The sequence below is a fragment of the Shewanella alkalitolerans genome (assembly GCF_019457575.1).
GTDB lineage: Bacteria > Pseudomonadota > Gammaproteobacteria > Enterobacterales > Shewanellaceae > Shewanella > Shewanella loihica.
On sequence record NZ_CP080422.1, the window covers coordinates 2,241,955 to 2,299,625 of the forward strand.

The following is a 57,671-nucleotide window of genomic DNA, read 5'->3' on the forward strand; positions in this document are numbered from 1 at the left end:
TGTTGGAGCGCGTGTTCGATGCTCCACAAACTTGGGGTGAACTAGCGGCATTGGCCGAGACCGTCGATATGGATACGGCAACGGCGATCCTCGATGAGGCGGAGAAGATCTCACGTGATCTTATCCATCCTATTAACCGTCCCGGTGACGAGCAAGGCGTAAGCTTTGAAGATGCTAAGGTGATCACACCCGATGGCTATCGTGAGGTTTATGACCAATATGCCGAAGGCGGTTGGGTAGGGCTATGCGGCGATCCTGAGTTTGGCGGCATGGGCATGCCTAAGATGCTTGGCGTGCTGGTCGATGAGATGGCCTATAGCGCCTGTAACGCCTTTACCTTATATGGTTCACTCACCGCGGGTGCAGCCCTCTGTATCAATGCCCATTGCAGTGACGAGCTAAAAGAGAAGTACCTGCCTAACCTCTATTCGGGTCAATGGGCCGGCGCCATGGACATGACAGAGCCACAGGCAGGTTCAGATCTGCGTAACATCCGCACCAAGGCGATACCACAGGATGATGGCAGCTATCTTATCTCTGGCAGTAAGATTTTCATCACTGGCGGCGACCATGACCTCACCGAAAACGTTATTCACTTGGTACTGGCAAAACTGCCGGACTCAAACGGTATCTCACTCTTCTTAGTGCCTAAGATCAAGGTGGATGATAACGGCGAGCTGGGCGAAACCAACGGTGTGACCGTTGGCTCAATTGAGCACAAGATGGGGCTTAAGGGCTCGGCGACCTGTGTGATGAACTTTGACGATGCCCAGGGTTATCTGATCGGTAAGGCAAACCGCGGCTTAGTGTGCATGTTCACCATGATGAACTATGAGCGTCTGGCGATTGGTATTCAGGGCCTAGGCACTTCTCAGGCTGCCTACCAGATGGCCAGCGATTATGCCAAGGAGCGTCTACAGGGCCAGGCCGCAGGTGGCAGCGACAATGCCAGTGATCCTATCCTGGTACACGGTGACGTGCGCCGCATGCTAATGACCATACGCTGTTATACAGAAGCCGGGCGCGCACTGTCGGTGTTTACCGGTCAGCAACTGGATCTCGCTAAACATGCCGAGGGAGAGTTGCAGGAGAAGGCGGCGCGCTATGTCGGCCTGCTTACACCCGTTGCCAAGGCGTTCTTGAGTGACAGAGGCCTGGATGCCGCCGTGATGGCACAGCAGGTGTTTGGTGGTCACGGTTATATTCGCGAGACGGGTATCGAGCAGCTGGTTCGTGACACCCGCATCGCGCAGATCTACGAGGGTACTAATGGTATTCAAGCCATCGATTTTCTGGGTAGAAAGACCACAGGAGACGATCTGCGTACATTGACTGAGTTTGTTGGCGAGTGCCAGAGTCAGCTGGCAGCCATGACCCATGTTACGGATGCGCAAAAGGCGCTTATCACATCACGTTTCGATGCCTTGCTGGCGAGCGGCGAATATATCAACGCCAACAAGTTAAGCAATCCGGCTTTGATCAATGCCTGCGCCGTCGATTTCCTCGATGCCTTTGGTCATCTGGTCTATGGCTATTTCTGGTTATTGATGGCCGATAGGGCTGCCGATCACCAAGATGCAAGCTTCAGCACGGCGAAACAACAGCTGGCCGATTTCTATCTGGCCAAACTGCTGCCTAAGGTCGACTACCATCTGGCGCAGGTCAACGCCGGCGATGCCAGCGTGATGGCTATGGCAGAAGAGTTGTTCTAGTCGTTAACTTAAAGCAGAGGAAAAACGCCCGGTTCATTAGGTCCGGGCGTTTTTTTATTTCTCACATTTAACTAAGCACGCGTTATAGGGCGCATGTTATTGCGCACTGAGCGTCTTTGAATTGTTTTTTTCATCTCCATTCTCATCGCCTTGGCTTTTGACTGTTTGCTGTGGGTTATCCAGCAGGCTTTGCAGAAAGAGGGCGCTAAAGGGGGCAGGGCTTTGTTTCTTGCTCTTCTGGCTCTGGCCATTTTCCATGACCACGAAGAGCAATTGGTGACCTGTATCGAGTGAAAGGTAGCCCGCTAAATTATCGACACCCTGCATCGAACCTGTCTTGGCAGAAACCTTATTCATCAAGGGAACTTGATGAAAGCCGGGCTTATAGTTGAGGGTACCGCTAACCCCGGCGACCGGCAGCAGCTCAATGAGGGGGCGTAATTTTTCATCCTTCGCCATCAGGCCCAGAACCTCGGCCAGTTGCCGGGCCGAGATAAGGTTATAGCGAGAAAGGCCCGAGCCATCGATGATCTGCGAGTGGCTGAGATCTATCCCGTCCGCCTCGAGTATCGCCTTAACGGCCCTGGCACCTGCATGAAAGCTTTCTGGCACCTTGTAATAGTGTGCGCCTACGGCTTTAAACAGGCTGTCGGCAATCAAGTTATCTGAATCGAGCAGCATGGTACGAAGGAGCGCCTCAAGTCCTTCCGATTTGTGGGTCACTAAGGGCTTAAGGCCTATCGGCGTTCTGTGGGCGATAGCTACTTGTCCGCTCATTTTAATGTGGGCACTCTTTAACATGCGCGTTAGCATCTCTTTAGCGTAGAGCGCTGGATCATCCACGGCGATAGCCAGATTAAGCGGCTTATCACCCGGATAACAGCCACTGATGTGGTAATGGTTATCGGGCAACCTAGCTAAGTTGAGTTCACAGAAGGGCTCTTGTTGCGTCTTATCAAACACCGCCGTTGTCGACACCTTGATGGGCAGATATCGCGGAAAGTTGAGTTGGCTGGCGCTGCTTGCCAGCTTTGGCTTTAACTGGCCCTTGACGCAATTTTGATTGACGATAAAGCTGGAAACTGGCGCAGCGTAGCAGATCCCTAGATCGTCCCACACCCAGCCGGGGGCTCGCGTCTGCTCCTTGGCTTGCCCCACAAGCAAGAGGTTCCCTTTAACGGTATGAATGCCTGCATCTTTCAAGCTCTTTAACATAGCTCGTAGATCGTCTGTGGTTAAGGTGGGGTCGCCACTAAAGGAGAGATAGAGATCGCCCGTTAACACACCGTGAGACAAGCGCCCCTTGGTTGAAAATTGGGTCGCAAAGCTGAACTCTTCACCCAATACCCGCATCGCGGCGACGGCCGTGAGTAATTTTTGCGTACTGGCAGGCAGCAACAGGGTATCGGCGTTGTGCTGATACAGTATCGCGTCGGTGCTGAGATCTTGAGCCCAAATAGACAGTTGCGAGTGAGGCGGCGCGATCACCGACAAGAGGTTGTCATAATAGCTTTGATTATCATAACCCTTGCTATCAAGCTGCTTAGTATTGGTATTAGCGTCGGTCCCGGCATTGCTGGCTGCGGGTATTAAGGCAGCCGCGACAGCTAAAGACAAGGCGAAAGGTTTTGCAGCCGGAATCGCCTTAGTCAGCAAGCTTGGGAAATTAAGGGGAAGGGCGGTAAGCCCGCTAGTCAATCTTGTAAACATAAGCGTCGAAACAGTTCCTTGTTTTCGGTTTTGGCTAATCGTCCATTGAAGGCTCATCTTTTTCCATCAAACGGTATAAACGAAGGGTGACAAATAGCACTAATACAATAAAGAGCGGCAGCACCATAAAACCGAGCTGCGCCTTAAAATGAAAGATGCCCCATGCGGCTAACAGGGTTATTGCCAAGGTAAGAAGAATGGTTTTATTCATGCTGGAACCTAAACGAAGACAGATAAGCCTATTGTAAGGTGTTTTACGCCCAATGTCGGAGCGTTAAACGAGAATTAAGACTAAGGATGCAAAACTTAGCACTTTAGCCGCTGATTCTGCTTAATTTTAACCCGGTTTGTCTCAAGTGCGACTGACAACAACAGAAAACCCTTGCCCCAAACCCGGTAAATGGGTAATTTCTACCCCTTAAGATTTGGGATGGAACCAGTATGCCACACATTCGTATGCGCGGTTTACCGCAAGAGGCGGTATGTCGAATCAGTGAGACCTTACTCGATGAGCTTGCAAACCTTTGTCAAATCAAGGCTGAGAGCTTCACCTTAGACTGGGAGCCAAGCGTCAGCTATCGCGCCGGCAAGGTCGATACGACATTCGTGCAAGTCGAGGTGCTCTGGTTTCCTAAAGATCCCGAAATTCGTCACGCAGTAGAGCAGATCATTCGTCAGGCCGTATTAGCGCACTATTCGCCTGCAAAACATATCTCAATCATGTTTATGGCGCTCACGCCACAATGCTACTACCGTGATGGGCAGCATTTTTAAAGGAGGATACCTTGCTGGATAAGCTAGGTGGAATTGCGTTACCCGCCGACGCCATACGTTGGTTGCTAACGCCTGCGGCGCTTAAAGCCGAACTACTCAAACAGATCGCGAACGCTAAACGAGCGATCACCCTTGCCGCACTCTATCTTGAAGATGATGAGGCGGGCAGGGAAGTGTTGGCTGCCCTGATGGCGGCCAAGGCCGCCAGACCCGAATTGGATATTACCGTTTTGGTTGATTTTCATCGTGCCAGACGTGGGCTTATCGGCCATAAGGGTGACAGCGGCAACTACCTCATGTATCAAGAGGTGGTTAACGCCGCAGAGCATCCGATCAATATTCTTGGCGTACCGGTAAAGTCCCGCGAATTTATGGGCGTACTCCACCTTAAAGGCTTCATCATAGATGACACCGTCATCTACAGCGGTGCCAGCCTGAATAACATCTATCTGCACCAGGGCGAGAAATACCGTTTCGACCGTTACCATGTAATCGAATCTAAGCCATTGGCAGAATCCATGCGTAACATGGTGATGGAGTACATCGCCAGTGACAGAGCCGTGACCTCGCTCACCCAAGATAGGGCGACCGAAAAGCTGCCGGAAAAAAATGATGTTCGCAGCCTGAAACAGCGTCTGGCTAAGGCCAACTATCGTTTTGCGAGTACCAAGTCGGGCAATCGCATCACACCTGTGGTTGGTTTAGGGCGCAAGAAGAATAAGTTAAACAAGCTAGTGATCGATCTGGTATCCCAGTCTCAGCGCTCGCTGTTTATCTGCACCCCCTATTTTAATCCGCCTTATATTCTCTCCAGAGCGCTTGCTAAGCACCTGCGAAAAGGCAAACGAATCGACATCGTAGTGGGCGACAAGACGGCTAATGACTTTTACATTCCGCCGGAGGAGAAGTTTTCGACTATCGGCGCCTTGCCCTACATGTACGAGCAGTCGCTGCGTAAATTTGCCAAGCGTCAGCAATGGGCCATCGATGCCGGGCTACTCAACATTCATCTGTGGAAGCATGATCGCAACAGCTATCACCTTAAAGGGATTAGCGCCGATGATCGCCTGCATCTGATCACTGGCTCTAATCTCAATCCAAGGGCTTGGGCGCTGGATTTAGAGAACGGCTTATTGCTGCAAGATGAAACCCAAGCCTGGACCGAAGAGTTCAAACAGGAGCAGGCGCACATCCTCGAGCATACAGAGCGTCTCTATCATTACAGCCAGATAGATACCCTGAATAACTATCCTAAGCCGGTACGCAAGATCATGAATCGTATCAGACGTCTGCGCGCCGATTTCCTGCTACGCCGTATCTTGTAAAACAAGAAGGCGAATCGTTGTCGCCGCGCATAGATAATGAGTTAGCATAGAAACAGGCGAACATCATGGTTCGCCTTTTTTATGAATGAGATTTGAATGGTTCTGCCCGGGTTATACTTAACCAGGCAAGCCATGACGAGTAAGCCCCAAGTTTTTAATAGGTTATCCAATGACACTTCCTCCCCACGCGGTACATCAGCGCTACCAATATCGAAAGGCGATCTCTACCCGGCCCTATAATGCCCGGGGGAAAAACCTTGAGCGCTGTGAGGCCTGCCTGCTGGCTCAGCGCTACTGCACCTGTGATACCCGCGCGCTGTTGCAATCCGAGGTTAGTTTTTTGCTGGTGATGTATGACGATGAGGTGTTAAAACCCAGTAATTCCGGGCGCCTAATTGCGGATCTGATCCCCGATACCCATGCCTATATCTGGGATCGCACCCGAACTAATCGCAAGCTCATGGCACTACTCGAATCTTCCGAATATCAACCTTATCTGGTTTTCCCCAGCGAATATGCCATGCCATCTCAAGCAGTGGTGCCCGATGTAGCGCTGAAAACGCGCTTAGCCTCGGAAATCAAACGCCCGCTGTTTGTGCTGCTCGATGGCAGCTGGCGTGAGGCGATCAAGATGTTTAACAAGAGTGAATATCTGCACCATCTGCCCATGCTGTCGTTTGCACCGGACGCCGCGGCGCGATATGGCCTACGTAAGGGAAGTCGTGATTTTCAGCTCGGTACCGCCGAGGTGGCGAGTCTTGTACTTAGCGCTGCCGCAGAGCCCGAGAATGCAGCCAGTCTGTCAGCCTGGTTCTCGCTGTTTATCGAATCATCCCTCTATAGCCGCAGCCGCAAGAGCCCTAAAGATCTGGCGCCACTCGACAGTTTGAAAGCCGCTTTCCTAAAGACTTTAAAGTAAACGTTAAAGTAGAGCCTTAAAGTCACAAGCTTGTCTGATTTTTGCGCCGAGGGGAATATTCTCATATAGTGAAATAAGGGGCTATGCCAGAGGTTGGCGTGTTTGAGTCGAGGTTCTTCGATATTGGCTTTTGCGCAACGGGGTGTAGCATCAAACAAAATAAGGAGTAGCTATGTTAAATATACCTCTACATAGAAACTTGCGCATAAGTGGGCATAGTTTCTCTTCGGGCGGCTACTCACTCGTGCTATTTCTCTTTCTCTTAATGGGCTGTGGTACGCCAAGCCAAATTGATAACAGTTCAAATCAGTCTATTGCTCTGGATACCGTGAGCTACAACAGGTATCAGGCCATCTATTTTTGTAAACAAAATCGTTGGGCGTTTTGCCAGAGTTGGGGCGAGCTGAGTGTTACACGGCTCGCCTGAGGTTTGGGACCTGAATGTTAGTTAGTGTAGCTCAACGGGTCGAGATAGGTGTTTTGCATCTCACAATTACTATCTCGTTTGTTCTTACTGACACGCTTATTGTATCTACTGGCCGAGCCTGAGAAGCAAGGATACGCATAGGGACATTTACCTATTAACTTGCCGACTTATTCGCTATTGAGACAACTAGCCAACAGACAAATGCCCCTACGGACTAATCTTTGTAGGTCACACCATCCTTCATAACGAAGCTCACCCGTTCCATCAGTGATATATCTACTAAAGGATCGCCATCCACGGCGATGATGTCGGCATAGAAGCCAGGCTTGAGCTGGCCGAGATGGTCTTCTTGCTGGATCAACGCCGCACTGTTAACGGTCGCGGCCTGCAGCGCCTGGGCTGGCGTCATCCCAAAGGTAACCATACGTGAGAACTGTTTACCATTGTCGCCATGGGGATAGATGGCCGCATCCGAGCCAAACACCATCTTAGCCCCGGCTAGGGTGGCGCGCCTGAAACTATCACGCTGGGCCTTAGAGACTTGTTTCTCTTTCTCTATGTTGGCCTGAGGGACACCATTGGCTTCGCCAAAGGCCAGGGTATATTCGGTATTGTAGATGTCGCAGGACAGGTAGGTTCCGGCTTTAACCGCCATCTTAATCGCCTGCTCATCCATAAAGCTGCAGTGTTCAATGCTATCTATGCCAGCGCGAATAGCGGCCTTGATGCCGCTGGTGCCGTGGGCATGAGCGGCAATGACTAAACCGCGACGATGGGCCTCGTCGGCTGCCGCGGCCAGTTCTTGCTCGCTATATTGCTGCACGCCGACCTTGGTTCCCTTTGAAAAAACGCCGCCGGTGGCGCAGATCTTTATAGCATTGGCGCCATATTTGATATTTTCGCGCACCTTCTGCCTGACAGCCCAGGGGCCATCGGCGACACCACCTGCGACACTATGCGCCTCTGGCGCGGCAAAGTTATCGTCACAATGGCCGCCAGTGATACTCAGCGCATGGCCAACGGCCCAGATGCGGGGCCCGGGGATCTCACCAGCGTCGATGGCATCGCGCGTTGCGATAACCGAGTAACCAGAGGCACCTAGGTCCCGCACCGTGGTAAAACCTGCCATCAGGGTATTACGGGCATTCTTGACCGCCTTCACCGTCTGTCTCGGAATGGAGTAATTCATCGATTCGAGAAAGTTATCTTCGGCGTCGCTGGAGAGATGCACATGCATATCCATGACCCCAGGTAACAGATACTTATCCTTAAGGTCGACCACTCGATAATCGCCTTGCATAGCCACACTACCTAGCTTAGCCACACTGCCTTGATGGCCGACCGAGACAATCTGATTGCCGCGCACCACTATGGCTACATCTTCGATAGTCTTTCCCTCAGCGACGTCCACATAGCCTTTAGCAAGTAGCAAGGTGTCTTGCTCTTGTTGATGAGTTTGGGCCTGAACTTGGGCCTCTGCTTGATTTTCGACTTGAGCTTGAGCTTGAGCAAAGCTAGGCAGTACAACCGCCAAGGCCAGTGCAAGTGTGCTCAATGGTTTGGTTAGGACTAGCAGGGACAAAGATGCTCTTTGCTGAGAAACATCATAGGGGCGCTGCGACATCATAGGTTTTCCTTATTGTTATTAATGGGTAACGCAAGAGTCATCTTAAGTCATATTGGGTCGAATAGACGAGTAAGTTTTAACGTCAGTCCTTAGCCATTAACTTTGCTTAGTGGCGAACACCTGTTGCCAAAACTCTGCGCCGAGAGCGCTGATTACTCGTGACTCACCGTTGAGCAAGATAGCAATCCCAATATCCAGCTCTGGCGAGTAGGCCACTTCGGTCACATAACCTGCGACCCAACCGGCGTGGTAGATCAGCCGATGGCCGTTAAACTGGTAGATGCGCCAGCCCTTGCCGTAGTGAGCATCATCAAGATAGGGTTTCCAATCGCGGCGGCGCAGCTCCTTAGTGGTGCGAACCCCTGGAGTAGTGATATCTTCAAGGACCTGAGGCGACAGCACCTTAGGTTCATGCCCCATGTTAGCCATGAGCCACTTAGCCATATCCTTGATACTGGCATTGACTCCAGCCGCTGGCGCCAGCTGATAGTAGTTAGGTTTTACCTTTACCTGCTTAAATCCATGTTTCGTCTTGATATGAGGCTCGGCGCGATTGCTGGTATGAGTAAAGGCCTCATAGCCAATAGAGGCCGTCTTCATGGCAAGCGGGGCGAAGATACGTTTGTCGATCAACTCTTCATAAGGCTGGCCGCTTTCCTGTTCGATTGCCTGCTCGATAAATGAGAAGGCGACGTTTTGATAGCTGTAACAGACACCCGGTGGGCATATTGGGGTCAGCTCGGCAAATTTGGGAATGATTTTGTTTAACTTAACATTGGCATTAACCAGGTTATCGTAGCTGTTTGGCATCAGGCCCGTGCTTTGGCCTATCACATGGCCCAAGGTGATCGCCTGACTATCGGCAGGCTTAGCCAGGGAAAAGTCAGGAAGGTATTGATTGATAGGTTGTTGCCAGCTGAGTTTATGTTCGTGCACCAGTTGACTCGCCAGTGCCCCGGCAAAGGTTTTTGAGACGGATGCCAGGCGAAACACAGTATCGGCATTGATCTTCTTGCTACCGCCTTGATGGCGTTTACCATAGGTATCCAGAGTAACTATGTTGTCGCCCTGGACGATCACAAAGGCGCCGCCGGGTACTTTGTTCGCCTTTAGCTGCTTCTTAAAATTTTGCTGAAAACTTTTGCCTAGGTGTTGATAAGACTGGGCCATTGTCGAGGCATTGAAAAGGAGTGCGCAGCAGCACACGGCGAATGATGACAGGGCCGTATTGAAAGACATGAATAAGCTACCCGAATAAACAAAGTGAAACGATCAACGTCTGTAAATTATGTACGTTTGTATTAGTTATTATCTTAAAAATCATGCCCTTTAGAAAAAGGGCGCGTCAAAATCACAATCTCTGTCATGACTTTGACGCTCACTCCATACTAACTAAAGGTGGTTGAAGATGTAAGTCGTGGCAGTGTAACAATCTGGTAACTGCGCAATTGTTCGGCAAACCCAGCAAGGAAATTCAGCTAGCAAGCTAAGTTTAAGTGACACGGGTTTGAAATCTAACGCTACTAGACACTAAGTAAGGTTTCTATTTACCTGCTTGTTATCCCAAGGTTATGATGCTCGGTTCGTTATCTGTTGGAAATAAGGGAGTAAAAGATGAAGATAGCCGATAGCCAGAGATTAAGGTTTGAGATGATCACCGAGCAAGACGCCCAGCTGCTCTATGATTTAAATCTAGATCCCGAGGTAATGCGTTATATCAATGGCGGCAAGCCTTCGACCATGGCAGAAATTGAAGACTACTTTATCCCGCGTATCCAAGGCTTTTCCAATAGCGACACGGGATGGGGTCTCTGGAAAGTTACTACGTTAGCCAGCGAATCGGACCTTGGCGATACCTTTATCGGCTGGATCCTGGTGCGGCCGATGGATTTCTATACCGAGGAACCAAAGCATTCGGATCTCGAGGTGGGTTGGCGTTTTGCGCAAGTGAGTTGGGGAAAGGGCTACGCCACAGAGGCTGCCAAGGCGGTTTGCAACGCGCTAGTTAAGCAGTCTAGTGGTAATGGCAAGGCAATCACCCATTTCAGCGCCATCGCAGACCCGGATAATAAGGGGTCAATCAATATCATGACCAAGCTTGGCATGGAGTATATTAAAAATACTAGCGTCGACACCCCGGAGGGCGAGGTTGAGGTGGTGTTATACAGCATGGCGGTTTAACGCAAGCTAGCTTATGGGCAGCAAGGTTTAGCACCTTATCTATCCGATAGACCTAAGATAAAGGGCATTTTCCGTTAGGCTATCCATATTAGCGTTTATTTAGCCCCTATTGGGGCGTTACATTTATCTTGAACCCCTGCATTAGACTAGCGTCTAACCAATTAAAGGCAGGGGAGTAATGTAAATTGATTTTCCTTTTGGTAAAATGCCGCAAAATTTACTGTGAGAGTTAATTATGCCAATGTACGTTGTGGGTCATAAGATCCCAGATTCAGATTCAATTTGTGGTGCGATTGCACTGGCTTACCTTAAAAACCAGATCGGTGAAGAAGCCATTGCCGCAAGACTGGGTGAGCCATCGCCAGAGACCGCCTTTATCCTGGAACGCTTTGGTTTTGAAGCCCCGCTGTATAAAGAGCACTACGCCGGTGAGCAGGTATACATCGTTGACCACTCTGAGCTTACCCAAGCACCGGACGATATTGCCGAGGCCACTATTGTCGGTATCGTCGATCACCACAAACTGGGCGACCTGACGACCTCTACACCGCTTGAGTGTTGGATCCGTCCTGTGGGCTGCAGTAACACAGTGATCAAGATGATGTACGACTTCTACAATGTCGAGATCCCTAAAGATATCGCCGGCATCATGATGTGCGCCATCCTGAGCGATACAGTGATCTTTAAGTCGCCAACTTGCACCACGGCCGATATCAAGTGTGTCGAAGCCCTGGCAGAGATTGCCGGTATCGAAGACTACAAGGCGCTTGGCATGGAGATGTTCAAGGTTAAGTCGGCTGTCGAAGGCACGCCGGTTCGCGATCTTGTGATGCGTGACTTTAAAGACTTCAACATGAACGGTAACCTGGTCGGTATTGGTCAGCTTGAAGTTATCGATCTATCAGTATTCGATAAGGTTAAGACTGAACTCGAAGCCGATATCGCGGCGCTTAAGGCTGAAGGCAATCGCCACAGCGTGCTTTTGCTGCTGACCGATATCATGAAAGAAGGCTCTGAGATGCTGGTCGTGTCTGATGATGCCGACCTCACCGAGCGCGCCTATGGCAAAGCAACTGAAAACGGCCGCGTATGGTTAGATGGCGTACTCAGCCGCAAGAAGCAGGTGGTTCCGCCGCTGCAAGAAGCCTTCGCTTAATAGCTAAAGCTTAATAACTTAACCTTAATGGCAATGTTCTTAGCATTTGCTAAGTGACTAATGTGACTAAGTGACTAAGTGATTGAGAAGATAAAAAAGCCGGTAAAATACCGGCTTTTTTATTGGCTAATGATTGGGGTTCTAGTCTCAAATCGGCGCTTATTCCGAAAGCCAAAACCCCTAACCCTTAACATTTTTTCCTTAAATCTTCGCTCCTAGACCTTAGCCTTTTGGGTACGCTTTACATGGTCCCTTAGTTTCTGCAGTCTGGCATCGGCCATGGCGTAGAGGCTGTCCTTCGGATAGTCTTCGAACTCAAAATCACGTTCACCAGCCGGAATACCCGTTAAGATCTCGACCGCTTCATTGACATGATCGATCGCCCAGATGGAGAACTCTCCCTCGCTAACGGCATCGACGATATCGGCTCTAAGCATCAGGTTTTGCACATTGGTGCGCGGAATGATCACCCCTTGGCCTTTATGACGTCCCTTGATCTTACAGACATCAAAGAAGCCCTCGATCTTCTCATTCACGCCGCCAATGGGCTGTGCCTGACCAAACTGGTTCATCGAACCTGTGATGGCAACATCCTGGCGCAGTGGCACCTTGGCAAAGGCGGAAACGATGGCGCACAGTTCCGCCATTGAGGCGCTATCACCGTCGACACCCGAATAGTTTTGTTCGAAGGTGAGGTGAGTGGTTAGCGGTATCTTATCCGTCTGACCGAAAATCGTCGCGAGATACGCCGTTAGAATCATCACCCCCTTGGAGTGGATCTGACCGCCGAGTTCAACCTTGCGCTCGATATCGAACACGGCGCCTTCACCGAGTGAGACACTGGCGGTGATACGGCTGGGAGCACCGAACTGATGATCTGAGGTTGCTACCACAGACAACGCGTTGATCTGACCTACCACACTATCTTGGGTATCGATGAGCGTGGTGCCATTGATAAAGCTCTGCATCACATGATCACGTAGGCGACAGACCCTGAGCTCATGATTATGCAGTGCCTGCTCAACATGGCCTGCGCGGATCATATTGGACTTACTCGTCCTGGCCACATAATTAGATTCCCGCAGCAGGTTGGCAATGTCCGCCGAGTGCAGGGATAGCTTATTTTGCGCATCGGCCTGACGGGCGCTGAACTCTATGACACGTTTTATGGCGCCGCGGTCACAGTGCAGCATCTTGTTGCCCACCACTATGCTGGAGATAAATTTCGCGTACTGCACCTCGGAGGCGTCGGTACGTGGCATCTCATCTTCAAAGTCGGCGGTGACTCGAAATAGCTCTTTAAATTCAGGATCATAATGTTGCAGCAGCTGATAGGTCTGATAATCGCCAAACAAAATGATCTTCACATCTAATGGTATGGCCTCTGGGTCCAGCGAGATGGTACCCGATAGCGTCACCTCACGCTCCAATGAGCTGAGACTCAACTTACGAGAGCGCAGGGCGCGCTTCAAGCCGTCCCATACGTAGGGTTGTTCCAGTACCTTGATGGCGTCAATCATCAGCACGCCGCCGTTGGCCTTATGCAGGCTGCCTGGGCGAATCAAGGAAAAATCGGAAAAGATAGTGCCCTTATAAGTGGCGTTTTCTATATAGCCGAAGATGTTGTGATAGTTAGGGCTCTCCTCAATCACTATGGGCATGGGGATATCGGCATGATTAACTAACACATTGACCTGATAGCGCCTCGGCATCTTCTTAGCTAGGGAGGCGTAGGAGAGGGCGATCTGCTCCTCATTTTGCTCGAGGAAGATGTCCAGATTATCTAAGATATCTTTGTGCATCTCATTTAGGTGCGCCTTAACCTCGGGATATTGCGCGTAACGCTCCTTAAGGGAGTCAAGCAGATGCACCAAGACTTCCTGAGCCACCTGCTCGTCATGCTTCTGCTGTTTGTCCGAATAACTCTCTTCCCAGGCGGTAAACTTGCGTACCACTTCCCTAAGCTTAGATTCGAGGGACCCGATATTTTTCTCAAGCTTCGCCTGTTCCTTACTGCTTAGCTCGGCAAAACTGGATTCGGTGTGCGGCTCCTCACCATTCATGGCGACCAGCTCGTAGCTGCCTTGGGGATTGATAGACAGGCTGATCTGCTTCGCGGCCGCCTCTTTGGTTATCTGCCCCAGCGCCGATTCTTGCTTCTCGGCCAGCTGTGTCTTTAGTTTCTCGGCCCGCGAATAGTAAAGCTCATTGTCAAAGGCCAAGGGCAGGGCCTTAACCAGGCGCTTCATTAAGTTTTCGATATCAGCCTTGAAGGCCTGGGCCTGACCACGAGGTAGTTTAAGCACCTTAGGCGTGCGGGCATCGTCGAAATTGACCACATAGCACCAATCGAAGAGTTGGTGATGCCCGTTGGGGTCATATCTGTCCAGGTAACGCATTACCATAGTACGTTTACCCAGACCATTTCGGCCGATGGCGTAGATGTTATAGCCCTTATCTTTCATCGACATGGCAAATTCTACCGCCTGTTGGGCGCGTTCCTGGCCGACAATTTCGTTGAGCGGCGTCAGCTGTTTAGTCGATTTAATGCTGGGATCGAGTAGGGCAAGTGTAGAAGAACGATAAAGCTTGTCACTGGCAAGAGGAGAAATGGACATAGGCGAGTGCCCTCATATGACAAATGTTAACCCCAGTGTAGGCAGCTCATTTTTCAATTTACAATCATTTTTTATGTTGAAAGAGGTATTTAGGCGCGCCAATTGATTTGTTCGCTCAATATATGTACAAATCGTTAACGCTTTCGAAGTAAAGCGGCTCAAGATGATTATTTTGACGATTCAGGACCACAAAAACGGTCCGATAAACCCCGCAGCGCCGAGATAACTTGTTAATATAGCACTCGTAGTTAACACAACTATACTCTTGTTAGGTACAGGGAACGTCAATTTAAACAAGAAGAGACCCTAAATATGCCGTATGATGCGCCCAATCTACACCCAGATCTGCTCCAATGTCTGGCCAGTGACAGCTATCTGTTGCAACTGACATTGGATACCTTGCCTGTGCCTATCTTCTATAAAGATAAGGCAGGCGTCTATCTGGGCTGCAACAAGGCATTTGAATCCTTCATTAAACTCACCCGGGACGAATTAATTGGTAAGAGCGTCTATGAGCTGTTCGACGAGGAGCTCGCCGAAGTCTACCAACGCGCCGATCAGGCGTTATTCGACAATCCTGGCGTGCAGATCTATGAGAAACAGATAAAGACCCGTGAAGGTGATTCTGTCTTTGTGCGTTTTCATAAGACAAGTTTTAACGACAATCGTGGTGAGGTGGCCGGCCTAATCGGTGTAATATTCGATATCACAGAGTTAAAGGCGCTGGAAGCCCAACTGACACACCATGCAATTTATGACGATCTCACGCAGTTTTATAACCGCCGCGAGGGTATCGCCATTGGCGAGCGCCTATATCACGCCTGTAGTCAGCAGCAGGGAGAACTGGGCGTCATCCTTATCGATGTCGATTATTTCAAGTTGATCAACGACACCTACGGCCACATGGTCGGCGATGATGCGCTGCGCCATATTGCGGCGACCTTAAAGCAACAGCAGGATCCCGAAGATGTGCTGATGCGTTGGGGCGGCGAAGAGTTTGTCGTCTTGGTTAATCGTACCTTTGGCACAGGCCAAGACTTCGAGACTTATCTTGAGGCCCGTGCACAGGTCTATTGTGATGCCATAAGACAAAATCGTTTTCAGATAGGTGATGACGCGCTGCAGATCACTTTTAGCTGTGGCCTAAGCTCATTTGAGCCGGGTAAGAGCCTGACGCAGATGCTACACGATGCAGACGCTGCGCTTTACAGGGCAAAGGATGCTGGTCGCGATAATGTAAGCTGGTAGCTGGCTGACTTGGTTGGTTGTAATTTTAAAGTAAGAGTTGCTAACGTTGTTTCAGGCTAATACTCGTACTGTCCCATTTAAGCGTCTCATGGCTTGTAAATCCTACGACGCTAACTTAAGAGTCTCTTGGTAATACCTATATATTGTTAACACCTATATTTTGGCAAAACGGATAATTTGACGTTTTCAGCCTGCCCAGGCTGTCACGCTTATTTAATTTTCTCATAAGATTCAGCTTCTTAACTGCAATTGTTTGTCTGACTCCTATTTTATCTTTGAGCGAATATGTCATTTTAGGCAATCAATAAATCACTTTGTGCAAACCCATCTCTGCTGTGATTCCTATACTGAATCGTAAGTCGGGAGGGCAGATACTTGAAGGTAATTTCTCTCCTGCTACCGATAACGAGTACGGAGTAAAGCAGATGAACCGAGTTACCTTTCCAAATACCAATGGCCTAGATATCACCCTAGCTGGGCTGATCAACTTTCCTGCCGATTTCGATGAAAGCAAAACCTACCCAGCGATCGTCGTTTCTCATCCTGGCGGCGGTGTAAAAGAACAGACTGCGGGCACTTACGCTAAGAAACTGGCCGAAAACGGTTTTATCGCTATCGCATATGATGCTTCTTACCAGGGCGAAAGCACAGGTGAGCCTCGTCAGCTGGAAAACCCACATGTGCGCACCGAAGATGTTAGCGCTGTGATTGATTACCTTACAACGCTGAACTATGTAGATAACGATCGCATCGGAGCCATGGGCATCTGTGCGGGCGCAGGCTACACAGCCAATGCCGCGATAAACGATCGCCGCATTAAAGCGGTCGGTACCGTGAGTATGGTTAATATCGGTCAGATGTTCCGCAACGGCTGGGATAACAGTGTTAAGGATAGCGATGCTCTGCCATACATAGAGGCAGGCTCTGGTGCCAGAACTTCAGATGCTAGCGGCGCAGAAATCGCCACCATTCCAATGGCACCGTTAAAAGAAGAAGACGCACCTAACGAAGAACTGCGCCAAGCGTGGGAATACTACCACACCGATCGCGCAGCTTATTGCACTGCGCCGGGCTTTGCGACAGCACGCAGTCTGACGCAAATCATTACCTACGATGCCTTCTTCAAGGCAGAGGCGTTTTTGACTCAACCCCTGCTTACCGTTGTCGGTAGTGATGCCGGCAGTAAGTGGATGAGTGATGACTTGATGGCGCGCGCTGCCAGTAGCGACAAACAAATGTATGTCGTTGACGGCGCAAATCACATGGATCTCTATGACGGTGAGTCCCCAATTGCCGAAGCTATCGGTGTGCTAGCACCATTCTTCCAGCGCACGCTGTAACCACGCGCCAAAGTATTAAAATAGAAAGGCTTAGTGCTACTGGGCCTTTCTATCAGATAAGGTTTTAATTATGAACATCCAAAAAGTGACATTCAGAAATGCAGATATGGCCTGGGATATGGCGGCGCTAATTCTGTTGCCGGAAGGCTTTGACGAGTCAAAACGCTACCCAACTATGGTCAGTGTCCATCCATTTGGTAGCTGTAAAGAGCAAACATCCAGTGCCGTGTACGGTAAAGCGCTGGCTGAGCTGGGGTACGTGGTGATCGCTTTTGACGCCAGTTTTCAGGGCGAATCTGGCGGATCACCACGCTACGTCGAAGACCCAAGCCAACGGGTCGAAGACATCAGCCGTGTGATCGACTATGCGGTTAGTTTACCTTATGTCGACGAAGACAGAATCGGTGGTCTTGGTATCTGTGGTGGCGGCGCTTATATCTTCAACTCCGCTCTGACAGAAAAGCGTTTGAAGGCGGTTGTTGGTATCACCCCGGTAAATTTAGGACGCCTATTCCGAGAAGGATTCAGCCAGTACAATCCAATCGGAGCTCTAGAAGCTATGGCCACCCAGCGTACTGCTGAAGCGAGGGGTGAGAAGCTACAGGTCAATGAGCTTCTGCCGCCGACTCCTGAGTTTGCAAAACAAAATGGAATGACCGAACGCGACCTGTTCGAAGCCACAGATTACTATAAAACACCTAGAGGGCAAGCCGAGGGCGGGGCAACGCGTATGTTGTTCTCTCATGCGCAAAAAACGCTGAGTTGGGATGCTTTTGGTTTTGTAGAAACCCTGATGACGCAGCCAATGATGGCTGTTGTCGGTCAAAAAGTCGGTGCATTTGGCGCGTATCGTGACGGACACGAGATCTATGGCCGCTCTATTATGTCCAAAGACCGCCAGTTGGTCGAATTGCAAGATTGGTCCCACTACGATCTGTATGACCATCCGCAAGCGGTGAGTCTGGCAATGGAGAAAATTGGTCCTTTCCTTAGCCAACACCTCTAACCAACACTTCTAACAAAAAAGGTGAACGTGTCCTGGACACTGCCGAGGGAACGTTCTCTTTTTACAAGGCAGCAGGTTTCGCGCTAAGGCATTTTGGCTTTAGCGACAATTGGCCAAAAGAAACAAAGGAAGCAACTATGGGTCGTTGGATATTGATTGGTTTGCTGATCGTGCTCGCATTAGTAACACTAATAGCCTTGGTCGTGACGCGGATTGAAAACGCCCAGTACGCGAAAAATAGATCGCATCTGTCCAGCACACGGACCGGTCGTGTGGCCAAGGTCAATACGGCTATTGTGGTGTTCTCCCGCTCTGGCAATACTGGCGTCCTGGCGGACCATATTGCGCAGCAAACCGCGGGGCATGTGTATGAGATCACGGCCGAGAGTTACCAACTTGGCATCCCGGGCTGGATTAACGCGCTGAAAGACGCGGGAAGCAATGTCGCCGACATTTCGCCATCGAACATTGAGCTCGAGCCTTATGATACTGTCTATTTAGGTTCGCCTATCTGGCTCTATAGCCCGGCACCACCGATTTGGCAGTTTGTCAAAGACAAAGATTTTACAGGCAAAAACGTCGTGTTATTTAATACCTTCAACAGCAAGTTTAAGCAGCAATACATTGATGATTTTGCTAAATTGGTTTTTGCTAAAGGCGCCAAATCATTCAAGCACAGGTACGTAAAACGAGGACGTATGGGCGACCAAATTTCACAGCAGCAGATGCTGAAAGAATTTGACGCGCAATCTAACGAGGTCAAGCAAGTAGGGCATGTCTATGTTAATCACTAGCGGTAACAGCATGATTCAATCTCTAGCAGATAAAGCATTTGCTTACGGGAGAAGGGAAGGTGACCATGACACCAGCATCCCTGACCTGATGCTTCACATCAGAAACAACCCGACCGAGCCACTGCACTGTATCTATACTTTGAGTCTGTCGCTTATCTTGCAAGGCAGTAAACAAGTCGCTATCGACGACCGTTTGCGCGTCTGTAACGCAGGACAATCTATGCTCACAACATTTGATTTGCCTGTCATTTCCCATGTAACTGAAGCGACAAGGCATCATCCGTTTATCGGCTTAGTCTTGAAGTTGGACTATGGATTAATTGCCCAGACTTGCACTGAACTTAATCTGGAAAGACCATCCAAAGATCTTAGATATCAAGCCATTTCTACCCAAGATATCGATACTGGATTGTGTGATGCGATGAGCCGTTTGCTGGGGTTACATCAGACACCTGAATATATCGAAAGCTTGGCGCAACTGTATAAAAAGGAAATCGTTATTCGATTGCTCCATGGCCCACATGGAATGCACTTGCGACATTTGGCGTCGGTTGGCTCGCCGAGCAGGCAAATCGTACAGATAGTGGCTTGGATGAAGCAGAATTTCGCTCAAGCGATAGGCATCAATGAATTAGCTGACAAAGCCCATATGAGTGCATCAGCCTTTCGGCAACACTTTAAAGCATTGACGGGTAGCAGCCCATTGCAATATCTCAAGCATCTGCGCTTACAGGAAGCGAGGGACCAGATGCTGTTAAATGGTTTAGATGCCAGCCAAGCAAGCGGAGTCGTTGGCTATGAAAGCCCATCTCAATTTAGCCGTGAATACAGTCGGCTATTTGGGCTTCCTCCACAAAAGGATATCCAGCGATTACGTCAGGCGTAATGAATAATGCTGTGTTCCTAGAGTGGTACGCGACATTGCGGCGGGTAACTTGTATCGGAAAAAAGTCGTCTGCAGGCTTATAACAACCTCCATGGAAATGTTCACTTAAACTCAGAATCTGAGCGAATTAAATCCCAACCAAATCATCAAGCTTTCTTACTGTGTCGCAGCAGCCTTGCTAGCGTAAATCCTAAATGTCTAACACAGCAATCGTGTGACGCGCTGTAGCAGAGTGGTGGATTATTGAATTAGTTATGCGGTGAACGAGATTCTCAGTTTGAATGAAAATGCCCATTTTCCCGGAAATCAATTAACCCTACACATCTTATTTAACATAATATACATTGTGCGCATGATTATATATCTAAGACTGTGGTGGAGAGTGAGCCAGATATCAATCTTACAAAGACTAGCCTATATGCCATTTCTACTTTCACTTTTAATTTTGCCTTATCGGCTTATAGCTTGAAAGCTATCTGTCTCGAATACGCCCAATAGAATGAACTCATTGAATAATACTAAGTCCTTTATCTTTCTTTTATCAGTGCTACCTCTTTTTATGGCAACAGAGATTCAGCTCTTTTGGCTGAGTTACAGTTGCTACAGTATCGCTATACTTTTTCATACAGAGCGAACTTACTAAGACTGGCATCTCAACAAGTGCTCCGAGTCGATACTTTAATTCAGCTACTGGCCTTTAGGCATTCCGTTAAAGAATTATCTTAGCTATTCTAAAGTCCTTAATGGTATCTATCGCATTGAGATATTCTTTCTGTGGAGCATTCTAATCAGCATCCAGGGTTTTACTTGCCATGGATTGCTCAATCATTAGGCGTCGCTACGTGAAATCTGGCGGGTAATCCCCTTGTCTAAGTCATTTCATGCACGTAGCGACGCGTGTATTTTGTTTCAGGTTTTCCCTGGGTCAGTTATGCGTTAAATAACGATAGAAGTTTGCGAACTACTAGAGCTAGTGCAGACATAGCCTTCAATTAGCAAGCACTTGGAAAGCTAAAGTTAGTTTAGATGCTTTTAGTGTTACGGGTGTTAGTTAGGTACCAACCAGGCTTGCCGGTTTGATCGTTTCGGTGCGTTACTTTGAATGCATTAATGGAATGCCTGACATTTAGATGTTTAAACTGAGTGCTTTTAAAAGAGTAATGCGAAACTCACTGTATGACTAACTTAACTGCGTTTCAGAGTCTGGCTAACAATCCGCACTAATCAAATGTCTCAGATCTAGATTCGCAGAAGCAAACGTTCAAAAGTAACCTAAGTAACTTAAACCTCATGATATTGAGAATTGTTATATAGAATGAGTGATCCTAGCTAGAGGAACAGTTAAAACAAACTTTTAGTCAGATGCCGATAATGATACTTATCGGCATTAAGCGATTTGAAAAATGGCACGCCATTTTTATAGTTAACAGAATGGCTAAAATTTACACGCCCGGTCATCATAATATTTGTAGATTTGCAGAAACCTTTAGTTAAGCATTAACTAAAGCGTCATATGAGTGACATGGAATCGCAAAACAGCCTGTTTAAACTATTATCGTCAACTCAAATTAGAGCCCTGTCTATTAAGTCTTTTCTTGTTGAGATACTTAAGCGATGCGACCGCTTTAGGCTCCCTACCCGTGTCTTCCCGGACACGGGCTTTTTTGATCATTCGATGCCGGCTAATCTATCCATAGGCTTATTGGCTGCACTCTGATGCCTTTCGGCCTGAGATGTGTGCAGATACTGAGATGTAGTATCGATGCTCTCATGCCCTGCATCAGCCTGAACATGGGATAAAGGCCGACCATTGAGATTAATGTCATGGGTGATCCCGGTATGACGGATGCTATGCACTGTCAGTTTTCGCATTACCTCTGCATCTTCCATAAGACCGTCTGCTGCAGCCTTGTCTGCGGCGTGATTGATCAGCGACTGTACCGCCTCCCTCACCTGGCGAATGCCCAGATTTGCGTCGACCAATCCCGCTTCACGTCCTCGCCCAGCGGCCCTATGGCGCACGAAAATTGGCGTCTGTTCCTGATAGCCGGGTAAAGGTGATAGCCCCAAATGTTGCCGGTACTGTTTGAGTGCCTCTATTAATGCATTGGACAAGGGGATTTGTCGCTGCTTGCCCCCTTTACTCTTGGGAATATGAAAACGCCAGATCCCTGTCTGTTTGTCTTGCTTAAATTGTCCCATGATAGGGCTGTAACCGGTTCGCGCACTCACATCAGATACACGCAAATAACAACCGTAAATCAACTTGATAAGGAACAAACTGCGTTGATGGATGTCAGGTTCCGCGATGGCAAGCTGTTCGACACTTGAGATCACGTAGGACCATTGCAATTCGGTAAAGGCGAGTCCACTGCCCTCCTCTTCACTCATGGCAAACTTTCGCTTATGGGCAAACTTTGAATGGTTCATCCAGGCCTGAGCCGGGTTGCGCTCACAGTAATCTTCCGCCATCAAGAAGCCATAGAATGAGGAGAGTATCGCCATCTTAGTCTTGAGGGCATTATCGCTAAGGCGATACTCTTCCCCTCGTTTTCCAACAAAGGGTCGCCATAACGGATTGGGTACGCGCTGCTGACTCGCCTTGTCGAGTTTAAACTGGGCAACGTTAAATTGACCGATTAACGCTTTTGGTGGCGACTGACAGTAGGCCACGAATTTATCCATGTCACGCCTACTTATCTGCCCTGGCGACTGCTGCACCACATCGAAACACCAATGTAGAAAACAGGTGATTTCGCTACGAAAACTCTTATAACTGTTCTCATTTTCCCTCTGGGCGAACAGTAGATCGGACGCCAACTCATAAACCAAACCTGCATCTTCGACGCTATTCATGGCTATCGCCGTAATGTGCTGATTGATGATGGGATTGCCGGCTTCGATATAGTCAATCGATTCAAATAGAGGTAAGGCGTGCAAGAGTCGACTCCATTAAAAAAGCGCTATGGGATGCCCTACGCACTATAGCAACAAAAGCGGGAAAATATTCAATAAAATTGGTACGTTAGATCAGTATTTGATCGGTTAGATTAAAGAGCGCTTGCTCAGTAAACACCAGTATATGTTTTCCGCCCTTATGTTCGCCGCCCTGCTATCGTCACGCGATACGCAACAAAGAGGGCTAACTGCCTCATTTAATCTGCAATTTCAATTTGTCACCTTCTAAATTCTCCAGCTAAATGCCACGTGAGTTACTACACTAATAAATAAGGTCAATTTAGTTCACCTAAGAGGGGTACGGATGCTAATTGATATGGCGAAAAAGAGTCCACTGTTCTCAGGTAAGAAGAAAGCAGCCGAAACAGAAACAGGACCGGCCTGGCGCATACTGATCGTCGACGATGAGCCCGATGTACACACAGTAACAAAACTCGCACTGTCGCGGTTTAAACTAGATAACCGCGGCATAGAGTTTATTAATGCCTATAGCGGCGAAGAAGCAAAGCGGGTGTTACAAGATGAAAAAGACGTGGCCATGGCGTTTATCGACGTGGTCATGGAGAGCGATCACGCCGGTCTTGAGCTGGTCAAGTGGATCCGTGAAGAGCATAACGACCGCAGCATCAGATTAATCCTGCGTACCGGTCAGCCGGGACAAGCGCCCGAAGAAGATGTGATCGTCAATTACGACATCAACGATTACAAGGCAAAGGCTGAATTGGATTCACGTAAGCTGATCACTAGCGTCTACTCGGCGCTGAGAAGTTACCGCGATATCATGGAGATCGAGGCGGCAAAACAGACACAGATCCGCTACAGAGAGGGGCTAGAGCGTGTCGTCAAGGCGACCTCAGGCCTGTTTGAACTCAGAACTCTGTATCATTTTGCCGACGGCCTGCTGACTCAGGTCGCCAACCTGCTTAACCTCAACAACGAGACCTTGCTGCTAACCTGCAATGCCATCGATGCGATGAGCAGGGATTTAAGTACCGACAAACTCCATATCCTGGCCGGTACAGGCCAATTTGCCAGTCACCATGAACAAGCCATCCCCGAGCCCATCGAGAAGTTGCTTAAACGGGCACTACAGGAACAGACATGTCTGTATGAAGACAACCTGTTTGTGGGTTACTTCCCAGCAAAGAGTGGTTGGATCAACCTGTTGTATATGGACAACATACATGCCATCGGCGATCTGGATAAGAAGCTTATCGATATCTTTGCCATCAATGTTGGCGTCGCCTTCGAGAACCTGCTGCTGAACAAAGAGCTAGAAGATACCCAGTCAGAATTGATCTTCCGCCTAGGCGATGTTGTCGAGAGCCGCTCGAAGGAAGCCGCCAACCATGTTAAGCGTATGGCCGAGTACTGTTATATCCTGGCAAAATTGGCCGGGCTCGATGATCAACAGGCCGATCTCATCAAACACGCATCGCCCATGCACGACATAGGTAAGATTGCGACGCCGGATGCCGTGCTGTTAAAGCCGGGGAAACTAAATGATGAAGAGTGGCAGATCATGCGCCAGCACCCCGCCATCGGTCACCAGATCCTGGGCAACTCAGAGCGCCCTATTCTCAACGCTGCCGCCATCATCGCCTTGCAACATCATGAGAAGTACGATGGCAGTGGTTATCCTGATGGCTTAAAAGGCGATGAGATTCATATCTTTGCGCGCATTGTCGCTATCGCAGATGTGTTCGATGCGCTCTCCCACGAGCGCTGCTATAAACCGGCCTGGCCGTTGGATGAAGTGATAGCCGAGATCGCAAAAGGTGCGGGTTCCCACTTCGATCCCGATCTCACCTCGCTCTTTATCGATAACATAGAACGCTTCAATAAGGTGCGACTAGCCCTAACTGATAGCAATTAAAAATAGCGATTAAGCTTAAGCAATCAGCGGTCGCCGTAAGCGGGTTTTATTGATCTAGTGAGTTGTGTCTATTTTTTGAGTCTAAATATTTGAGTCGAGTGGTTTAGATGAAGCTAGCTGCCTAAAAGGCTCTTTCCTTACAAGGCAGCTTGAGTCGATTAGCACAGCTTTTAGCCATTCTTAGCCGGATTATCGGCCAAAAAATCGTACATAATGGTCTTAGATTGACCGCCTATCTCGAAGCTGGCGATAAGACGCCACACCATATAATTGCTACTGCAAGAACCGTATATTAGCGTTCCTTGATAGGTGTTTTTGCCAGTTTCACTTAAAATGAGTGGAATAACCCCCATAAACATATCTCTACCCTCTACACGAACCTGGAGGTTTTTCAGTGGTTCACTACTGGTCAAGGTCACCGTTAACGGCTCCTCGCTAGGGGTGTTTTCAGGTGAAATCGCTAATGAAATAAGCGTTTCACCGAGTTTTTTATCGCAGGTTTTTTTATGAAAATCGCATAGACTCGGGTCTATTTCAAAGGCGGTTTCGTTAGCCGCTTTTACATCTTGTTTAGGGGCTTTTGGCGCTTTTTCGCAGCCCGTTAACAGGGGCATTAAAAATAGGCTTGCAGTCAGCGTAATTAGGGAGATTTGTCGATTCAGTAGCACAATTATTAACCTTTTGAATCATAGTGTTTACATTCTATCCAGGTAGTTTGATCTGGATCAATATCCTAGGCCGCATAATTCCTATCTTTTTTGATATTGCTCAAGTATCATTGCGTTACTCGGCATTAATTTGCGTTAATGTTGCGTGACACATTGACACAATCTTGTTTGTTTCGTAGGGAAACAGGCCTTTGATGTCATTTTACCGGGTAAAGTGCCGCTTTACTCAAACAATAAGTATAAGTAATAAGCAGTGGAAGCAATATGATGAACCATTCCCAGCCTCAAGGCGCTGATTACAATTACACTGTTGTCCGCCAATTTGCCCTCACCACAGTTTTGTGGGGCATTATCGGTATGACAGTAGGTGTATTGATCGCGGCCCAGTTAATCTGGCCACAACTTAACTTCGAAACTCCATGGCTAACGTACAGTCGTCTAAGACCTCTGCACACCAACGCCGTGATTTTCGCGTTTGGTACTTCAGCGTTATTTGCAACATCCTATTATATCGTCCAGCGTACCTGCCAAACCCGCCTATTTGCACCTAAATTAGCTGCATTTACCTTCTGGGGATGGCAAGCCATTATTCTTTCAGCCGTTATTACTCTGCCGCTTGGTCTAACCAGCAGTAAAGAATACGCTGAACTTGAATGGCCTATCGACATCGCTATTACCATAGTGTGGGTAGCCTATGCCGTTGTGTTCTTTGGCACAATCGTGAAACGAACCACGTCACACATCTATGTGGCAAACTGGTTCTTCGGCGCCTTCATCATCACGGTTGCAGTTCTGCACATCGTGAACTCTATGGCAGTACCTGTCAGCCTGTTCAAGTCATACTCATTATACTCTGGCGCCGTCGATGCCATGGTGCAATGGTGGTATGGCCACAACGCCGTTGGCTTCCTACTGACCGCCGGTTTCCTAGGTATGATGTACTACTTCGTACCTAAGCAAGCAGGTCGTCCTGTTTATTCTTACCGTCTGTCTATCGTTCACTTCTGGGCGTTGATTGCACTGTACATCTGGGCGGGTCCTCACCACCTGCACTACACAGCGCTACCAGACTGGACACAGTCACTGGGTATGGTGATGTCTCTGATCCTGTTCGCACCTTCTTGGGGCGGTATGATCAACGGTATCATGACCCTGTCAGGCGCTTGGCATAAGCTAAGAACTGACCCTGTTCTACGTTTCTTGATCGTTTCTCTGTCTTTCTATGGTATGTCGACCTTCGAAGGTCCAATGATGGCCATTAAGACAGTTAACGCATTGTCTCACTACACCGATTGGACCATAGGTCACGTTCACTCAGGCGCACTTGGCTGGGTGGCTATGGTATCTATCGGTTCGCTATACCACCTGATCCCTGCTATCTACGGTCACGGTCGTATGTACAGCACACAACTGATTAACGTTCACTTCTGGTTAGCGACTATCGGTACTGTACTTTACATCGTTTCAATGTGGATCTCGGGTGTTATGCAAGGTCTGATGTGGCGTGCAGTGAACTCTGACGGCACCCTAACCTACAGCTTCGTTGAAGGTCTGGAAGCATCATACCCATTCTACTTTGTTCGCTTCTTAGGCGGCCTGTTCTTCGTCACTGGTATGCTGCTAATGGCATACAACGTGGTTAAGACAGTAAAAGCGCCAAAAGAATCTTTGCCAGCGCTGGCTGAAGCATAAGGAGTAGATTTGATGAAATTTAATCATGAGATAGTCGAGAAAAACATCGGTCTGCTGGGTATCTTTACCGTAATTGCTATCAGTATTGGTGGCCTGGTACAGATCACTCCCCTGCTTTTCCAAAAAGACACTACTGAGCCAGTAAACGGACTACGTCCATACTCGGCACTTGAGCTCGAAGGTCGTGACATCTACATCCGTGAAGGTTGTGTTGGTTGTCACAGCCAGATGATTCGTCCGCTACGTGCTGAAACTGAGCGTTACGGTCACTACTCTGTTGCCGGTGAATCAGTTTGGGATCACCCATTCCTATGGGGTTCTAAGCGTACTGGTCCAGACTTGGCCCGTGTTGGCGGTCGTTACAGCGACAAGTGGCATGAAGTTCACCTACTTGATCCTCGCGCAGTAGTACCACAATCAAACATGCCTGCCTTCCCTTGGTTGGCCGAGAACGTCCTAGATGGCGAGCTAACGGCTAAGAAGATGGAAGTGTTCCGTGGTTTCGGCGTGCCTTACTCTCAAGATGATATCGACAACGCTAAGAAAGCGGTTGAAGGTAAGACTGAGATGCAGGCACTAATTGCATACCTGCAGTCGCTAGGTCACGCACTGAAATAAATTGGAGGCATAAATATGGATTACGGCACAGTACAAGGGATTATTACCATTGTTGTCATGGTGACGTTTGTCGGTATTTTTGCATGGGCTTATAGCGGTCGCCGTAAAGCGCAGTTTGACGAGGCCGCTAACCTTGTTTTCTCAGATGATGAGAAGCACAAGGACTCAGGAGAACATAAGTGATGATGAGTAGCTTCTGGAGTATTTGGATTACCGTACTCACAATTGTGGTAATCGCAGGATGTTTCATCCTACTGTTTGTTGTCTCTAAAAACACCACAGGTGTTGAAGAAGGCAAATCAATGGGTCACAGCTTTGATGGCATTGAAGAGATCAATAACCCGCTGCCTAAGTGGTGGAGTTATATGTTCTACATCACCATCATCTTCGGTGTGGTCTATCTGGCAGCCTACCCAGGTCTTGGTAACTATAAAGGTTTCCTAGGCTGGTCAAGCTCGAACCAAAGCATTGGTACCGACAAAGGTATCAAGGAAGATTCTGCCGCTGCCGTTGAACTGGCTGCAAATGAACATCGCTGGGTTCAGTATGACCAAGAGGTTGAGAAAGCCAATGCTAAGTACAGCCCGATCTTCGCGGCTTATCTGGCAACACCGCTCGAAGAGCTAGTGAAGAACGAAGAAGCCCTGAAAGTGGGTGGTCGTCTGTTCCTACAAAACTGTGCTCAGTGCCACGGTAGTGACGCGCGCGGTAGCAAGGGCTTCCCTAACCTGACTGACGGTGATTGGTTATATGGCGGCGATCTTGCCACCATCAAGACCACTATCATGAACGGTCGCAACGGCATGATGCCACCAAAAGGCGGTCTACCTATCGAAGACAGCGAGCTGAAAGGCCTGGCTGAATACGTAGTTAAACTGTCTGGTCGCGACCACGATGAAGCCTTGGCCGCTCAAGGTCAGGCATCATTCATGAAAGGTTGTTTCGCCTGTCATGGTATGGACGGTACTGGTAACAAGTTCATGGGTGCACCTAACCTCACCGACAATACCTGGTTGTACGGCGGTAGTCGTGGTGTGATCCAAGAGAGCATTAAGAACGGCCGTTCTGGTGTAATGCCTGCTTGGAAAGATGTCTTGGGCGAAGAGAAAGTTCACGTCATCGCAGCCTATGTTTATAGCTTGTCAAACAAGTAATTACATATAAGTAACACCAAGGCCTCGAAACAGATCGAGGCCTTTTTTTTAAGTGCTATCACTGCCTTTTAACGGTAAGATATGGCCAACAAAAATAACAGGTAGTATCCATGAATAAACCACAAGCTTGGTATAAACAGTTTTGGCCTTGGTTTCTGATTATTTTGCCGCTGTGTGCCGTATTTGCCAGTGTGAATTTGATGTTGCTCGCAGTCGAAAATAAAGACTCCTTAGTATCGGAAGACTATTACAAAGACGGCAAGGCCATTAACATGGACCTGCGTAAGATTAAACACGCCAAGCAACTTGGCTTGCAGTTTGAGTTGCATCTGACCCAAGATGAACTCACCCTCACCCAGCATGGCGGTGAGCCCTATACAGCTGCGCTCAACGTATCCTTCTATCATCCAACGCTACAAGAGAAAGATTTCGCCGAGGTTGCCACCGCTGACGGTAATCAGGTTTACCATATTGCGCTCAACTCGCCACTTCAGGGCAGCTGGGAAGTCAGACTGGAAGGGTTTGATGGCACATGGCGCATCCAGAAACGTCTCGAGCTAAAAGATAATCAACAATACTGGTTAAATTAATCTTTTATGGATGCGTTAAACTGCTTTCATTGCGGCGAGCCGGTAACCACCGGCCGCCAATTCGAGACCCTTATCGACAATGTCCCTCAGCCCATGTGTTGCCCCGGATGCCAGGCGGTATCTGCCGCCATCATAGAGGCGGGACTGACCAACTATTATAAGTATCGCACCGAGCCAGGCAGCAAGCAGACGGCGCTGGTGCCCGAAGCCCTTAACGCCTTTTCCGCCTTCGATCTTAAAGAGGTGCAGCAGGACTTTGTGCATCAAGACGTGCATAAAGACAAACAGAGTGCCAGCACCTCTCTAACCATAGATGGCATTACCTGCGCGGCCTGCGCCTGGTTGATCGAACATAAGCTTCAGCATCTCGACGGCATCAACAAGATAGCAGTCAACACCACCACAGAGCGGGCTCAGGTCAGCTGGAATCCGGAAAAACTCAAACTGTCAGAGATCCTGGCACAGATCAGCCGTATCGGCTATCAAGCCGCTCCCTATCAGGTGGATGACGAAGAGATCCAGAGCAAGAAGAACAGTCGTAAGTTCCTGCTCAGACTCGGCCTGGCAGGCTTTGCCACCATGCAGGTGATGATGTTTGCCCTGGCGCTCTACTCTGATTACTTTACCGATCTCGACGTGGAGTTCAGGGACTATTTTCGCTGGGTCAGCATGATCTTCGCAGCGCCCGTGGTCTTCTATTCGGCGCAGCCCTTCTATTTTAGCGCCGTGCGCGCCATGTTATCCGGCCGGCTCAACATGGACGTGTCTGTGTCCATCGCCATCTGCGGCGCCTATATCGCCAGCTGTATCGCTACGGTATCTGGCCAGGGCGAAGTCTATTTCGAATCCGTCAGCATGTTTACCTTCTTCCTGCTGCTGGGACGCTATTTCGAGCAAAATGCGCGGCAGAAGGCCTCGATTAGCTCCAATAACCTGCACAAATTGATCCCGCTCACCGCCAACTTGCTCGATAAAGATGGCATCCAGACCGAAGTCCCCGCTAAGCGTCTCAAGGTTGGTGACCTCATTATGGTTAAGCCCGGTGAGGTGATCGCCGCCGATGGCGATATCATCGAGGGGATGAGCAGCGTCAATGAGGCCATGCTTACTGGCGAGCAGATGCCGGTGACCAAGAATATCACCAGCCAGGTGTATGCGGGCACCATCAACGTGGATCACCCGATAAAGGTGCAAGTCACCGCGACCGGGCAAGACCAATTGGTCGCCGAAATCATTCGCCTGCAAGAGGCGGCATCGAACAACAAGCCAAAGGTGGCGCTCTACGTCGATACTATCTCCAACTATTTCACCTGGACCATCTTAGTGGTTGCCGCCCTCACCTATCTGGTATGGAAGCACTATTGGCCGGATGATGCCTTTTGGGTCACGCTTTCCGTCTTGGTCGCTACCTGCCCCTGCGCCCTGGCATTGGCGACACCGACTGCGGTGACCTGCGCTACCGGCCTCTTTACCAGGCTTGGGGTGGTTGCTCGCCGCCCGGGTGTGTTTGAGAAACTACCCAAAGTCGATCAGGTGGTGTTTGATAAGACGGGCACTCTCACCTGCGGCAGCCTCACGCTGCGCGAGACTAAGAAATTTACTCAGCGTTTTAACCAAGATGCCTCTCTCGATGTGCTGGCCATCGCCGCCGCCATGGAGTCGCATTCGATTCATCCCATCGCTAAAGCGTTTGCGCCTTACTACCAGACTGGCTATCGCTTGGATGAGAGTCAGTATGTCGCCGGTGCGGGCGTGCAGGCTAAGGTCAATGGCACCCGCTATTTCCTCGGCAGCGCGGATTTTATTCGCCAAAACACAGGTCTTACCGCTATCGACGGCCAGCACAGCGTCTATCTTGCCGATAACGATGCGCTACTTGCCGGCTTTACCCTGAGCGATACGGAGCGAGAAGATGCTAAGGCAACTCTGGCAACCCTCAAAGAGATGGGCTTTGCCACCTGTATCGCTAGTGGTGATACCAGTGAACACGTAGAGCAAGTTGCCAAAGAAGTTGGCATAGAAAACTTACACAAAGGCCTCAAGCCTCAAGATAAACTTAAACTTATCAATCAGCTAAAAGATGAAGGTAAGCAGGTTGTCATGTTCGGCGATGGTGTAAACGATGCGCCGGTTCTGGCAGGTGCCAATCTATCGGTAGCCATGGGCAGCGGCGCGGACATCGCCAAAAACAGCGCCGATCTTATCCTGCTCGGCGATCAACTATCCCGCTTTCCTCAGGCGGTTCGCATCGCCAAGATGACCGAGCAGATCATCAGACAAAACCTGATCTGGGCGCTTGGCTATAACCTGCTAATCATTCCTTTAGCGGTAACTGGACACGTGTTACCCTACATTGCCGCCATAGGTATGTCGGCCAGCTCATTAATTGTTGTCGCCAATAGCCTCAGACTACTAAAGGTTCGTTTATGAGTATTATCTATGTCTTGATCCCTATCGCCATGCTGTTCGTGCTGGTCGCCGTAGGCATCTTCTTCTGGGCGGTTAAATCTGAACAGTTTGACGATCTCGACAGGCAGAGCGTGTCTATCCTGTTCGATGACGACATCAAACAGAAGCCAAGTGAGTCCAGCGATGAGTCGACGCCGCGTTGATCGACTTTAGCATTACCGGCGCCTTCCTCGTCGGCCTGATGGGCGCAGGCCATTGCATAGGCATGTGTGGTGGCCTGGTGGGGGCCTTCTCCCAGCAGCTACCAAGAAAGGCCAGCGACAATATCCTGCTGAGTCAGCTGCAGTTTATCCTGAGTTATAACCTGGGCCGTATTCTCAGTTACACCCTGGCAGGTGCCCTAGTTGGCGGCTCGGCAAGCCTGCTCAGTACCCTCTTCAGTATTGATGCTTACCTGATTGGCATGCGGGTGTTTGCTGGTGTGATGATGATAGTCACCGGCCTCTATATCGCGCAGATCTGGTCTGGGGTGGTGCAGATTGAGCGCGTGGGGAAATTATTGTGGCGCTTCATCGGTCCTATTGCGAATAAGTTGTTACCGATAACAGATTTAAAACAAGCCTTTGCGGCAGGTCTACTATGGGGATGGCTGCCCTGTGGCTTGGTCTATAGCACACTTACCTGGGCGGTCGCGGCAAACTCGGCGCAGCAAGGGGCGATGATCATGGCCGCCTTCGGTCTAGGCACCCTGCCGGCGCTGGTCAGTGTCGGCATCGCCGCGCGCTACTTTGCCCAGCTAGTACAGGCACGAAAAGTAAGGCTTATCAGTGGCTTAATCTTAGTAAGCTTTGGCATACACACTTTGTATATTGCATTTGCGCAGCTAGGCTAGCTGTGACTATTAAATTAGTTTAACATAAGCCTAATTGTGAAATTCGAGAGAGATTATGACAGATAATATTAAAAGTCGTCGTTCGGCTGTACCCGGATGCGCCATTCATTGTCATGACTGCAGCATGGGTACTTTGTGTATCCCTTTCACGTTGAATAACAACGAGCTAGATCAGCTTGATGACATTATTGAACGTAAGAAACCGATACAAAAAGGCGAGCAAATATTTAAGTCTGGCGACTCGTTAAAATCTCTCTATGCGATTCGCTCGGGTACCATCAAGAGCTACACCATTACCGAACAGGGTGATGAGCAGATCACTGGCTTTCACCTAGCCGGTGACGTGATAGGTTTCGATGGCATTCACTCTCAGATCCACCAGAGTTTTGCCCAGGCACTAGAGACCTCTATGGTATGTGAAATTCCTTTCGATACCTTAGACGAACTCTCAGGCACCATGCCTAAGCTCAGACAGCAGATCATGCGTCTGATGAGCAACGAGATCCAAAGCGATCAAGAGATGATCTTGCTACTTAGTAAGAAGAACGCCGAGGAGCGTCTAGCGGCATTTATCAGTAATTTGGCCAGCCGTTTCGGCAGCCGTGGTTTCTCGCCCAAAGAGTTCCGCCTCACCATGACACGCGGTGATATTGGTAACTATCTTGGTTTAACCGTTGAAACCATCAGCCGTCTCCTGGGACGCTTCCAAAAAGCAGAATTGATCGAGGTAAAAGGAAAGTACATTACCATCGTCGATTTTGACTCGCTCAACAAGTTAGCCGGTAACAACAAGATAGGCCGCTAATTAGCCGATTTTCTGGGCAAATTTGATCTAAAACAAGGCAATTTGCCCTATATCGCTCATTATTTAAGTACCACCTCAGATAAAGGAAGAATCTATGAAGGACTATCATAAGATCCTTGTTGTAGTGGATCCAACAAGCGACAAGCAATCTGCCCTCGCCAGAGCCGTCGAACTAGCCTCTAAAAACCAAGCGTCAATCACCGTTTTTCTCTCTATTTTCGATTTTTCCTACGAGATGACCTCTATCCTGTCGGGTCATGAGCGTGAGGCCATGCGCCAAGGCGTGATTGCCCAGCGAAGAGCCTGGCTAGACGATATCCTCGCCGGCTACAAAGATAGCGGCGTTGCCATCGACAGCGAAGTGATCTGGCACAATCGCCCCTTCGAGAGCATCATCCTACACGCCATCGAAGGTAGCTATGATCTGATCGTTAAAGGCACCCACGAACACGACAAACTCAAGTCGGTGATCTTTACCCCGACCGATTGGCACCTGATGCGTAAAGCGCCGGTACCTGTGCTCTTGGTGAAAGAACATGACTGGCCAGTGGCCGGTAAGATCCTGTGCGCCATCAACGTGGCCTCGGAAGATGACGATCATCAAACCCTTAACGGTAAGATCATCGAACATGCTCTGGATCTGGCCAAGAAGTTCGATGCTCAGGTACATCTGGTGAATGGTTACCCTGGTACCCCAGTTAACCTGGCCATCGAGTTACCTGACTTTGACGCGCACACCTATAGCGAAACCATTCGCATGCAGCATGAGCAGCGCGTCTGTTACCTTGCCAGCAACTATGGTATCTCCAGTGACTTCTGCCATATCAAGGAAGGTCTGCCTGAGGATGTGATCCCTGAGCTTGCCGAGCAACTGGATGCCGAGCTGGTGATCTTAGGTACCGTAGGTCGCACCGGTTTCTCGGCGGCGCTAATCGGTAACACCGCTGAGCATGTGATCGACAGCATCAACTGCGACCTGCTGGCAATTAAGCCCGACGGCTATAAGTCACCGTTAGAAGAGGAATGATCGCCTTAGGCCATCTTCTTTAGCCCCATTTTTTAAGCTATACTACGCGCCCAGAATTTTACGATACTAGGCGCGTTTTTTATTATGTCTGAAGAAACCCTCTCAAAGAAACAGATAACTCGGCTAAACAAGCTACAAAAGCGCCTAAGGCGCGAAGTCGGTAGTGCCATCGCCGATTACAACATGATTGAAGAGGGCGACACCGTCATGTGCTGTCTTTCCGGCGGCAAAGACAGTTATGCCATGCTGGATATCCTGGTCAATCTGCAGCAGAGAGCGCCGGTTAACTTTAACCTGGTAGCCGTCAACCTGGATCAGAAACAGCCCGGTTTCCCAGAAGATATTCTGCCGGCTTACTTAGATAGCCTAAAGGTGCCTTACCATATCCTCGAGAAGGACACCTACTCTATCGTTAAAGATAAGATCCCCGAAGGCAAGACTACCTGCTCGCTCTGCAGTCGTCTGCGTCGTGGTACCTTGTACGGTTTTGCCCAGAAGATTGGCGCCACCAAGATTGCCCTGGGCCATCACAGAGACGACATCATAGAAACCATGTTCCTCAACATGTTCTACGCCGGTAAGCTCAAGGCGATGCCACCCAAGCTGCTCTCAGATGATGGCGCTAACGTAGTGATCCGTCCCCTCGCCTACAGCCGCGAGAAAGATATCGCCGAATATGCCGAGTTAAAGGCGTTTCCTATCATCCCTTGTAACCTATGCGGCTCACAGGAAAACCTTAAGCGTGCGGCGGTCAAAGAGATGCTCAAGAGCTGGGATAAGCAGTTCCCGGGCCGTATCGAAACTATCTTCACCGCGATGCAAAATACCAGCCCGTCACAGGGCGTCGACCGAGACCAGTTTGATTTCATCTCTTTGAAGCAAGATCCAGATGCACCGATGAAAGGTGATGTTGCCGAGTCGGACCTGCCGGCGTTCGATTTCCTCGACTTGGCCAACAGCGGTCATATCGATCTCGATGCAGCTAAACGCAGCAGTGACCTGCTCAAAATTGATGTGGTGAGCACCTATACGCCGTAGGCGCGTATCTCAGATATAAAAAAGCCCTCAAGTTGAGGGCTTTTTTATTATTCAGTCATCGCGACCAATGATGCGCTTAGATTAGGAGCTTTTCACCCAAGGACTGACCACCTTAGGCGTCTCGCTAAAACTTATATTAGTTAGCGCACTTATTTCATCACTTGCTAAGCGATAGATGCCGTCAACCTGCTGCGCCTTACCATCGATCGTCACTTGCGCCTTACCCGCAAACTCAAAGCTGACCCCGGCAATATCCTCGGCAAAATATTTCATCGGAAAGCCCTGCATCTGCTTGAGCAACTCATCCATCTGGGTTGCCAGCTCGCTAACTGCTGCCTGGCTATATTCGCTCGATGGTGACTTGGCGCGGATCTGCATGGCGACACCGCAACGGGTAGCATCATTTTTCATCTGCAGATTGATCAGGGCACGCTCGGACTTTAGGGTCTCATCGAACGGAATATACAGACGTTGGTCGTTGGAGATCGTCAGTGGATAATCGCGCTTCTCCGTGGTGATTGAGCCACTCTCGATAACACAGCCGTTCGCCTTAGGGACGGAAAAGGCGATATCGATAAGCGAATAGTTGCCTTTGTTCATCTGCTTCATTCTTTGATAGAAGCCCTGATATTCGAGAGAGATGGGCGTTGCCTGAACAACACTCGTTGCCAGAAGCAGGCAACTACACAGCAGGCCTTTGTTCATGATTTTCCACCAAAAATTGATTGTTATGACGTAGCATATCAAGCAGCTCTTCAACATAAGCTTCTTGACGCTCTGAGTAATTCATTAAGCCGTACACCAACTTCTCGGCGCTGACCGGTTGATTCTGCGCCCTTAAATCGGCGCGAATGGCGCGCAGCAGCGAATAAGCCGCATTCGAATTGAGGTTACGCATATAGGAGCCCACCGAGTCTTCGACGCTCTTAAAGACGGCCACCTCATGGCTTAGCCCTTCGCTTCGCGATTGCGGCACCAGACCGCAGCCCTTCTTAAAGCACCATTGGCCAAAGAAGTTCATCCCTTCTCTGGCAAAACGGCTACTGCCCCAACCTGTCTCGTTAGCCGCCTGAATGAGAACTAAGTCTTCGGGAATGGTATCGACCCGTGTTAATAGCTCATCCAGGGACTCCAGGGTAGCTGTGCGCATCGAATACTGGTATTTGCTCGCAAGCTGTAAGATACGATAGTCCTCGGCCTCGGACAGTGGCTGTTGGTTAGCTAGGTGAGCGCGAGATTGTTCCAGGAACTTGCGCTCATCGCTAATCACCGCATTGTGATGCCTGATAGCCGGGCGCAGGAAATCGAAGAAGGCCTGCTTTTTCATACCGACATCGCCGATCGCCTGAAAATCTGGGATGGCACTAAACTGACTGCGGTTTTTCAAAATCGTCCCCGGCGCTTGGTCTGGCTCGGTTTTGCGCTCAATCAAGAATAGCTTTACCGCCAATACCGCCAGCGCAACAATCCCTAGGGATAGTATCAACTTGTTGATGTGACCTGTTCTCAAATGCTTCGCTCTTATTATGAGTTCATGGGCGGCATTATATGTCATCTGCGCGATGAACAAAACCGCTATACCTAGGGGGGGAATTGGTTATAATGACCGGCAGGTAAATGGGGATTCAGGAAGGAAATACCCGAAATGCGCGATTGTGCCATCAATCAATATCAACATGTCGTCGCCATCGGCGGAGGCCACGGACTGGGCCGAGTCTTATCCTCTCTCTCATTTCTCGGCCCTAAACTGACGGGCATAGTCGCGACCACAGATAACGGTGGTTCTACCGGACGACTACGCCAGCAGCAAGACTGCATCGCCTGGGGCGATCTGCGTAATTGCCTGTCGCAACTCGCCAGCCGCCCTTCCGTCGGCTCACTACTGTTTGAATATCGATTCGGCGGTAACAGTGAACTTGCTAATCACAATCTGGGGAACCTGGTGCTGATGGCGCTGGACGACCTTTGTGTACGGCCGTTAGATGCGGTCAATCTGATCCGCAAGCTGCTCAACATTGAGACCAAGGTGATCCCCATGTCGGAGCAGCCTACCCATCTGGTCGCCATTCAGTCATGTGGTAATCGTATCTTCGGCGAAGTCGAGGTAGACCAGAAGTGTGAAGATCCCATCGCCCTATCGCTGGAACCTATGGTGGATGCCACCCTCGAGGCCTGTGAGGCGGTTCGTCAAGCCGATCTCATCATCTTAGGCCCAGGAAGTTTTTTGACCAGTATCATGCCGCCACTCCTGCTACCTAAGCTAGCTGAGGCGCTACATGCCTCTAAGGCGAAAGTATTTCTGATCGATAACCTCACCCAGGAGCCCTCGGCCGCGGCAAACTTCAGCCTGGAGAAACGTCTTAGCTGGTTTAAACAGGTGATGGGCAATAAAGCCGTCGATCATGTGCTTTGTCACGGTGACAGATATCTCACCACAGGCATAGTCACTCACTACCCGCTACGTAGTCGCCACCATCAGGCGCTCCATGACAGAGCGGCGCTGGCAGACGCTTTGTCTCTCATCGTTGAGCCCCAAGCGCTCGACGCACTGGCATAAAAAAACGCCACGTTATTGCTAGCGTGGCGTCTTTGTTAATCGTGTTTTACCTATTATGAAGGTTACAGCACCTGTGCTATCGCGCGGCAGATGGTATCCATGTTAGCACGGGTCATGCCGGCAACACTGATGCGGCCCGAACCTACGATATAGACGCCAAACTCCTCTTTCAGGCGTGCCACCTGCTCCTTATTAAGACCAGAGAAGCTAAACATGCCGTTTTGCGCCGAGATAAAGCTGAAATCTTGCTCGACGCCCTGCTCAGATAATGTCTTAACGAACAGTACGCGCATCTCTGCGATACGCTCGCGCATCTGTGTCAGCTCTTCTTCCCATAACTTGCGAAGCTCAGCGTCACCGAGAATGGTCGCCACAATCAATGCACCATGTGCCGGTGGATTAGAATAGCTGCTGCGAATGGTGCTCTTGATCTGGCTAAAGGCACGTTTGGCCGTCTCTTCGTTTTCGGCGACTAGGGTCACGGCGCCGATACGCTCATTATAGAGACCAAAGTTTTTCGAAAATGAGTTAGCCACCAAGAGTTCAGGTACTTTGCTCGCGACCAGACGCAAACCCTGAGCGTCTTCTTCTACGCCGGCACCGAAACCTTGATAGGCGAAGTCAAACAAGGGGATCAGGCCTTTGTCGACACAAAGCTGGGCAATCACTTCCCACTGACTGATGTTAAGATCGATACCCGTTGGGTTATGGCAGCAGCCATGCAGCAGGAGTAGATCGCCGCTGTTGGCCTGCTCCAGGCTGGTAAGCATGGCATCGAAGTCGATATCGTGACTGGCGGCATCATAATAACCATATTGCTTAACGGTTAGACCGGCAGACTGGAAAATGTTGTTGTGGTTTGCCCAGGTTGGATTGCTCACCCAAACGGTGCGCGAATCGGTATTACGTACCACGAACTCGGCAGCCATTCTCAGCGAACCTGTACCGCCCGGCGCCTGCGCCGTTACCGCACGTTTCTCACTCATCACGGCGTGGTCTGTGCCGAACAACAAGCCTTGTACCGCTTGGTTATAGGCAGTTACGCCATCGATACCCAGGTAACTCTTGCTGGTTTCGGTTTCCAGCAGTTTTTGCTCGGCTAACTTAACTGACTTGAGGATCGGCGTCTGTCCAGACTCATCCTTATAGATGCCAACACCTAAATTAACCTTATCTGCGCGAGGATCGGCCTTAAAAGCATCGGTAAGACCTAAAATGGGATCTGCGGGGGCCAGTACAACCTGGTTAAATATCATGGTGGTGTTCCTAAACGTCGATATAAGAAGGGGTTCGGGGCTAGTTATACCACTGTCTTATCGCCCTTCAAAGCGGATATTTTTCTATATCAATATTTTTCTTATCCCGCCCTAGCTTTCCTGATTTTTAAAGGGTCAAAGCGTAATTCTTTTAGATATTATCGAAAGATATGAGCAAAATTTAGCAGATCCCTTAAGATGAGATCTCGCTCACATTAGCTTTATTCAGAGGAGTAGACTTACACACTTACACTTGCTGATGATAAGAACCGTGTTGGAGTGCTGACATTAAATGGAACGTTAACTCTAAGGTTAGATAAGTAAGTGGTTGCCCAAATACAACGAAGCCCCACTTGTTAGCGAGGCTCTTTTCAATCATATTCTTTTGATAATGATGGTACCCGAGGACGGACTTGAACCGTCACGCTGTTACCAGCGAGGGATTTTAAATCCCTTGTGTCTACCGATTCCACCACTCGGGCCTAGTGTGTTTTATCGTGATTTACGTTAAAACGAAAAGTGGAGGCGCGACCCGGAGTCGAACCGAGATCGACGGATTTGCAATCCGCAGCATAGCCATTCTGCCATCGCGCCTTTATCTGAAGCGGTTTACGGTTTGACCGTAAATTTGGAGCGACATATCGGGTTCGAACCGATGACCTATACCTTGGCAAGGTATCGCTCTACCAACTGAGCTAATGTCGCATCTGAAACGCTTGCCAGCCAAGTGCCCTATCGAGCTTTCCCCTGACTGCGGAAAGGAATTCTACCGATTTACCTAAAAGTGTCAACGTCTATTTATGGCTTTAACAAGGTTTGTTGCATCAACTGCTGCATTAATCACCTTTGCGACTCTTTGTTAAGCATATTCAACTTCTTATGGATAAAAAAACGCCCCGGTAATTACCGAGGCGTTTAGACTTATCTAGCGGTTAAGATTAAGCGGCAGGTAGAGACTGGTAGTTTAGACCCAGCATCTTCTGCATTACGCCAACAACCTGGCAGCTATAACCGAACTCGTTATCGTACCATACATAAAGAATGGCGCGGTTACCCTCGGCAATGGTCGCCTGTGAATCGACAACACCCGCGTAGCGAGAACCAACCAGATCAGAAGAAACGATTTCTGTTGACTCGGTGAAGTCAACTTGGTTTTGCAGCTCAGAACATAGCGCTACGTTACGTAGGTACTCGTTCATGTCTTCTTTGCTGGTTTCGCCATTCAGGTTCAGGCTGATGATCGCCATAGACACGTTTGGTGTAGGCACGCGAATCGCATTACCGGTTAGCTTACCAGCAAGCACTGGCAGTGCCTTGGCAACAGCCTTGGCCGCTCCAGTTTCGGTGATCACCATGTTCAGCGGTGCGCTGCGACCACGACGATCCGCTTTGTGGTAGTTATCGATCAGGTTTTGATCGTTAGTGTATGAGTGAATCGTTTCAACGTGACCGTTGACGATGCCATACTTGTCGTTGACCGCCTTCAGTACTGGCGTGATGGCGTTAGTCGTACAACTTGCCGCCGAGACGATAGTGTCTTCATCCAGGATATCGTTTTCGTTAACGCCGTAAACGATGTTCTTAATTGCGCCCTTGGCCGGTGCAGTCAGCAGCACCTTAGAGGCGCCGTTACATCTTAGGTGCAGTCCCAGACCATCTTCATCTTTCCAGATACCTGTGTTATCGACCACCAGCGCATTGTTGATGCCGTAACGCGTGTAATCCACTTCATCTGGAGAGTTGGCGTAGATCACCTGAATATAGGTGCCGTTAGCGATAATAGCGTTGTTCTCTTCATCGACTTCTACTGAGCCGTTGAATGGGCCGTGTACCGAGTCACGACGCAGCAGGCTGGCGCGCTTCTCGAGATCGCCCTTACGACCGCCGCGCAGAACAATAGCGCGAAGACGCAACTTGTTGCTCACACCCGTTCTTTCAATCAGTAGACGCGCAAGCAGACGACCGATACGGCCGAAACCGTATAGCACTACATCGCGTGCTTCTTGGTTGTCTTCATGATCGATTGCCGAAGCCAGCTCTTGTGACATGTAGGCTTCGATCTGGCTCGCATCCTTATGTTCGCGCCAGTAGTTAACCGCTAATTTACCGATATCAACTTTACATTGCTTCACCGCTAGTTTGCTTAGTGCCTCAACAAACGGGAAACTTTCGCGTAATCTGAGTTTGTCACCCACATGACGACGCACTAAACGGTGTGACTTAATGATCTCGATAGTGGAAGCATTAAGAAGTGGCTTACCGTATAGAACGACTTCTACACCTTGGTTACGATATAACTTACCAAGTAGAGGCTGCATCGCCTCCGCCATTTCGAAACGTTCTTGCCAGCTTTGTAGGTGTTTATCAGCGGTCATTTACAGATCCTTTATCTCACTTTTACTACATTTATTGTAGAAATGATTGAGTAACAAAAAGAAAAGACCAATACTCTATTATTATCGGACGTCAATCCTGTTATTGGTCGGCGCCATTGTAATGAAAAGTGAGCCTGCGATCTAGTAAGATATTTTCTCTAACCGTGTAATTTTATTAGATAAAATCCTAAGGAGACACGCTTTTGAGATTAAATTTTGTAATCATTACACCAATTATGTCTCTTTTGGCGCTTTTCAGCCTGTTTGGCTGTGATAATGCTGCTAATACCGCCACGATTTGTAAAAATAATCCTGAGCTTTGCGACGATCTACATCGTGATAGCTGGTGTCGATATGAGCGAGCCGACCTGATCCAGAAGCGTTACACCCTTAAAAACACCCCCTCGCCCACCGGCAAGCAGATTTATCAGCATCTGATCAATCTGGAAAACTACAGTAAATGTATCGAACTGGCCGCTGGCGTGCAGCACATCATGCACCCAGAGCGCACCAACGATAGGGTGCGAGCCTTCGGCATCAGCGCCCAGAACCTGGCGCAGCTGAGAGAGACGACCAAGGACAACCCGGATCTCTATCTCTCCTATTATCACTGGATCCGTCTGAATGACCAGGCGGCCCTGTCTCGCGTAATAAAGGCACAACAGGCAGGCAGCGTAAAAGATCTCGAGATCCTGGCCAGTCTCGCCTCTTATTACCAGAAGTCGGATCTCGATAAGGCCAAGGCGCTCTACCTACAACTGTTAGACAGTGCCGATCCGGACAGCTTTAATCCCGACTGGCTATTAGGCCTTGCCAGCATCTACCACCAGCAAAACGATCTGGAAAAAACCTACCTTTTCTCAAAAGCCAACGTATTGATGACGCGCAACACGGCATCCGATGCCAAAATGAACGCCTTAATCAATGGCAACCAGCAACTGGCGCATTTTTTAGATGAACAAGCCGATACCTTAGTGGAACATCTGAAAAACGGTGACTACGCTTCTAGTGAGATCCGCGCTCAGTTAAATGCCTCGTCTTAATTGAGCCATTCTCCTTGCTGGCAAAATGTTTGCCACTAGTATTTTTTTTACAGAAATCGGCTCGGTTTTTGTAAAAAATCTGATCTTTGTAAAGAAAACAGCAAATTTGTTAAGCTAACTAGCCAATAAAACCCGATATTGCTTGACGATAGCTGTCAATTTGGTAATTTTACTACCATATATTTTTATACATTTACCTGAGGGATATGAGATGACTATCCGCGTAGCAATTAACGGCTATGGCCGTATCGGTAGAAACGTACTTCGCGCACTTTATGAAAGCGAAAAGCAGTACCCCATCCAAATCGTTGCCATCAACGATCTGGGTGATGCTTCAATCAACGCTCACCTGACTAAGTACGACTCTGTACACGGTCGCTTTAACGCCAAAGTTGAGCATGATGACGAAGCCATCTACGTCAACGAAGACAAGATCAAAACTTTCTCTGAGCGTGACCCAGCTAAACTGCCTTGGGCCGAGCTTGAAGTCGATGTTGTGTTCGAATGTACCGGTATCTTCACTTCTAAAGAAGCGGTTCAGCCACACCTAAACGCTGGCGCGAAGAAAGTGATCATCTCTGCACCGGGTAAGAACGTTGACGCGACTGTTGTTTACGGCGTAAACAACGATGTGATCACCTCTGACATGACTGTGATCTCTAACGCTTCTTGTACCACCAACTGTCTGGCGCCTTTCGCTAAGCCGCTGAACGACGAGATTGGTATCGAATCGGGTCTGATGACCACTATCCACGCTTACACTAACGACCAGCGTCTATCTGACGTTTATCACACAGACCTACGCCGCGCTCGTGCCGCTGCTATGTCTATGATCCCTACTAAGACTGGTGCTGCTGCAGCCGTTGGTCTAGTGGTACCTGAGCTGGCTGGTAAGTTCGACGGTATGGCAGTACGTGTACCTACAGTAAACGTATCTCTGGTGGATCTCTCCTTCGTTGCCGCGCGCGACACCACAGTTGAAGAGATCAACGCCATCATCGAGAAGGCTGCAAGTGTTGCACCTATGAGTGAAGTGCTGTCGGTAAACAAAGAGCCATTGGTTTCTATCGACTTCAACCACAACCCATTCTCATCTAACTTCGACGCGACACAGACCCGTGTAAATGGTCGTCTGGTTAAAGTGATGGCATGGTACGACAACGAATGGGGCTTCAGTAACCGTATGCTAGACAACGCAGTTGCGCTGATGACTGCTAAGTAAGCAAAGTTTTATTTGAGTTACATTCATAAAAAAGGAGCCCAAATGGCTCCTTTTTTGTATCCGTCTTTCAACTTCTTTTTCTGTTTTATCGTATGGTTTAGTGTGGTTTTCTTATTGTGATTTTAATCGTCTTACACAGTGCGCGCCATGGCATCGTCCAGGCTCGCTATCCCCTGTGAAAGATACCCAAGTAAAATGTCTGTCTCTGCACTGCTAAGATCAGCCGACAGCACATAGCGATAGAGTTCGAGTAATCGACTCTTATAGGAAAGGAGCTGCTTAACACTGATAGCGCCGGGTAAGAGGTAATGCTCCGCCAGGCAATCTGTGACCCGCAGGCAATCGCTCTGAATAAGACGCTTGATAAAATAGGCTCGGCTATTGGCGGCGTGCAATGCCCCGGCCTGCGCCGCTGGAATATGTTTAAGCTGTGCTTGGAGCCTTGGGGTGGCATTTGCTTGCATAGTGAACCTCTTAAGCCTGACACTTATTTCGTTTCACTATTATATTGGCCACAAACTGAACAGCGGCTTACCCGAAATGGATTAATCAGCTTTTAAATCAGTTCAGGCGCCAAATCTTAAACTAAATCCGCCGAACCTTGCCGTCTATCGTGCGCTATCGTCTCAAATTGCACTAAGCACATAGCACGCACATGGCATCAAGCTAGAAACGTTTGATACGCACCACTTTCATCACTTCGAAATCGAAGCCCGCAACGGTTTCGGTTTCGGGGTAATAGGTCATATTCACCTTGTGTCCCTGTAGGCTGCGGTACTTCTTGGTACGGCGAAACTTAAAGGGGGCGTCACAACCTTCTATGGTTACCGTATGTTGCACCCATTCATCAATCTCTCTCTGGGTATGGGATAAAATTTTCACGCCCTCTGAATGCACCAGTTTCTGATGTTTATCGAGCATCTTATCTACAACATGTTTCATAGCGGGTAACCTTTATCGATGAGTTCTAACCTGTTTAAAAAAACGACAGTAGAAAATTATAGAACATCTCATCGGCTTTGCGTGTGGTTGAGCTATGGTATCAAAAATTCAGCCCTAACTGTACCTGTCCCTGAGCCAAGCATATTGATAATAGGCACTTTGTCCTAAGCGTCGCAGTCGCGCGAAGGGAAACTTAGGCAGTGGTGATTGGTAAAGCGGCAGCTCAGGCAAGCGCTCGCCGGCAATATGCTGCGCCAGGCGATAGGCAGCCTGGGCCGAGAAGGCGACACCTGAGCCGCAATAGCCCAGACTGTAACCCATATTTCCCTGACTAAATACATGGGGCATATCATCTAAGGCGGCAGCGATCCATCCGGTCCAGTTATGATCAACTGTTACTTCGGCAAGCGCCGGGAAACAATCGGCCATAGCGCTCTTTAAACGCTCGCCATAGCGAGGATCGCTGGCATCGGCGCCGCTTATCGCGCCGCGGCCACCAAACAGCAATCGATTATCGCTAAGCAGGCGATAGTAGTACTTGAGCCTGCGGGTATCCATAACCACCTGATGCGTCTTAAGGCCCGTCGCCTCAAGTTGCGCATCAGTGAGAGGCGCAGTCACTATGATGTTACTCAGTATGGGCAGGTAGCGATTATCAACCGCTTGATTAAAACGTTTAGGCGTATAGGCGTTACCGGCACTGACAACCTGCTTTGCGATCAGTTCTCCCTTATCGGTTATGAGTCTATGATGAGGTCCCTCCTTTAACCACTGCCGCACGCAGCTATTTTCATGCAAGGAAACGCCAAGGGATTGCACCACGCGCTTATAGCCCAAGCAGAGTTTTAGGGGGTTTACACCGAAACCATCGTTAAGGCGCAGCGCGCCATAGGCTTGATGGTTGTCCATGTAGCTCTCTTTAAGCTCACTGGGCGTGAGAAACTGGGCATCATCGCCGAGATGTTCGGCGATGAAGTCGGCCGCTCCCTTTAATGTGCTATAGGCCTTGGCGTTGTGCGCTATCTTCAGATAGCCCTTGGGCTGAGCATCGCAGGCAATCTCATGCTGTTCAATCAAGTGCTCGACGCGGCGCACCGCGCTCGTGAACTCACCATAGATCCCTTTTGTGGTCTCCATGCCCCACTTCTTGGCCATCTGACTATAGCCCATACGTCCAGAGCCTTTGAGTACGAAACCCGCATTGCGGCCGCTGGCGCCAAAGCCTATCTGATTCGCCTCTAACACCCTGGCCTCAATATTAAACTCGCTGGCAAGATAATAGGCGGTCAGCAAACCAGTAAAGCCTCCACCAACGATGGCTACATCGGTTTGCATCCGGCCGCTGAGAGCTGGCAAGAGTGCAGGACGAGAGACGGTCGTCGCCCAGTAAGAGTCTGGCCAAGGCTGACCATCGGGAAAGTCATTGAGTAAAGGATCGTAGGACATAATGTTTAGGACTTATAGAAAGTGATGACGTATAAGGTTATGGCTGGTCGATTCCCTAAGCTAGAAAGTCAGGATCATCTCGCAGGCGACGCAATGACATTCGCTGCCACACAGCACGCAGATATAGTCGGGATGATCTGGATTATTGTTCCAGCGCTCAGGATGTTCCTTGATAAGCTTGCCTCCAGCCTTAGTAAAGTAGCCCACGGCTGAGTTATCTGGGCTCTGTTTCCAGAGATGGCTAACGCCAGCCAAGGCGCCTTGGGCCTTACAGGTTTCAATCGAGCTTTCAAGCAGGGCCTTACCTATGCCGAGCCCCCTAGCCTCCTCGGCGACCGTATTACATTTAAAATAACAGCAATGTTCGGGTGCAACAGGCCAAAGCGCTGGCGAGCACCAGCGATCCAGCGACCAATTGCCCGGTGCGTAGGTAAGCCGAAAGCCGACTAACTCACCTTTTAAGTAGGCAACAAAGTTTCCATTGAGGCCAGATTTTAAAGCCTTATGCTGCATCTCGCTAAGCATCTGCTCATCGAGATAGCCATCGCCATGCACCAGATTACCAAGGGCGATGACTCTCTCAAAATCTTCCTGCGCTAAGGGTCTTAACTCTACTTGGCTACTCATCGCCTTACTCGTTTGTTTACCTTAAATTAACCTCAAGGTAACATAAAAACCCTTAAATGAAGTAAGGATGCGATTAAGCGCATATTTCTTGAACAATCCCAAATCATAATGGAGTCATTGGGTGAATATAGATTTCTCAAAACCTGCGCTGGAAGACAAACTCAACCGGATCACTTCGATACCACAAAGATTCAACCAGGGCCTCAAGAACCTGTGGCAACGTCTCACCCTGCCACAAAGGCTCTACCTGCTGGCTGCGCTGCTGCTGATGAGCGAGCATTTAGGCTTAGTGGCAATCATTACCACAATTGCCCTCACCCTGGAGTTTTGGCCTCTGTTTGAGCGTATCTGGCACTCGCTCGCCGGTAAGGCGGTATTGCTGCTCTTCTACGCTATCGTGGCCAACTATGCTCTGGCAATGGCTGGTGCTATTGTCAACGAGGTGGTGGGCGTACCGGCAACGCATTTTAACTACACCCACAACTTCGCCATCTTGCTGCTTCTGCCCGCATGGATCTTGGGTATCAGCGCCATCGGACTATTGTTTGTGCAGCTGTTGATGCCTTTCTATCTCATGATCGCCCTGGTGTTAAAACCCGTTGGTATCAAGCTATTTTCCCTTACCGGCAACAGTCATTACCGTTTCACCACTTTGATGGTCAGATTCGTCCTCTCCTTGGTCTTGCTCTATCATTTGATCTTGCTAATCGGTGATGTGGAGGAGAGAGTGGAATCGGCGCTAAACGATTTAAAGACCATTGAGGAATCGGTAAAGGGAGAGTCGAACAAAGGTCAAGACAAGCAGCTAACCGCAAACACAGATGAGGTAGCCGCCAATTTAGAAATGAAGGCGCAACCCAGCGCTGAAGTGTCAGAGAAGGATGAGGCGTTATCAAACGCCGAAACTGCCCAAGAAAAGCGAGATGATCAACAAACTCGCCAAGCAGAGAGCGAGGCATCGTTAGCGAAAGAATACGCCTCGCTACGTCACGCCTATCAGGGTGAGATCCGCGAGTTAATCGCGGAGTTTGCCTACCGTCTCGAGGCCGATAGCCGCTCTCGTTGTGAAAAGAGTGAGAATGCCAACGTGGTCGAGCTCAACGACTATGAAATTCTCGAGGTGGTGCCAGACAATACGGCAAAATACCGTTATCGCTTTACGGTAAGAAAATGTATTTCACCAGCCTTTCCGGCCAAATAGGCTAAATACTTCGCTTGGGCGTTAGCCATAGGCCGTTAATAAAAGTCCGTAAATAAAAGTCCGTTAATCATAGCGCCCAAGCCAGTAACCAATTGTCTTAACTGCTACCAAGGGATCTGCTGGCCATCGAAGTTTAAAAACTGGCCTGACTGAGTTGCGTTCAGGTTTTCGATACATCTAGCCATCTGATCTACAGCCTCATTTACTGTGATCAGCGCGTTGGGCCCGCCCATGTCTGTCTGTACCCAACCAGGATGAAACGCTAGGCAGTAGATCTCCTCGCTACTCAAGTCGATAGCCAGGCTCTTAAGCGCAGCGTTGAGTCCCGCCTTTGATGACCGATAGAGATAGCTGCCACCACTCTGGTTATCCTCTATGCTCCCCATCTTTGAGGAGATACAGATCACCTTGGCATTAGTCGCCTTTTGCAACATGGGATAGCAGATCTGAGTCACCATGATGGGGGCTATGGTATTAACCGCAAGCACCTTTTGCCACTCTGCCGCCCTAAGCTGACCGAAACCTATCCCCTTAGGGCCATAGTAGCCGGCGTTATTGATCAAAATATCGATGGCCGCGTCATTTAAATGCTGGGGTAAGGCGTGCACAGAGGCATCATCGGTGACGTCCAGCTGAATAATATTGAGCTTGGCATGGATCTCCGCCAGTTGGATCAAGGCACTTGCTTGAGCGGGCTGCCGGCAACAGGCACTCACTCTATCGCCTTTAGCCAGATAATGCCTGACAAAGCCTAAGCCTATCCCGCGATTTGCCCCTGTGATCACCACATGCTTTGTCATAACAACTCCCTACATCATCAATAGTTAACAACAAGAATCATAACCTAAGGTTCGATGTTTTGCCTGTTTTACCCATCTTTGCACATCTATAAGCCCTGGATATGCAAAGGGCTAAACCTGCAAGTCGACAAGCCGCCTTTCCTCGGTTTTTATTGTCTGCGACAATAGGGACAAATTGATGACAACCTATGTCATGCCAGCATGCCTGTCAGTGACTAGCTAGGAATCCTCTATCTTGAATATTGAGCAACTGCTTTGCGAAACACTCTCATGCGCAAAAGTCATGAAACTAGGTAAACTGCAGACCCTTTGGAGTGGCTATGGCGAGATAGCTCGCTTTATGGTGCATTACCTGCCCGAAAGACAGCATGACAGCTCCCGTGATGATTTAATTAACAGGGCTACTTCGCAAACTGTCATCGTTAAGCATATCGCGCCGCCAACACAGAGCAGTCATCCCCACCAATGGGACACAGAAGTCTCTCATCAACGCAAGATGCGCTCTTATCAGGTAGAGCTCAATTGGTATCGCGACTTCGCTCGCCGTTGCCAGGAAGTGCTTAACCTCCCCCAACTTCTAGCGACAGATCAAGATACTGAGACCCAAGAGATGTTGCTCGTCATGAGTGACCTCGACGCTCAAGGGTTTGATCAACGCCGCCTCAACCTGACCCAGGCCGAGCTTTACGCATGCATAGAATGGCTGGCCCGTTTTCATGCATTATTTGCCTTTGAATGTGCCTATGAATTCGCCTATGACGCTTCACCAAAAGACGATACGTCAGAAAAGGAACTTCAAAATGCAGCGCCGTGCGCAGGCCTTTGGCCAATCGGCACCTACTGGCACCTGGCAACCCGGCCCGATGAGCTTGAAGTTATGGCGCATTCGCCTTTGAAACACGCCGCAGACGCGATCGACGCTAGACTCAATCTAGCCAGGTTTCAAACCTTAGTTCATGGCGATGCTAAGGTTGCCAACTTCTGCTTTCACAAAGAGATAGAGACCTTAGGCGTTGACGGTGTAGCGGCGTTAGATTTTCAATATGTCGGCGCCGGCATTGGCGTAAAAGACGTTATCTATCTGCTGGGCAGCTGCCTGGACGAGGCTCAGTTGGTGACTAATTATGACGCTGTCTGTAGCCACTATTTTAAGTCCCTCAAACAGCAGCTTTCTGGTCGTTGGGCAGCTGAGCAAATTGAGGCTTTGGTAACTGAATGGAATGATCTACTTCCCTTTGCGTGGGCCGACTTTGAGCGTTTCCTCGCTGGCTGGCAGCCAGAGCATCATAAGCGCAACGGCTTTAGCCAAGATATGACTCAGAGAGCGCTAAATGCGCTCGGCTAAGTGCGATAGCTAAGCCCATTGTCTAAGTCCAATGCTAGTGTCCAATGTCTAAGATTGTTGTATAAGTTTATTGGTTAAAGGCTGTTTATTTAAGGCGACTGATTTAAGACGACCGATTTAAGACGATTAGTAGAGCCATCGAGTCGATGTTGGTCAGCATCAGCAAGCGCCTCCCCCGCCCCCAAAGCTGGCCTCTAATGACTGAATCCCCAAGGCGTCCAAGAGGCCCGAAAACAGCGGGCAAATCGTACTAAAAGGGCTACAATCATACTAAGAGAGTGCTCGATATACGCAAACGGGTGAGTACCCAAATGTGCTATCTAAGTTAGCCAATAACGCGGCATCACACTCTCTTTCTTTTGCCTGTGTCTTTCGGCTCTATCTTGCCTAATCTTTTACCTTTCTCGCGACCTTGTTCTGGTGCATTTGCGCCTCAGGCGAAAATTACTAATACCCCTTACAACGCAAATTACATACCTGTTTACATTTAAGCGCTTTAACAAATTACCCATTTCGATAACATTTACCCTGCAAAAAAATCTTTCGCCTAAGTATAAAAGCGTTTTTTTTAATAAATTTATTATCTTAGCTCCAACAAGAGGAAGTGTTTGTGGCTACCGTAAAACAGTTCGTATTGCCCATCGCCGTGCTAGTGCTCGGGGGCGGCACCTTTGCCGTGCTAGCATCGATGAAAAAACCACCAGAAGAGAAACCTGTCGTTGACAATACGCCCGTCGTGGCCGTCGAGATTATCGACAAGGAGCCCATGACCTTTACCGTAAACTCCTACGGTATCGTCAACGCCAAGTATGAAACTGACCTTGTGTCTCAGGTTACCGGAGAGATCGTCTACCTCAGCGACGCTTTCGTTCGCGGTGGCTTCGTGAAGAAAGGCCAGATACTGGCAAAGATAGATCCCAGCGATTACGAGGCCGCACTTATCGATGCCAAGGCCACGGTCGCCAGTGCAAAGGCAACTCTGGTACAAGAAAAAGCCTATGGCAAGGTGGCCGCCGAAGAGTGGAAACGAATCGAAAACGGCACCCCTACCGAGCTCAGCCTGCGTAAACCCCAGCTGGCTCAAGAAGTTGCCCGCCTCAATTCATCTGAAGCGGGCCTCAAGCGCGCGACCCGTAATCTCGAACGCACTGTGATCAAGGCGCCCTATGATGCCTTGATCGAGAGTCGCCATATAGGTTTGGGCTCATACGTCTCCGCCGGTACCCAAGTGGGTAAGCTGCTTAGCACGGAAAAAGCCGAGATCCGCCTTCCCCTGCCCGATAAGGAGATACGTTACCTCGACAACAAGGGCCTGGGTGCTCAAGTCATGGTCAAGGGAAACTTTGCCGGTGAGAACACCGCCTGGAAGGGTCAGATAGTGCGCAGCGAAGGCGTTATCGACAATCGTAGCCGCATGACCTATCTGGTGGCCGAAGTGATCGATCCCTATGGGCTGAAGGACAACAAGCAGCCGCTGAGATATGGCAGCTATATCACGGCGCAGATCCACGGCTCGCAAGCCCAGGATGTCACCACCATCGCTAGACACCTGGTGGTTAACGACAAGGTCGCCATCATGACGCCTGAAAACACCCTGGCATTTAAATCGGTAGATATACTGCGTCAGCAAGGCACCCAGGTAGTTATCGGTGACGGGTTAGATGATGGCATGCGCCTCATCACCTCGGCGCTGGATTACCCCATCGAAGGGATGAAACTCGCCCTGGCCGATGACAAGCAGACGCCGATACAAGATGAAACCGTCGCCGAACAACTGGCCATGGAAGACAAGGAGTAAGGGCGAATGCCAGATCTAAATAAAGGCATGATCGCCTGGTTTGCCCGCAACAGCGTGGCGGCGAACCTGCTAATGATCATCATCATTATTGGCGGACTGCTGACCGCCAGCACCATACGCAAACAGTTTTTTCCCCAGACGGAGACCAACTGGGTCGAGTTCAGCGCCTTCTATCCCGGGGCCGCACCCCAAGAGGTAGAAGAAGGGATCACCATCAAGGTCGAGGAAGCCCTGGAGCGGGTACAAGGCCTAAAGCGGGTTATCACCTATTCGAACCGTAACTCGGCATCGGGCTATTTTCGTATCGAAGACTCCTACGACCCTCAGGTGGTCTTGGATGAGATCAAATCTGAGATCGATTCTATATCGAGTTTCCCCGATGGCATGGAACGACCGCGGGTTGAGCGGATCAAGAATCGACAGGAGGTGTTTTATATCAGCCTCTATGGCGATCTGCCGCCAAAGCAGCTCAAAGAGTTCGGCGAGAAGATCCACGATGAGTTGATGCAGTTGCCGCTGGTGAACATCACAGAGTTTTATGGCGGACTGGACTATGAGATGTCTATCGAGGTCAGCAAGGATAAGCTGCGCGAATACAACCTCTCCTTCAACGATGTCGCCAAGGCGGTTCGCGGTTATTCACGCAACATGTCGGCCGGCCAAATCAAGGCCGAAAACGGTTACATCAGCCTGAGGGTGCAAAACCAAGCCTATGTCGGCTACGAGTTTGAGAATCTGCCGCTGATCACCCTAGAAGATGGCACCAAGTTGCTGCTTGGCGATGTGGCCAATGTGGTCGACGGTTTCGAAGAGGGGATTCAATACTCCAAGTTCAACGGTAAGAACTCGGTGACTTTCTTCGTGGGTGCATCAAACGATCAGAGCATGACGGATGTCGCTAAGGTAGTGAACCAATACGTCGAAGATAAACAGGCCTCACTGCCCCAGGGATTGAACCTGGAGACCTGGGTCGATATGACCTATTACCTGCAGGGCCGTCTTGATCTTATGCTTGACAGCATGAAGAGCGGCGCCATCTTGGTGTTTATCATGCTGGCCCTCTTCCTGCGTGTTCGCCTCGCCTTTTGGGTGATGATGGGGCTGCCGGTCTGCTTCTTAGGCACGCTGCTACTGATGCCGACCGCCATGATAGATGTCACCATCAACGTGATCAGTCTGTTCGCCTTCATCCTAGTACTGGGGATAGTGGTCGACGATGCCATCGTCATGGGTGAGAGCGCCCATACCGAGTGTGAAGAGAAAGGCCAGAGCATAGATAATGTGATCCGCGGCGTGAAGAAAGTAGCCATGCCCGCGACCTTCGGCGTGTTGACCACCATTGCCGCCTTCCTGCCCATCACCATGGACGATGGTCCCTCTTCGGCCTTCGGCCAGTCGATCGGCTATGTGGTGATCTTGTGTCTACTGTTCTCGCTGGTGGAATCTAAGCTCATCCTGCCGGCGCACTTAGCCAAGATGAAACATAAAACCCAGGTTAAGCCGGGCTCGAAAAATCCCATCAACCTGCTGCGTATCGGGGTGAACTACCTACAGGATAAGGTGGACAGTGGACTGCAATTTGTGATCTATCGTCTGTACAAGCCCTCACTGACACTGTCGGTGAAATACAGATACATGATCATTGCCCTGTTCATCTCCTTAATTCTGGTCTGCGCCGGCCTCTATTCCGGCGGGATCCTGCGCTATGTGGGACAACCTAAGATCCCCCATGATTTCCCGCGCATCAGCGTTGAGATGAACCTGGACTCATCAGAGCAAGCGACCCTGTCTGCCGCATTGGCGATCGAGGCGGCGCTGCATAAGGTCGATGATCAGCTGGAACAAGAGTTTGGCCAACGAATGATTGCCGACATGCAGGTCGATCTTCAAGGCAGAACCCGTGCCCAGGTAATGACTAAGCTGGTGACCCCAGAACTAAGGCCCTTAGATACCTTTGCCCTCGCCGAACGCTGGCGTGCAGCTATGCCACAGATCCCAGGGGTGAAGTCCTTCAATATTCAGGATAACCTCTTCGGTGGCGGCCGAGACGATGGCGACATCAGCTTCCGTCTCGAAGGCAAAGACGAGGCACAACTCATCGCCGCGGCTAAGGTGCTAAAGGCTAAGCTTAACAGCCTGCAGGGCGTTGGCGATGTCAACGACAGCCGCCAGTCCAGCGCCAAAGAGGTGCAATTTAGCCTCAAGCCGCTGGCCAATAGCGTCGGCCTTACCCTTGCCGATGTCGCCTCTCAGGTCAGCGCCAGCTTCTACGGTCTCGAGGCCCAGCGTATTTTACGTAACGGCGAGGAGATCAAGGTGATGCTGCGCTATCCCGAGGAGCAGCGTAACTCCATCGCCCATGTGACCGAGGTGATGATCCTCACGCCACAGGGCGCAGAGATCCCGCTCTCAGAGGTCGCCGAGATCCAGGTGACGCAAGGGGTCAGCGGTATCCGGCGTGAAAACGGCAACCGGACCATCAACGTCTGGGCCTCGGTGGACGCCTCTCAGGCGGAGCCATTTAAGCTAGCCCAGGACATTCGTGATAACTTTATCCCCGAGCTGCTGCGTCAGTATCCTAGGGTGAAGAGCGAGGTAGCAGGTAACATTCAGGAGCAGATCGACAGCGCTAATACCCAGATGCGTAACTTCATCATCTCGCTGCTGGTGATCTATAGCCTGTTGGCCGTGCCGCTTAAGTCCTATGTGCAGCCAATGATGATCATGTCGGTGATCCCCTTTGGCATCATAGGCTCAGTGCTTGGCCACATGCTACTTGGGATAGACCTAAGCGCCCTCTCCCTCTTCGGCATCATTGCCGCCGCCGGGGTGGTGGTGAATGACTCCTTGGTGATGGTGGATTACATCAACCGCGCCCGACTGGCCGGTATCAGCATGAAGGTTGCAGTGATTGAGGCAGGTTGTCGTCGTTTCAGGGCAATTCTGCTCACCTCGCTGACCACCTTTATCGGCCTGGTACCCATCATGAGCGAGACCAGCATGCAGGCGCAGATGGTGATCCCTATGGCGGTATCGCTCGCCTTCGGTGTACTGTTCGCCACTATAGTGACTCTGGTACTCATTCCATGTCTCTATGTGGCGATCGAAGATACCAAGTCTGTGTTTAGTTGGATATACAACCGAATTGCCGGCGTTAAGGTGAACCAGCCTGTGATTTCAGAGCAGTAGTCGAATACCACTCGCTGAAACAGAAAAAGCCCGCGTAACAGCGGGCTTTTTTTACAACCAAGCTCTTCTCCAGCGCCAGAAGGCTTTGGAACCTTGATTCAAACATTCTTTGAAAATAAAAAAAGAAACGAAAAAAGGCTTCCATTTCTGGAAGCCTTTTTTCTTAATGTGGCGGAGAGATAGGGATTTGAACCCTAGACGGGCTATAAACCCGTGCCGGTTTTCAAGACCGGTGCATTCGACCACTCTGCCATCTCTCCGAACGCCGCGAATAATATAGCGCCCTATTTCACTTGTAAAGGGAAAATATGACTAAAAGGCGCATTTGGCGAACTTACGCTCACTTTGTCGAATCTTCCTCCTGATGCAGCGCAATTTTAGCCGGATCTGGGGTAGAAATGGCGCCGAACACGGCTCGCCAACTATCGTAGCCCCTCACCTGGTAACCGATTAGCACGCCTATGGCGCTGATGACTATCCCAACACCAATCGCCTTCTCACCGCTGCTTGCCCATAACGCCACAAGAGAGGATGCGCCAAAGGCGATACTGATCTGCAAGAAGTTTTGTAATCCCGCCGCCTTGGCCGACGCCTGCTTGAACACCTGCAGCGCAGAGTTAACCACTATGGGATAACAAGCGCCATTGGCCGCCGCCATCACAGAGAAGATACTGAGCAGAGGCCAGATAGTGCTAGATGGGTAACACAGGGTGACCAAGGCGATACCGGCAACACAAGCGCCGAACAGCAGTAAGACCCAGGTCAGCGTCACCTCGGCGCCTAAGCGTCGAATAAACAACTTGCTCAGGTAGCCCCCGAGAATAAACATCACGGTCTGCGGAATAAAACTCAAACCGATCGCCTTAGCCTCATATCCATGTTGCTCCATCACTATCGGCCAGAGGGTTAGGTAAGAGAAGAAGGCCGCGGAGCAGGCACCGAATATCAGCACGTTGCCCAGATATCTGGGGCTGGCCAGCATGGCCAAATAGCTTACGCGCACACTCTTTTGAACTTCAGTGGGTATACAGCCTTGCTGGCTACTTGCCTCGTCGGTCTTACTATTAAGGCTTTCCTTGCTATCGACCCAGGCAAGGGTAGCTAGGATAAGCAGCAAGCTTAAGCCGCCCAGGATGAAGAAGATGCTGTGCCACTGCTGCCACTCCAGCAGATAGGCGCCCAAGATAGGCGCTAAGGCCGGCGACAGGGCCACGAGCGGCATGATATTACTAAATACCTGTTGCGCCTCGTTGGCCTTATAACGATCGATCACTATAGCCTGCCAGATCACCGAGGCGCTACAGGCACCTAATGCTTGGAAGAAGCGCGCCACATTAAACATGGCGATAGAGTCGCTATTGGCAATCACCAAACTGGCTGCGCCGAACAGAACAAGACCCAATACCAGACTCAGACGTTTACCTATGGCCTGTACCAGGGGGCCATACAAGAGCTGCCCCAAGGCCAGACCAGCGAGGAAGAAAGTCAGCGAGCTGGCAACCTGAGTGGCACTGGCATCTAAACTTGTTTCAATTGCTTTGAAAGCAGGCAAGTACATGTCAGTCGCAATAAAGCCCAACATACTGAGTAGCGCTAGATAGATAAGAAAAGAAAAATTAGCGATTTTATTCATAAAATTAGAAGATTCACTTTAACTAACCAAAGAAGTCGGTGAGTCTATTGACTTGCCAATTGCTTGTGAAACGTTTATTTTTGCTTACAGCCTTCAAATATTCTCACGGCAAATTTAGGAGCAAATTCGAGATGCTTTCAGAACAGTCGATGCAATTAATTGATATGGTGGCCCGAGTCGGCAGTTTTACCGCGGCGGCCAACAAGTTACACAAGGTGCCCTCTGCCGTGAGTTATGCCGTGAAGCAGGTTGAGGAAGATTTGGGGGTCGTGTTGTTTGAGCGCCACCATAGAAGCGTGAGCCTCACCCCGGCAGGCGAACATTTCGTCAAGCAGGTGCGCTCCATGCTTACCCATTTGGCGTCGCTAAAAGAAGACACCAAACGCGTGGCCAACGGCTGGCAACCCACACTCTCAATCGCCCTGGATAATATCGTGCGCGCCGATAAGATCAGTAACCTGATCGCCGATTTCTATCGCCATTTCGACAATGTCGAGCTGATCATACGCATCGAAGTCTTTAACGGCGTTTGGGAGGCAATAGCCACCGGTCGCAGCGACATCGCCATCGGTGCCACTACCGCTATTCCTGTGGGCGGTGATTATCGCTTTAAGGATATGGGCGACATCGAATGGACCTTCCTGGTGAGTAAGCATCACCCACTGGCAGCTATAGATAGACCTCTGCTAGATGATGAGCTGCGCAGCTACCCCTCTATCTGCCTGGAAGACACCTCTCGCGAGATCCCAAAACGCATGACTTGGCTATTAGACAATCAGCGCCGCTT

48 protein-coding genes and 4 tRNA genes (2 of these 52 only partly in view) are annotated in these 57,671 nt (G+C 49.7%); 31 read left to right on the forward strand and 21 right to left on the reverse strand.

Features of this window, described 5'->3' with window-relative positions:
- Positions 1-1,712: the 3' portion of an acyl-CoA dehydrogenase family protein gene (locus tag K0J45_RS10020; RefSeq protein ID WP_220045163.1), read on the forward strand. The gene continues 40 nt to the left of window position 1, outside the view; 1,712 of the gene's 1,752 nt are visible here — the last part of the coding sequence; its start codon lies beyond the left edge, outside the window; it ends in the stop codon at positions 1,710-1,712.
- Positions 1,713-1,808: 96 nt separating this feature from the next.
- On the opposite strand, the gene dacB is transcribed toward K0J45_RS10020, so the two are convergent.
- Together dacB and K0J45_RS10030 are read right to left on the reverse strand one after the other, a co-directional pair.
- Positions 1,809-3,422: a D-alanyl-D-alanine carboxypeptidase/D-alanyl-D-alanine endopeptidase gene (gene dacB / locus K0J45_RS10025; RefSeq protein ID WP_220045164.1), complete on the reverse strand. Its 1,614-nt coding sequence runs from the start codon at positions 3,420-3,422 to the stop codon at positions 1,809-1,811.
- Between the two features lie 34 nt (positions 3,423-3,456).
- On the reverse strand, positions 3,457-3,633 hold the full coding sequence (locus K0J45_RS10030; RefSeq protein WP_220045165.1) for a hypothetical protein: 177 nt from the start codon (positions 3,631-3,633) through the stop codon (positions 3,457-3,459).
- Positions 3,634-3,863: 230 nt separating this feature from the next.
- Here K0J45_RS10030 and K0J45_RS10035 point away from each other — a divergent pair, with 230 nt between their 5' ends.
- The 3 genes from K0J45_RS10035 to K0J45_RS10045 all read left to right on the forward strand — a co-directional run bounded on the left by K0J45_RS10035 (position 3,864) and on the right by K0J45_RS10045 (position 6,440).
- A complete protein-coding gene (locus tag K0J45_RS10035; protein ID WP_011865762.1) occupies positions 3,864-4,196 on the forward strand; it encodes a DUF1904 domain-containing protein in 333 nt (110 codons plus the stop codon).
- Positions 4,197-4,207: 11 nt separating this feature from the next.
- On the forward strand, positions 4,208-5,521 hold the full coding sequence (gene pssA, locus K0J45_RS10040; protein ID WP_220045166.1) for a CDP-diacylglycerol--serine O-phosphatidyltransferase: 1,314 nt from the start codon (positions 4,208-4,210) through the stop codon (positions 5,519-5,521).
- A gap of 169 nt (positions 5,522-5,690) precedes the next feature.
- Positions 5,691-6,440 carry a tRNA-uridine aminocarboxypropyltransferase gene (locus K0J45_RS10045; protein WP_220045167.1) on the forward strand — a complete coding sequence of 250 codons (750 nt, stop codon included), beginning with the start codon at positions 5,691-5,693 and terminating at the stop codon, positions 6,438-6,440.
- A 641-nt stretch (positions 6,441-7,081) separates the two neighbouring features.
- Here the strand turns inward: K0J45_RS10045 and K0J45_RS10050 are convergent.
- Positions 7,082-8,494, reverse strand: a complete 1,413-nt coding sequence (locus K0J45_RS10050; RefSeq protein ID WP_258406810.1) for a Xaa-Pro dipeptidase — start codon at positions 8,492-8,494, stop codon at positions 7,082-7,084.
- A 96-nt stretch (positions 8,495-8,590) separates the two neighbouring features.
- Complete coding sequence (locus K0J45_RS10055) at positions 8,591-9,733, reverse strand: serine hydrolase domain-containing protein (RefSeq protein WP_220045168.1); 1,143 nt, start codon at positions 9,731-9,733, stop codon at positions 8,591-8,593.
- Positions 9,734-10,108: 375 nt separating this feature from the next.
- Between K0J45_RS10055 and K0J45_RS10060 the strand changes: the two genes are divergently transcribed.
- Positions 10,109-10,675, forward strand: coding sequence for a GNAT family N-acetyltransferase (locus K0J45_RS10060; protein ID WP_220045169.1), 567 nt, complete (start codon positions 10,109-10,111; stop codon positions 10,673-10,675).
- A 235-nt stretch (positions 10,676-10,910) separates the two neighbouring features.
- Entirely contained in the window at positions 10,911-11,831 is a 921-nt protein-coding gene (locus tag K0J45_RS10065; protein ID WP_220045170.1) for a manganese-dependent inorganic pyrophosphatase, read from the forward strand.
- 215 nt (positions 11,832-12,046) lie between these two features.
- Here the strand turns inward: K0J45_RS10065 and K0J45_RS10070 are convergent, their stop codons facing one another.
- Complete coding sequence (locus tag K0J45_RS10070) at positions 12,047-14,449, reverse strand: Lon protease family protein (RefSeq protein ID WP_220045171.1); 2,403 nt, start codon at positions 14,447-14,449, stop codon at positions 12,047-12,049.
- Positions 14,450-14,761: 312 nt separating this feature from the next.
- Between K0J45_RS10070 and K0J45_RS10075 the strand changes: the two genes are divergently transcribed.
- The 5 genes from K0J45_RS10075 to K0J45_RS10095 all read left to right on the forward strand — a co-directional run bounded on the left by K0J45_RS10075 (position 14,762) and on the right by K0J45_RS10095 (position 19,723).
- Complete coding sequence (locus K0J45_RS10075; protein WP_220045172.1) at positions 14,762-15,697, forward strand: GGDEF domain-containing protein; 936 nt, start codon at positions 14,762-14,764, stop codon at positions 15,695-15,697.
- Positions 15,698-16,122: 425 nt separating this feature from the next.
- Positions 16,123-17,037 (forward strand): alpha/beta hydrolase, encoded by a 915-nt coding sequence (locus K0J45_RS10080; protein WP_220045173.1) that lies wholly within the window; start codon positions 16,123-16,125, stop codon positions 17,035-17,037.
- A 70-nt stretch (positions 17,038-17,107) separates the two neighbouring features.
- Positions 17,108-18,043, forward strand: a complete 936-nt coding sequence (locus K0J45_RS10085) for an alpha/beta hydrolase (protein WP_220045174.1) — start codon at positions 17,108-17,110, stop codon at positions 18,041-18,043.
- A gap of 137 nt (positions 18,044-18,180) precedes the next feature.
- Positions 18,181-18,837 (forward strand): flavodoxin family protein, encoded by a 657-nt coding sequence (locus tag K0J45_RS10090; protein ID WP_220045175.1) that lies wholly within the window; start codon positions 18,181-18,183, stop codon positions 18,835-18,837.
- Complete coding sequence (locus K0J45_RS10095; protein ID WP_220045176.1) at positions 18,824-19,723, forward strand: AraC family transcriptional regulator; 900 nt, start codon at positions 18,824-18,826, stop codon at positions 19,721-19,723. Before K0J45_RS10090 ends, K0J45_RS10095 begins: the two co-directional genes overlap by 14 nt.
- A gap of 1,668 nt (positions 19,724-21,391) precedes the next feature.
- Here the strand turns inward: K0J45_RS10095 and K0J45_RS10100 are convergent.
- On the reverse strand, positions 21,392-22,663 hold the full coding sequence (locus tag K0J45_RS10100) for a tyrosine-type recombinase/integrase (protein WP_220042477.1): 1,272 nt from the start codon (positions 22,661-22,663) through the stop codon (positions 21,392-21,394).
- Between the two features lie 322 nt (positions 22,664-22,985).
- On the opposite strand from K0J45_RS10100, the gene K0J45_RS10105 reads away from it, so the two are divergent.
- The gene (locus tag K0J45_RS10105) at positions 22,986-24,557 is read left to right on the forward strand and encodes a response regulator (protein WP_220042478.1); all 1,572 of its coding nucleotides are present in this window, start codon (positions 22,986-22,988) and stop codon (positions 24,555-24,557) included.
- A gap of 170 nt (positions 24,558-24,727) precedes the next feature.
- Here the strand turns inward: K0J45_RS10105 and K0J45_RS10110 are convergent, their stop codons facing one another.
- Positions 24,728-25,225, reverse strand: a complete 498-nt coding sequence (locus K0J45_RS10110; RefSeq protein ID WP_220042479.1) for a hypothetical protein — start codon at positions 25,223-25,225, stop codon at positions 24,728-24,730.
- A 264-nt stretch (positions 25,226-25,489) separates the two neighbouring features.
- On the opposite strand from K0J45_RS10110, the gene ccoN reads away from it, so the two are divergent.
- From ccoN to ttcA, 11 genes are all read left to right on the forward strand, one after another.
- Positions 25,490-26,917 carry a cytochrome-c oxidase, cbb3-type subunit I gene (ccoN, locus tag K0J45_RS10115; RefSeq protein ID WP_011865783.1) on the forward strand — a complete coding sequence of 476 codons (1,428 nt, stop codon included), beginning with the start codon at positions 25,490-25,492 and terminating at the stop codon, positions 26,915-26,917.
- A gap of 12 nt (positions 26,918-26,929) precedes the next feature.
- Entirely contained in the window at positions 26,930-27,535 is a 606-nt protein-coding gene (ccoO, locus tag K0J45_RS10120) for a cytochrome-c oxidase, cbb3-type subunit II (RefSeq protein WP_011865784.1), read from the forward strand.
- Positions 27,536-27,550: 15 nt separating this feature from the next.
- Positions 27,551-27,718: a CcoQ/FixQ family Cbb3-type cytochrome c oxidase assembly chaperone gene (locus K0J45_RS10125; protein ID WP_011865785.1), complete on the forward strand. Its 168-nt coding sequence runs from the start codon at positions 27,551-27,553 to the stop codon at positions 27,716-27,718.
- 2 nt (positions 27,719-27,720) lie between these two features.
- Complete coding sequence (gene ccoP / locus K0J45_RS10130) at positions 27,721-28,689, forward strand: cytochrome-c oxidase, cbb3-type subunit III (RefSeq protein ID WP_220045271.1); 969 nt, start codon at positions 27,721-27,723, stop codon at positions 28,687-28,689.
- A 110-nt stretch (positions 28,690-28,799) separates the two neighbouring features.
- Positions 28,800-29,279, forward strand: coding sequence for a FixH family protein (locus tag K0J45_RS10135; protein ID WP_011865787.1), 480 nt, complete (start codon positions 28,800-28,802; stop codon positions 29,277-29,279).
- A 6-nt stretch (positions 29,280-29,285) separates the two neighbouring features.
- On the forward strand, positions 29,286-31,709 hold the full coding sequence (locus tag K0J45_RS10140) for a heavy metal translocating P-type ATPase (protein ID WP_220042480.1): 2,424 nt from the start codon (positions 29,286-29,288) through the stop codon (positions 31,707-31,709).
- Positions 31,706-31,891 carry a cbb3-type cytochrome oxidase assembly protein CcoS gene (gene ccoS / locus K0J45_RS10145; RefSeq protein WP_220042481.1) on the forward strand — a complete coding sequence of 62 codons (186 nt, stop codon included), beginning with the start codon at positions 31,706-31,708 and terminating at the stop codon, positions 31,889-31,891. Before K0J45_RS10140 ends, ccoS begins: the two co-directional genes overlap by 4 nt.
- Entirely contained in the window at positions 31,888-32,580 is a 693-nt protein-coding gene (locus K0J45_RS10150) for a sulfite exporter TauE/SafE family protein (RefSeq protein WP_220042482.1), read from the forward strand. Before ccoS ends, K0J45_RS10150 begins: the two co-directional genes overlap by 4 nt.
- Before the next feature lie 55 nt (positions 32,581-32,635).
- On the forward strand, positions 32,636-33,385 hold the full coding sequence (gene etrA, locus K0J45_RS10155) for an electron transport transcriptional regulator EtrA (RefSeq protein ID WP_011865791.1): 750 nt from the start codon (positions 32,636-32,638) through the stop codon (positions 33,383-33,385).
- 94 nt (positions 33,386-33,479) lie between these two features.
- Entirely contained in the window at positions 33,480-34,412 is a 933-nt protein-coding gene (gene uspE, locus K0J45_RS10160; RefSeq protein ID WP_220042483.1) for a universal stress protein UspE, read from the forward strand.
- An 84-nt stretch (positions 34,413-34,496) separates the two neighbouring features.
- Positions 34,497-35,450 (forward strand): tRNA 2-thiocytidine(32) synthetase TtcA, encoded by a 954-nt coding sequence (gene ttcA / locus K0J45_RS10165; protein WP_220042484.1) that lies wholly within the window; start codon positions 34,497-34,499, stop codon positions 35,448-35,450.
- 81 nt (positions 35,451-35,531) lie between these two features.
- Here ttcA and K0J45_RS10170 read toward each other — a convergent pair whose 3' ends face one another.
- Positions 35,532-36,155, reverse strand: coding sequence for a DUF2987 domain-containing protein (locus tag K0J45_RS10170; protein ID WP_220042485.1), 624 nt, complete (start codon positions 36,153-36,155; stop codon positions 35,532-35,534).
- Positions 36,133-36,960: a glucosaminidase domain-containing protein gene (locus K0J45_RS10175; protein WP_186300539.1), complete on the reverse strand. Its 828-nt coding sequence runs from the start codon at positions 36,958-36,960 to the stop codon at positions 36,133-36,135. Before K0J45_RS10175 ends, K0J45_RS10170 begins: the two co-directional genes overlap by 23 nt.
- 135 nt (positions 36,961-37,095) lie before the next feature.
- On the opposite strand from K0J45_RS10175, the gene yvcK reads away from it, so the two are divergent.
- Positions 37,096-38,007 carry a uridine diphosphate-N-acetylglucosamine-binding protein YvcK gene (gene yvcK / locus K0J45_RS10180; RefSeq protein WP_220042486.1) on the forward strand — a complete coding sequence of 304 codons (912 nt, stop codon included), beginning with the start codon at positions 37,096-37,098 and terminating at the stop codon, positions 38,005-38,007.
- 62 nt (positions 38,008-38,069) lie between these two features.
- Here the strand turns inward: yvcK and K0J45_RS10185 are convergent, their stop codons facing one another.
- The 5 genes from K0J45_RS10185 to K0J45_RS10205 all read right to left on the reverse strand — a co-directional run bounded on the left by K0J45_RS10185 (position 38,070) and on the right by K0J45_RS10205 (position 41,638).
- Entirely contained in the window at positions 38,070-39,263 is a 1,194-nt protein-coding gene (locus tag K0J45_RS10185) for an amino acid aminotransferase (protein ID WP_220042487.1), read from the reverse strand.
- Between the two features lie 395 nt (positions 39,264-39,658).
- Positions 39,659-39,745: transfer RNA gene (locus K0J45_RS10190), tRNA-Leu, on the reverse strand.
- 38 nt (positions 39,746-39,783) lie between these two features.
- Positions 39,784-39,857: transfer RNA gene (locus K0J45_RS10195), tRNA-Cys, on the reverse strand.
- Positions 39,858-39,892: 35 nt separating this feature from the next.
- Positions 39,893-39,968: transfer RNA gene (locus K0J45_RS10200), tRNA-Gly, on the reverse strand.
- A 233-nt stretch (positions 39,969-40,201) separates the two neighbouring features.
- Positions 40,202-41,638: a glyceraldehyde-3-phosphate dehydrogenase gene (locus K0J45_RS10205; protein WP_011865798.1), complete on the reverse strand. Its 1,437-nt coding sequence runs from the start codon at positions 41,636-41,638 to the stop codon at positions 40,202-40,204.
- Positions 41,639-41,841: 203 nt separating this feature from the next.
- On the opposite strand from K0J45_RS10205, the gene K0J45_RS10210 reads away from it, so the two are divergent.
- Entirely contained in the window at positions 41,842-42,681 is an 840-nt protein-coding gene (locus K0J45_RS10210) for a DUF2989 domain-containing protein (protein WP_350355015.1), read from the forward strand.
- 211 nt (positions 42,682-42,892) lie between these two features.
- Positions 42,893-43,903: a type I glyceraldehyde-3-phosphate dehydrogenase gene (gene gap, locus K0J45_RS10215; RefSeq protein WP_011865800.1), complete on the forward strand. Its 1,011-nt coding sequence runs from the start codon at positions 42,893-42,895 to the stop codon at positions 43,901-43,903.
- Positions 43,904-44,034: 131 nt separating this feature from the next.
- Here gap and K0J45_RS10220 read toward each other — a convergent pair whose 3' ends face one another.
- The 4 genes from K0J45_RS10220 to K0J45_RS10235 form a co-directional block, all read right to left on the reverse strand.
- A complete protein-coding gene (locus tag K0J45_RS10220) occupies positions 44,035-44,367 on the reverse strand; it encodes a hypothetical protein (protein WP_220042488.1) in 333 nt (110 codons plus the stop codon).
- Between the two features lie 202 nt (positions 44,368-44,569).
- Complete coding sequence (locus tag K0J45_RS10225) at positions 44,570-44,845, reverse strand: hypothetical protein (protein ID WP_011865802.1); 276 nt, start codon at positions 44,843-44,845, stop codon at positions 44,570-44,572.
- Positions 44,846-44,959: 114 nt separating this feature from the next.
- Positions 44,960-46,291: an NAD(P)/FAD-dependent oxidoreductase gene (locus K0J45_RS10230; RefSeq protein ID WP_220042489.1), complete on the reverse strand. Its 1,332-nt coding sequence runs from the start codon at positions 46,289-46,291 to the stop codon at positions 44,960-44,962.
- A gap of 60 nt (positions 46,292-46,351) precedes the next feature.
- Positions 46,352-46,918, reverse strand: coding sequence for a GNAT family N-acetyltransferase (locus tag K0J45_RS10235; protein WP_220042490.1), 567 nt, complete (start codon positions 46,916-46,918; stop codon positions 46,352-46,354).
- Positions 46,919-47,039: 121 nt separating this feature from the next.
- On the opposite strand from K0J45_RS10235, the gene K0J45_RS10240 reads away from it, so the two are divergent.
- The gene (locus K0J45_RS10240; protein WP_220042491.1) at positions 47,040-48,119 is read left to right on the forward strand and encodes a hypothetical protein; all 1,080 of its coding nucleotides are present in this window, start codon (positions 47,040-47,042) and stop codon (positions 48,117-48,119) included.
- 104 nt (positions 48,120-48,223) lie between these two features.
- Here K0J45_RS10240 and K0J45_RS10245 read toward each other — a convergent pair whose 3' ends face one another.
- Positions 48,224-48,919: an SDR family oxidoreductase gene (locus K0J45_RS10245; protein ID WP_220042492.1), complete on the reverse strand. Its 696-nt coding sequence runs from the start codon at positions 48,917-48,919 to the stop codon at positions 48,224-48,226.
- Between the two features lie 235 nt (positions 48,920-49,154).
- Here K0J45_RS10245 and K0J45_RS10250 point away from each other — a divergent pair, with 235 nt between their 5' ends.
- The 3 genes from K0J45_RS10250 (at position 49,155) to K0J45_RS10260 (ending at position 55,251) form a co-directional block, all read left to right on the forward strand.
- Complete coding sequence (locus K0J45_RS10250) at positions 49,155-50,264, forward strand: ecdysteroid 22-kinase family protein (RefSeq protein WP_258406667.1); 1,110 nt, start codon at positions 49,155-49,157, stop codon at positions 50,262-50,264.
- Positions 50,265-50,874: 610 nt separating this feature from the next.
- Positions 50,875-52,062, forward strand: a complete 1,188-nt coding sequence (locus K0J45_RS10255; RefSeq protein ID WP_220042493.1) for an efflux RND transporter periplasmic adaptor subunit — start codon at positions 50,875-50,877, stop codon at positions 52,060-52,062.
- 6 nt (positions 52,063-52,068) lie between these two features.
- Positions 52,069-55,251 (forward strand): efflux RND transporter permease subunit, encoded by a 3,183-nt coding sequence (locus tag K0J45_RS10260; protein WP_220042494.1) that lies wholly within the window; start codon positions 52,069-52,071, stop codon positions 55,249-55,251.
- A 169-nt stretch (positions 55,252-55,420) separates the two neighbouring features.
- Here K0J45_RS10260 and K0J45_RS10265 read toward each other — a convergent pair.
- Together K0J45_RS10265 and punC are read right to left on the reverse strand one after the other, a co-directional pair.
- A tRNA-Ser gene (locus tag K0J45_RS10265) sits at positions 55,421-55,511 on the reverse strand.
- A gap of 80 nt (positions 55,512-55,591) precedes the next feature.
- Positions 55,592-56,884: a purine nucleoside transporter PunC gene (punC, locus tag K0J45_RS10270; protein WP_220042495.1), complete on the reverse strand. Its 1,293-nt coding sequence runs from the start codon at positions 56,882-56,884 to the stop codon at positions 55,592-55,594.
- Between the two features lie 131 nt (positions 56,885-57,015).
- Between punC and punR the strand changes: the two genes are divergently transcribed.
- On the forward strand, positions 57,016-57,671 hold the 5' portion of the coding sequence (punR, locus tag K0J45_RS10275; RefSeq protein WP_011865811.1) for a DNA-binding transcriptional activator PunR. 247 nt of this gene lie beyond the right edge of the window; the window shows 656 of its 903 coding nt (coding positions 1-656); its start codon is at positions 57,016-57,018; its stop codon lies beyond the right edge, outside the window.

Excerpts from the sequence above, each read along its gene's own strand:
- K0J45_RS10065 (WP_220045170.1), top strand. The coding sequence starts at position 10,911 with ATGCCAATGTACGTTGTGGGTCATAAGATCCCAGATTCAGATTCAATT.
- K0J45_RS10035 (WP_011865762.1), top strand. The coding sequence starts at position 3,864 with ATGCCACACATTCGTATGCGCGGTTTACCGCAAGAGGCGGTATGTCGA.
- K0J45_RS10260 (WP_220042494.1), top strand. The coding sequence starts at position 52,069 with ATGCCAGATCTAAATAAAGGCATGATCGCCTGGTTTGCCCGCAACAGC.
- K0J45_RS10085 (WP_220045174.1), top strand. The coding sequence starts at position 17,108 with ATGAACATCCAAAAAGTGACATTCAGAAATGCAGATATGGCCTGGGAT.
- K0J45_RS10125 (WP_011865785.1), top strand. The coding sequence starts at position 27,551 with ATGGATTACGGCACAGTACAAGGGATTATTACCATTGTTGTCATGGTG.
- K0J45_RS10105 (WP_220042478.1), top strand. The coding sequence starts at position 22,986 with ATGCTAATTGATATGGCGAAAAAGAGTCCACTGTTCTCAGGTAAGAAG.
- K0J45_RS10205 (WP_011865798.1), bottom strand. The coding sequence starts at position 41,638 with ATGACCGCTGATAAACACCTACAAAGCTGGCAAGAACGTTTCGAAATG.
- uspE (WP_220042483.1), top strand. The coding sequence starts at position 33,480 with ATGAAGGACTATCATAAGATCCTTGTTGTAGTGGATCCAACAAGCGAC.
- K0J45_RS10095 (WP_220045176.1), top strand. The coding sequence starts at position 18,824 with ATGTTAATCACTAGCGGTAACAGCATGATTCAATCTCTAGCAGATAAA.
- K0J45_RS10080 (WP_220045173.1), top strand. The coding sequence starts at position 16,123 with ATGAACCGAGTTACCTTTCCAAATACCAATGGCCTAGATATCACCCTA.
- K0J45_RS10225 (WP_011865802.1), bottom strand. The coding sequence starts at position 44,845 with ATGAAACATGTTGTAGATAAGATGCTCGATAAACATCAGAAACTGGTG.
- ccoS (WP_220042481.1), top strand. The coding sequence starts at position 31,706 with ATGAGTATTATCTATGTCTTGATCCCTATCGCCATGCTGTTCGTGCTG.
- etrA (WP_011865791.1), top strand. The coding sequence starts at position 32,636 with ATGACAGATAATATTAAAAGTCGTCGTTCGGCTGTACCCGGATGCGCC.
- K0J45_RS10075 (WP_220045172.1), top strand. The coding sequence starts at position 14,762 with ATGCCGTATGATGCGCCCAATCTACACCCAGATCTGCTCCAATGTCTG.
- K0J45_RS10135 (WP_011865787.1), top strand. The coding sequence starts at position 28,800 with ATGAATAAACCACAAGCTTGGTATAAACAGTTTTGGCCTTGGTTTCTG.
- K0J45_RS10060 (WP_220045169.1), top strand. The coding sequence starts at position 10,109 with ATGAAGATAGCCGATAGCCAGAGATTAAGGTTTGAGATGATCACCGAG.
- ccoP (WP_220045271.1), top strand. The coding sequence starts at position 27,721 with ATGAGTAGCTTCTGGAGTATTTGGATTACCGTACTCACAATTGTGGTA.
- K0J45_RS10170 (WP_220042485.1), bottom strand. The coding sequence starts at position 36,155 with ATGAACAAAGGCCTGCTGTGTAGTTGCCTGCTTCTGGCAACGAGTGTT.
- yvcK (WP_220042486.1), top strand. The coding sequence starts at position 37,096 with ATGCGCGATTGTGCCATCAATCAATATCAACATGTCGTCGCCATCGGC.
- ccoO (WP_011865784.1), top strand. The coding sequence starts at position 26,930 with ATGAAATTTAATCATGAGATAGTCGAGAAAAACATCGGTCTGCTGGGT.
- punC (WP_220042495.1), bottom strand. The coding sequence starts at position 56,884 with ATGAATAAAATCGCTAATTTTTCTTTTCTTATCTATCTAGCGCTACTC.
- K0J45_RS10140 (WP_220042480.1), top strand. The coding sequence starts at position 29,286 with ATGGATGCGTTAAACTGCTTTCATTGCGGCGAGCCGGTAACCACCGGC.
- K0J45_RS10230 (WP_220042489.1), bottom strand. The coding sequence starts at position 46,291 with ATGTCCTACGATCCTTTACTCAATGACTTTCCCGATGGTCAGCCTTGG.
- K0J45_RS10030 (WP_220045165.1), bottom strand. The coding sequence starts at position 3,633 with ATGAATAAAACCATTCTTCTTACCTTGGCAATAACCCTGTTAGCCGCA.
- dacB (WP_220045164.1), bottom strand. The coding sequence starts at position 3,422 with ATGTTTACAAGATTGACTAGCGGGCTTACCGCCCTTCCCCTTAATTTC.
- K0J45_RS10055 (WP_220045168.1), bottom strand. The coding sequence starts at position 9,733 with ATGTCTTTCAATACGGCCCTGTCATCATTCGCCGTGTGCTGCTGCGCA.
- K0J45_RS10220 (WP_220042488.1), bottom strand. The coding sequence starts at position 44,367 with ATGCAAGCAAATGCCACCCCAAGGCTCCAAGCACAGCTTAAACATATT.
- gap (WP_011865800.1), top strand. The coding sequence starts at position 42,893 with ATGACTATCCGCGTAGCAATTAACGGCTATGGCCGTATCGGTAGAAAC.
- K0J45_RS10245 (WP_220042492.1), bottom strand. The coding sequence starts at position 48,919 with ATGACAAAGCATGTGGTGATCACAGGGGCAAATCGCGGGATAGGCTTA.
- K0J45_RS10050 (WP_258406810.1), bottom strand. The coding sequence starts at position 8,494 with ATGATGTCGCAGCGCCCCTATGATGTTTCTCAGCAAAGAGCATCTTTG.
- ccoN (WP_011865783.1), top strand. The coding sequence starts at position 25,490 with ATGATGAACCATTCCCAGCCTCAAGGCGCTGATTACAATTACACTGTT.
- K0J45_RS10045 (WP_220045167.1), top strand. The coding sequence starts at position 5,691 with ATGACACTTCCTCCCCACGCGGTACATCAGCGCTACCAATATCGAAAG.
- K0J45_RS10185 (WP_220042487.1), bottom strand. The coding sequence starts at position 39,263 with ATGATATTTAACCAGGTTGTACTGGCCCCCGCAGATCCCATTTTAGGT.
- K0J45_RS10235 (WP_220042490.1), bottom strand. The coding sequence starts at position 46,918 with ATGAGTAGCCAAGTAGAGTTAAGACCCTTAGCGCAGGAAGATTTTGAG.
- K0J45_RS10070 (WP_220045171.1), bottom strand. The coding sequence starts at position 14,449 with ATGTCCATTTCTCCTCTTGCCAGTGACAAGCTTTATCGTTCTTCTACA.
- ttcA (WP_220042484.1), top strand. The coding sequence starts at position 34,497 with ATGTCTGAAGAAACCCTCTCAAAGAAACAGATAACTCGGCTAAACAAG.
- K0J45_RS10090 (WP_220045175.1), top strand. The coding sequence starts at position 18,181 with ATGGGTCGTTGGATATTGATTGGTTTGCTGATCGTGCTCGCATTAGTA.